The 57,671-nt window shown below is 48.1% G+C and carries 51 protein-coding genes, 1 tRNA gene and 1 other annotated feature (2 of these 53 cut by a window edge); of the genes, 48 read left to right on the top strand and 4 right to left on the bottom strand.

From position 1 onward, the window contains the following. The 36 genes from ABIA61_RS08190 to ABIA61_RS08015 form a co-directional block, all read left to right on the top strand. Positions 1 to 947: the 3' portion of a ketopantoate reductase family protein gene (locus tag ABIA61_RS08190; protein ID WP_404580544.1), read on the top strand. Its footprint begins 13 nt before the window's first position; only the last 947 of its 960 coding nucleotides appear in the window; its start codon lies beyond the left edge, outside the window; its stop codon occupies positions 945 to 947. 4 nt (positions 948 to 951) lie between these two features. Then, positions 952 to 1,341, top strand: coding sequence for a DUF3397 family protein (locus ABIA61_RS08185; protein ID WP_025685747.1), 390 nt, complete (start codon positions 952 to 954; stop codon positions 1,339 to 1,341). Between the two features lie 153 nt (positions 1,342 to 1,494). Further along, positions 1,495 to 3,201 carry a peptide ABC transporter substrate-binding protein gene (locus tag ABIA61_RS08180; RefSeq protein WP_283652501.1) on the top strand — a complete coding sequence of 569 codons (1,707 nt, stop codon included), beginning with the start codon at positions 1,495 to 1,497 and terminating at the stop codon, positions 3,199 to 3,201. A gap of 196 nt (positions 3,202 to 3,397) precedes the next feature. After that, complete coding sequence (locus ABIA61_RS08175; RefSeq protein WP_283652500.1) at positions 3,398 to 4,330, top strand: ABC transporter permease; 933 nt, start codon at positions 3,398 to 3,400, stop codon at positions 4,328 to 4,330. Positions 4,331 to 4,334: 4 nt separating this feature from the next. After that, positions 4,335 to 5,285, top strand: a complete 951-nt coding sequence (locus ABIA61_RS08170) for an ABC transporter permease (RefSeq protein WP_283652499.1) — start codon at positions 4,335 to 4,337, stop codon at positions 5,283 to 5,285. Between the two features lie 11 nt (positions 5,286 to 5,296). Continuing rightward, a complete protein-coding gene (locus tag ABIA61_RS08165) occupies positions 5,297 to 6,241 on the top strand; it encodes an ABC transporter ATP-binding protein (protein ID WP_044648186.1) in 945 nt (314 codons plus the stop codon). A 123-nt stretch (positions 6,242 to 6,364) separates the two neighbouring features. Further along, entirely contained in the window at positions 6,365 to 7,996 is a 1,632-nt protein-coding gene (bshC, locus tag ABIA61_RS08160; protein ID WP_404580543.1) for a bacillithiol biosynthesis cysteine-adding enzyme BshC, read from the top strand. A gap of 44 nt (positions 7,997 to 8,040) precedes the next feature. After that, entirely contained in the window at positions 8,041 to 9,306 is a 1,266-nt protein-coding gene (locus ABIA61_RS08155; RefSeq protein ID WP_283652497.1) for an adenosylhomocysteinase, read from the top strand. 335 nt (positions 9,307 to 9,641) lie between these two features. Next, positions 9,642 to 10,079: a division/cell wall cluster transcriptional repressor MraZ gene (mraZ, locus tag ABIA61_RS08150; RefSeq protein ID WP_007431201.1), complete on the top strand. Its 438-nt coding sequence runs from the start codon at positions 9,642 to 9,644 to the stop codon at positions 10,077 to 10,079. A gap of 17 nt (positions 10,080 to 10,096) precedes the next feature. Continuing rightward, positions 10,097 to 11,047 (top strand): 16S rRNA (cytosine(1402)-N(4))-methyltransferase RsmH, encoded by a 951-nt coding sequence (rsmH, locus tag ABIA61_RS08145; protein ID WP_404580542.1) that lies wholly within the window; start codon positions 10,097 to 10,099, stop codon positions 11,045 to 11,047. A 24-nt stretch (positions 11,048 to 11,071) separates the two neighbouring features. Beyond that, entirely contained in the window at positions 11,072 to 11,452 is a 381-nt protein-coding gene (locus tag ABIA61_RS08140; RefSeq protein ID WP_014282447.1) for a hypothetical protein, read from the top strand. A gap of 64 nt (positions 11,453 to 11,516) precedes the next feature. Further along, the gene (locus ABIA61_RS08135; protein WP_404580541.1) at positions 11,517 to 13,868 is read left to right on the top strand and encodes a penicillin-binding transpeptidase domain-containing protein; all 2,352 of its coding nucleotides are present in this window, start codon (positions 11,517 to 11,519) and stop codon (positions 13,866 to 13,868) included. Positions 13,869 to 13,951: 83 nt separating this feature from the next. Further along, complete coding sequence (locus tag ABIA61_RS08130; RefSeq protein ID WP_283652495.1) at positions 13,952 to 15,868, top strand: stage V sporulation protein D; 1,917 nt, start codon at positions 13,952 to 13,954, stop codon at positions 15,866 to 15,868. A gap of 56 nt (positions 15,869 to 15,924) precedes the next feature. Then, on the top strand, positions 15,925 to 17,412 hold the full coding sequence (locus ABIA61_RS08125; RefSeq protein ID WP_283652494.1) for a UDP-N-acetylmuramoyl-L-alanyl-D-glutamate--2,6-diaminopimelate ligase: 1,488 nt from the start codon (positions 15,925 to 15,927) through the stop codon (positions 17,410 to 17,412). Further along, positions 17,412 to 18,815, top strand: a complete 1,404-nt coding sequence (locus tag ABIA61_RS08120; protein WP_404580035.1) for a UDP-N-acetylmuramoyl-tripeptide--D-alanyl-D-alanine ligase — start codon at positions 17,412 to 17,414, stop codon at positions 18,813 to 18,815. Before ABIA61_RS08125 ends, ABIA61_RS08120 begins: the two co-directional genes overlap by 1 nt. A 22-nt stretch (positions 18,816 to 18,837) precedes the next feature. Further along, positions 18,838 to 19,806, top strand: a complete 969-nt coding sequence (gene mraY, locus ABIA61_RS08115; RefSeq protein WP_014282442.1) for a phospho-N-acetylmuramoyl-pentapeptide-transferase — start codon at positions 18,838 to 18,840, stop codon at positions 19,804 to 19,806. 4 nt (positions 19,807 to 19,810) lie between these two features. Beyond that, positions 19,811 to 21,232: a UDP-N-acetylmuramoyl-L-alanine--D-glutamate ligase gene (gene murD / locus ABIA61_RS08110; protein ID WP_283652493.1), complete on the top strand. Its 1,422-nt coding sequence runs from the start codon at positions 19,811 to 19,813 to the stop codon at positions 21,230 to 21,232. Positions 21,233 to 21,281: 49 nt separating this feature from the next. Further along, positions 21,282 to 22,379, top strand: a complete 1,098-nt coding sequence (gene spoVE, locus ABIA61_RS08105) for a stage V sporulation protein E (protein WP_283652492.1) — start codon at positions 21,282 to 21,284, stop codon at positions 22,377 to 22,379. Positions 22,380 to 22,385: 6 nt separating this feature from the next. Beyond that, a complete protein-coding gene (murG, locus tag ABIA61_RS08100; RefSeq protein ID WP_283652491.1) occupies positions 22,386 to 23,495 on the top strand; it encodes an undecaprenyldiphospho-muramoylpentapeptide beta-N-acetylglucosaminyltransferase in 1,110 nt (369 codons plus the stop codon). A 145-nt stretch (positions 23,496 to 23,640) separates the two neighbouring features. After that, the gene (murB, locus tag ABIA61_RS08095) at positions 23,641 to 24,546 is read left to right on the top strand and encodes a UDP-N-acetylmuramate dehydrogenase (protein WP_044649280.1); all 906 of its coding nucleotides are present in this window, start codon (positions 23,641 to 23,643) and stop codon (positions 24,544 to 24,546) included. Then, the gene (murA, locus tag ABIA61_RS08090) at positions 24,536 to 25,846 is read left to right on the top strand and encodes a UDP-N-acetylglucosamine 1-carboxyvinyltransferase (RefSeq protein ID WP_283652490.1); all 1,311 of its coding nucleotides are present in this window, start codon (positions 24,536 to 24,538) and stop codon (positions 25,844 to 25,846) included. Before murB ends, murA begins: the two co-directional genes overlap by 11 nt. Before the next feature lie 56 nt (positions 25,847 to 25,902). Further along, entirely contained in the window at positions 25,903 to 26,667 is a 765-nt protein-coding gene (locus ABIA61_RS08085) for a cell division protein FtsQ/DivIB (protein WP_283652489.1), read from the top strand. Positions 26,668 to 26,866: 199 nt separating this feature from the next. After that, entirely contained in the window at positions 26,867 to 28,138 is a 1,272-nt protein-coding gene (gene ftsA, locus ABIA61_RS08080) for a cell division protein FtsA (RefSeq protein ID WP_044649278.1), read from the top strand. A 67-nt stretch (positions 28,139 to 28,205) separates the two neighbouring features. Continuing rightward, positions 28,206 to 29,330 (top strand): cell division protein FtsZ, encoded by a 1,125-nt coding sequence (ftsZ, locus tag ABIA61_RS08075; RefSeq protein WP_283652488.1) that lies wholly within the window; start codon positions 28,206 to 28,208, stop codon positions 29,328 to 29,330. A gap of 233 nt (positions 29,331 to 29,563) precedes the next feature. Next, positions 29,564 to 30,643, top strand: a complete 1,080-nt coding sequence (spoIIGA, locus tag ABIA61_RS08070; protein WP_283652487.1) for a sigma-E processing peptidase SpoIIGA — start codon at positions 29,564 to 29,566, stop codon at positions 30,641 to 30,643. Position 30,644: 1 nt separating this feature from the next. Next, a complete protein-coding gene (gene sigE, locus ABIA61_RS08065; protein WP_404580030.1) occupies positions 30,645 to 31,385 on the top strand; it encodes an RNA polymerase sporulation sigma factor SigE in 741 nt (246 codons plus the stop codon). Positions 31,386 to 31,481: 96 nt separating this feature from the next. Continuing rightward, entirely contained in the window at positions 31,482 to 32,264 is a 783-nt protein-coding gene (sigG, locus tag ABIA61_RS08060; RefSeq protein ID WP_007431182.1) for an RNA polymerase sporulation sigma factor SigG, read from the top strand. Between the two features lie 124 nt (positions 32,265 to 32,388). After that, positions 32,389 to 32,727, top strand: a complete 339-nt coding sequence (locus ABIA61_RS08055) for a YlmC/YmxH family sporulation protein (protein ID WP_044648401.1) — start codon at positions 32,389 to 32,391, stop codon at positions 32,725 to 32,727. Positions 32,728 to 32,823: 96 nt separating this feature from the next. Further along, entirely contained in the window at positions 32,824 to 33,708 is an 885-nt protein-coding gene (gene pgeF / locus ABIA61_RS08050) for a peptidoglycan editing factor PgeF (RefSeq protein ID WP_283652486.1), read from the top strand. Between the two features lie 8 nt (positions 33,709 to 33,716). Continuing rightward, positions 33,717 to 34,418, top strand: a complete 702-nt coding sequence (locus ABIA61_RS08045) for a YggS family pyridoxal phosphate-dependent enzyme (protein ID WP_283652485.1) — start codon at positions 33,717 to 33,719, stop codon at positions 34,416 to 34,418. Continuing rightward, positions 34,409 to 34,861, top strand: coding sequence for a cell division protein SepF (locus tag ABIA61_RS08040; RefSeq protein WP_025684635.1), 453 nt, complete (start codon positions 34,409 to 34,411; stop codon positions 34,859 to 34,861). The genes ABIA61_RS08045 and ABIA61_RS08040 overlap by 10 nt, the downstream gene beginning before the upstream one ends. 7 nt (positions 34,862 to 34,868) lie before the next feature. Beyond that, positions 34,869 to 35,126, top strand: a complete 258-nt coding sequence (locus ABIA61_RS08035; RefSeq protein ID WP_014282426.1) for a YggT family protein — start codon at positions 34,869 to 34,871, stop codon at positions 35,124 to 35,126. Positions 35,127 to 35,134: 8 nt separating this feature from the next. Further along, entirely contained in the window at positions 35,135 to 35,917 is a 783-nt protein-coding gene (locus ABIA61_RS08030; protein WP_283652484.1) for a YlmH family RNA-binding protein, read from the top strand. A 171-nt stretch (positions 35,918 to 36,088) separates the two neighbouring features. Further along, positions 36,089 to 36,598 carry a DivIVA domain-containing protein gene (locus ABIA61_RS08025; protein WP_014282424.1) on the top strand — a complete coding sequence of 170 codons (510 nt, stop codon included), beginning with the start codon at positions 36,089 to 36,091 and terminating at the stop codon, positions 36,596 to 36,598. A gap of 165 nt (positions 36,599 to 36,763) precedes the next feature. Continuing rightward, positions 36,764 to 37,051: a binding site (T-box leader), on the top strand. 76 nt (positions 37,052 to 37,127) lie between these two features. Further along, complete coding sequence (gene ileS / locus ABIA61_RS08020; protein WP_283652483.1) at positions 37,128 to 40,217, top strand: isoleucine--tRNA ligase; 3,090 nt, start codon at positions 37,128 to 37,130, stop codon at positions 40,215 to 40,217. 142 nt (positions 40,218 to 40,359) lie between these two features. After that, positions 40,360 to 40,755, top strand: a complete 396-nt coding sequence (locus ABIA61_RS08015) for a DUF5665 domain-containing protein (protein ID WP_404580539.1) — start codon at positions 40,360 to 40,362, stop codon at positions 40,753 to 40,755. A 31-nt stretch (positions 40,756 to 40,786) separates the two neighbouring features. Here the strand turns inward: ABIA61_RS08015 and ABIA61_RS08010 are convergent, their stop codons facing one another. Next, positions 40,787 to 41,515 carry a TraR/DksA C4-type zinc finger protein gene (locus ABIA61_RS08010; protein ID WP_283652482.1) on the bottom strand — a complete coding sequence of 243 codons (729 nt, stop codon included), beginning with the start codon at positions 41,513 to 41,515 and terminating at the stop codon, positions 40,787 to 40,789. A gap of 236 nt (positions 41,516 to 41,751) precedes the next feature. Between ABIA61_RS08010 and lspA the strand changes: the two genes are divergently transcribed. The 11 genes from lspA to ABIA61_RS07955 all read left to right on the top strand — a co-directional run bounded on the left by lspA (position 41,752) and on the right by ABIA61_RS07955 (position 53,050). Beyond that, positions 41,752 to 42,243 (top strand): signal peptidase II, encoded by a 492-nt coding sequence (gene lspA / locus ABIA61_RS08005; protein ID WP_134913499.1) that lies wholly within the window; start codon positions 41,752 to 41,754, stop codon positions 42,241 to 42,243. Between the two features lies 1 nt (position 42,244). Further along, positions 42,245 to 43,216: an RluA family pseudouridine synthase gene (locus tag ABIA61_RS08000; protein WP_283652481.1), complete on the top strand. Its 972-nt coding sequence runs from the start codon at positions 42,245 to 42,247 to the stop codon at positions 43,214 to 43,216. Positions 43,217 to 43,720: 504 nt separating this feature from the next. Then, on the top strand, positions 43,721 to 44,287 hold the full coding sequence (gene pyrR, locus ABIA61_RS07995) for a bifunctional pyr operon transcriptional regulator/uracil phosphoribosyltransferase PyrR (RefSeq protein ID WP_283652480.1): 567 nt from the start codon (positions 43,721 to 43,723) through the stop codon (positions 44,285 to 44,287). Beyond that, positions 44,284 to 45,198 (top strand): aspartate carbamoyltransferase catalytic subunit, encoded by a 915-nt coding sequence (locus ABIA61_RS07990; protein WP_025684627.1) that lies wholly within the window; start codon positions 44,284 to 44,286, stop codon positions 45,196 to 45,198. Before pyrR ends, ABIA61_RS07990 begins: the two co-directional genes overlap by 4 nt. A 103-nt stretch (positions 45,199 to 45,301) precedes the next feature. Further along, positions 45,302 to 46,624 (top strand): dihydroorotase, encoded by a 1,323-nt coding sequence (locus tag ABIA61_RS07985; protein ID WP_404580537.1) that lies wholly within the window; start codon positions 45,302 to 45,304, stop codon positions 46,622 to 46,624. Positions 46,625 to 46,685: 61 nt separating this feature from the next. After that, complete coding sequence (locus ABIA61_RS07980) at positions 46,686 to 47,822, top strand: carbamoyl phosphate synthase small subunit (RefSeq protein WP_283652478.1); 1,137 nt, start codon at positions 46,686 to 46,688, stop codon at positions 47,820 to 47,822. A 1-nt stretch (position 47,823) separates the two neighbouring features. Continuing rightward, positions 47,824 to 51,042: a carbamoyl-phosphate synthase large subunit gene (gene carB, locus ABIA61_RS07975; protein WP_283652477.1), complete on the top strand. Its 3,219-nt coding sequence runs from the start codon at positions 47,824 to 47,826 to the stop codon at positions 51,040 to 51,042. Between the two features lie 124 nt (positions 51,043 to 51,166). Next, positions 51,167 to 51,904: an orotidine-5'-phosphate decarboxylase gene (gene pyrF, locus ABIA61_RS07970; RefSeq protein WP_283652476.1), complete on the top strand. Its 738-nt coding sequence runs from the start codon at positions 51,167 to 51,169 to the stop codon at positions 51,902 to 51,904. Further along, entirely contained in the window at positions 51,901 to 52,542 is a 642-nt protein-coding gene (gene pyrE / locus ABIA61_RS07965; protein ID WP_044648414.1) for an orotate phosphoribosyltransferase, read from the top strand. The genes pyrF and pyrE overlap by 4 nt, the downstream gene beginning before the upstream one ends. A 139-nt stretch (positions 52,543 to 52,681) precedes the next feature. After that, positions 52,682 to 52,846, top strand: coding sequence for a hypothetical protein (locus ABIA61_RS07960; protein WP_014282411.1), 165 nt, complete (start codon positions 52,682 to 52,684; stop codon positions 52,844 to 52,846). 130 nt (positions 52,847 to 52,976) lie between these two features. Continuing rightward, positions 52,977 to 53,050: transfer RNA gene (locus tag ABIA61_RS07955), tRNA-Ile, on the top strand. 203 nt (positions 53,051 to 53,253) lie between these two features. On the opposite strand, the gene ABIA61_RS07950 is transcribed toward ABIA61_RS07955, so the two are convergent. From ABIA61_RS07950 to ABIA61_RS07940, 3 genes are all read right to left on the bottom strand, one after another. After that, a complete protein-coding gene (locus tag ABIA61_RS07950; protein ID WP_283652475.1) occupies positions 53,254 to 53,865 on the bottom strand; it encodes a uridine kinase family protein in 612 nt (203 codons plus the stop codon). 566 nt (positions 53,866 to 54,431) lie between these two features. Continuing rightward, complete coding sequence (locus ABIA61_RS07945; protein ID WP_283652474.1) at positions 54,432 to 54,764, bottom strand: hypothetical protein; 333 nt, start codon at positions 54,762 to 54,764, stop codon at positions 54,432 to 54,434. A gap of 292 nt (positions 54,765 to 55,056) precedes the next feature. Beyond that, on the bottom strand, positions 55,057 to 56,559 hold the full coding sequence (locus tag ABIA61_RS07940) for a GDSL-type esterase/lipase family protein (RefSeq protein WP_283652473.1): 1,503 nt from the start codon (positions 56,557 to 56,559) through the stop codon (positions 55,057 to 55,059). 220 nt (positions 56,560 to 56,779) lie between these two features. Here ABIA61_RS07940 and ABIA61_RS07935 point away from each other — a divergent pair, with 220 nt between their 5' ends. Next, positions 56,780 to 57,671: the 5' portion of a helix-turn-helix domain-containing protein gene (locus ABIA61_RS07935; protein WP_283652472.1), read on the top strand. 1,370 nt of this gene lie beyond the right edge of the window; the window shows 892 of its 2,262 coding nt (coding positions 1-892); its start codon is at positions 56,780 to 56,782; the stop codon falls past the right edge of the window.

Genomic DNA, 57,671 nt, shown 5'->3' with positions numbered 1-57,671 from the left:
TTGGAGCAGGTTCGCTCGGATTGTTGTTCGCTGGAAGGCTGGCAGCCTCAGGTACAAAAGTAAGGCTATGGACACGAACGCTTGAGCAGGCACGTATCATTGCATGTGAGGGGATTACTGTGCTTGAAAAAGAGGGACAGGTTGCTGTTCATGTGATTGGAGATACATTGAAGGTAGCGCCGTTGGCAGATTGGCAACGCTTGAATTCACAGGTTCCGGCACGGTGGATTTTGATAATGACTAAACAGGGGGCGATTGGGGAAGTGCTGGAGCAGATTAAATCTGCGGCTAATACAGAAAGCGATATCGGAATTGTTTGCTTACAGAACGGAATCGGACATATAGAACGAATTAGACAAGCCTATCCTGAAGCGGTGGTATACCCTGCGGTAACGACCGAAGGAGCCAAGAGAATGGGAGTAGCATCCGTCGTGCATGCCGGGCTGGGGGCTACGGAGATTGGCTGTCCGGATGAGCTGGAGGAGAAACAGGTCGGGAGTTTCGAACAATATGTGCTAAATCGGCTGCTTACAGCAGGATTTGACGTTTGCTTGTCGAAAGAAATCGAGAACGGTATATACCGCAAGTTGCTAATCAACGCTGTGATTAATCCGCTGACAGCAATATGGCGAATCCCCAATGGAGAGCTGCTTTCCGATCCGGGCCGTATACATATGATGCGCAAGCTATACGAAGAAGGCATTCAAGTGTACGAAGCCAATGGTATTCGGTGTGACAGCGCATGGTGGGATCAGATTATGAAGATTTGCCGGGCAACGGCAGAGAATCAGTCGTCTATGCTGGCCGATGTGCTTGCACATTCCATGACAGAGGTTGCTTCCATTAATGGACAACTGGTGCAGATGGCAGAGCAAGCGGGGGTTACTGCACCAACCCATGCGGTATTATGGCAATTAATTGAGGGCATGCGGCTAAAAGAGGGGTGATCAGTTGAGTCTCATACAAGGTACCATCATCACATTTAGTATTCTTCCCTTTTTTCCGTTTCTGATCGTGTTTGCGGTTTGCCGCTACCTACTTAAACTGGAAAAAAAGAAGTCGTTGCTTATATCTATGGACATTACCACGGCTTTTCTGATACTATCCGTCGCGGCGCTCTTTAATGTCATTTTTGCATCAAGATTCGGTTTTTATTTGATATTACTGCTGCTACTTTTGGCGCTGGGTTTAATTGGAGGAGCCCAAAATCGAATAAAGGGTAAGGTCGATGGGAAAAGATTATGTAGAGCAGTGTGGAGATTAACTTTTATAGCCATGACATTAGCCTATATTCTATTAACTATTGTTGGCATTTTTAAAAATATATTCAATAACATGTGATATAACATGACATGAAAACCTAAAAAAATATGAATTAATCATGTTTTTTTGAAAAAAAAGCTCAATTTAAAGAAATGTGATGTAGATTTTTTTGACCGCTGGTTGTATAATCTATAAACATATACCACTTTAGAACTAGGGGGAAAACGCTAGATGAAAAGGAAAAGCTTTTTAGTCCTTTTGACACTCGTTCTTGCAGTTGGCGCACTGCTCGCAGGTTGTGGCTCCAGCAGCAAGAACGAAAACAATGGCAAGGGCGCGCAAGAAAATACCTCAACTACACCGGCTCCGGCCGACAAACAGATTTTGCGCATTAATCTGGCATCCGAGCCGCCAACATTTGACCCGGCACAGGCTCAGGATAGTCAAACGAACACGGTTCTCAAAACTTTGTATGAAGGTCTTGTACGTATGGGTCCTGATGGCAAAGAAATTCCTGGCGTAGCTGAATCCTGGAAAATTTCCGATGACGGCAAAACCTATACGTTCAAGCTTCGTGATACTGCAAAATGGAGTAATGGCGACCCAGTCAAAGCAAGTGACTTCGTATTTGCTTGGCAACGGGTATTGGATCCTTCTACGGCTCCAGCACCTCCATATGCTTACCAATTGTACTATATAAAAAATGCTGAGGGCTACAACCTGAGCACTTCCAAATCTTTTAAAGGCACTAAAATTACAGACTTTAAAGATGTAGGTGTCAAAGCAGTTGATGACCATACATTGCAAGTAGAGCTGGATCACCCAACTCCTTACTTCCTGGGCTTGACTTCTTTCTACACCTTCTACCCTGTACATTCTTCTATTAAAGGAAATGACAAGTGGGCGGTTCAGAAAGACAGCATGATCACCAATGGACCTTACACTTTAACAACGTGGGACAGCGGTCAAAAGATCGAAGTTTCCAAGAGTGAAAACTATTGGGGTAAAGACCAAATCAAGCTGAACAAAATCACGATGTCTCTTGTAAACAGCGGTGCAACAGAGCTGGCTTCTTATAGAAGTGGACAACTTGATTATGCAGGTATGCCAAGCGGTGAAATTCCTACAGACCAAATTCCGGCTGTGAAAAAAGAACTGCCGAATGAGTTTAAGGCTAAAGGGATTGCAAGTACGTATTACTATCTATTTAACGTAACTGAAAAACCATTTAATAATGTTAAAATCCGCAAAGCATTTGCGATGGCTATTCAACGCCAACCGATTGTTGAGAGAGTAACATTGGGTGGTCAAATTCCTGCTTACGGCTTTGTACCTCCAGGTATCAAAGGAGTTTCTCAGGAGTTCCGTACCGAGAACAAAGATGATTTCTTCAAAGAAGATTTTACTGAAGCGAAAAAATTACTTCAAGAAGGTATGAAAGAAGAAGGCGTAACTACACTTCCTCCGGTAACTTTGCTGTATAACTCCAGTGAAAGTCACCAAAAGATTGCTTTGGCAGTCGCTGATATGTGGAAGAAAAACCTTGGTGTGGACATCAAAACCCAAAACCAAGAGTGGGGCGTATTTATTCAAACACGTAACAAGCTGAATTTCCAAATTGCTCGTGGTGGTTGGTCTGCCGACTACAATGATCCAATGACATTCCTAGATATGTGGACAACAGGCAACACTAATAATAATTCTGGCTACGCTAATCCTGCATATGATGCTTTGATTGAAGCAGCTAAGACAGAAACCGATCCAGCAAAACGCATGGAAGATTTCGCAAAAGCAGAGAAAATTCTGGTTCAAGACGATATGGTTATGCTGCCGGTCTATTACTATTCAAATGTTTCTTTAACGAAACCGAATGTAAAAGACATAGCTCTTGACTTTAGTGGAGCGATTGATTTCACAAGAGCGTATATTACACAGTAACTAAAGCTTAATTCTGAAGTTTGATAGTTACTTCGGGATATATATGTGGATACAACCATATATATCCCGTTTTTTTGTGTGTCATGGTCTTTTCCATTATCATGTAACCATGCAAATAAGTAGGTTGGACATTCCAATTCTATTTCGATAAAATCGAATGGTGTCGAAAAAAATTTATGGGGGGTGTAAACGGGCAATGACGCGTTATTTGATCAGTAAATTTTTCTATATGCTGCTTTCTTTGTTCATTCTGATCTCTGCGACGTTTTTTCTCATGAAAGCAATTCCGGGTAACCCCTTCATGAGTGAAAAAGCGACTTCTCCTGAGATTCAAGCCCGGTTAATGGAGCAATATGGGCTGGATAAGCCTGTATATGTCCAATATTTTAAATACTTAGGTGATATTGCTTCAGGTGATTTTGGTATTTCTATGAAAAAGTTGAACCAAAGTGTTACAGACATTATTGGACAAACTTTTTCGGTATCACTTAAATTGGGCTTTGTCGCCATAATTGTGTCGATTATTGTCGGACTCTTGCTAGGTATGCTCGCAGCTTTATACCATCGCAGGCTTATTGACAACGTAGCGATGATTTTAGCGATTATGGGGATTGCGGTTCCCAGCTTTGTCCTGGCATCGTTGATTCAGTTCTTCTTTGCACAGGAGTTAGGTTGGTTTAATGTCATGGGCTTTGATGGTCCAATGGATTACGTCCTACCTGTTGTCGCTTTATCCGCTTCGCCAATTGCGTTTATCGCTCGACTAACGCGTTCCAGCATGCTGGAAGTACTTCATGCGGATTATATCAAGACTGCCAAGGCTAAAGGTTTGAAGCCTGTTACGGTAATGTTCAAACACGTTGTACGTAACGCCATTTTGCCGGTTGTTACCTATGTGGGGCCTATGACAGCAAATATTATTACCGGTTCCGTCGTTATTGAACGTATTTTCGGGATTGGTGGTATCGGTAAAGTGTTCGTAGACAGTATTACGACCCGTGACTATACCATGATTATGGGAGTTACTATTTTTTACGGCATTTTGCTAATGGTGGCACGTTTTATTACTGATATTGCATACGGTTTTATTGATCCACGGATTAAGCTGACCGGCGGGAAGGAGGGATAACTTTATGTCTGTGAAAGACAATGCTGTGAATTTGGAGAAGCTTCAGGTAAAACCGGAAGACTTTCAGAAAATCGGAGCGGATGAGAAGCAGTCTGAAGTTATTCAGCGTGAAAGCTTATCCGCTTGGCGTGATGCTTGGGAACGGCTTCGTAAAAATAAACTGGCAATGACAAGCCTGAGCGTTCTGATTTTTATTGTACTTGCTTCGATAGTTGGTCCGATGCTTTCGCCATACGACGACCGCACGAATGATTTGTTGAGCACCAATCTTCCTCCTTCGGCGGAGCATTGGTTCGGAACAGATGATCTGGGGCGTGATATGTTTGTCCGTACATGGATGGGTGCCCGAATTTCCTTGATTATCGGTTTGGCCGCAGCAATGATTGACTTGTTGATTGGTGTTATTTATGGTGGAATTATGGGTTACTTTGGTGGCCGTGTAGATGAAATCATGAATAAATTTTCTGAAATTCTGTATTCCATTCCATATCTGCTTGTTACGATCCTGCTGCTCGTTGTACTGGAGCCAAGTATCACGACGATTATTATTGCGCTCTGTGTGACCGGGTGGATTAACATGTCGTGGATTGTGCGTGGTGAAATGCTACAGCTGAAAAATCGGGAATTTGTGCTTGCTTCCCGCTCGATGGGAGCTGGTGCAGGCCGCCTGCTGTTCCGTCACCTGTTGCCTAACGCTGTGGGTCCGATTATCGTCACACTGACTTTGACGGTTCCAAGTGCTATTTTTTCCGAGGCTTTTCTGAGCTTCTTGGGATTAGGGGTACAGGCTCCTCAAGCGTCGTTGGGTTCGATGATTGAATCAGCTCTGACAGGATGGATGTACTATCCTTGGCGTATGCTTTTCCCGGCAGGTTTGATCAGTTTGATTATGCTTGCGTTCAACCTTTTTGGTGATGGATTGCGTGATGCGCTTGATCCGAAGCTGAAGAAATAGGAGGTGAGATCATGGTGAGTAGCAACAATTTAATTGAGGTTGAAGGTCTTAAAAAGTATTTTAATGTTGGCAAAAACCGTGTGCTCAAAGCGGTGGACAACCTGAATTTTTATATTCGCGAAGGCGAAACACTAGGTATGGTTGGTGAATCAGGTTGTGGTAAATCTACAGCGGGCCGTACCATTCTTCGCTTATATGAGCCTACAGCAGGTAGCGTGCGCTTTAACGGTACGGATATCTACAAATTATCATCAGGTAAAATGAAAGCTATGCGCCGTGATATGCAGATGATCTTCCAAGATCCGTATGCATCCTTGAACCCGCGTTTTACGGTTTCTGATATTATCGGTGAGGCACTGGATATTCACAACATGGCAGGTAGCCGTGCAGAGCGCAAAAAGCGGATTGAAGAGTTGTTGGATCTGGTAGGTTTGAACCCGGATCATGCAACCCGTTATCCGCATGAATTTTCCGGTGGTCAGCGCCAACGTATCGGTATTGCCCGTGCGCTGGCAGTTAACCCTAAATTCATCATTTGTGATGAGCCGATTTCGGCTCTTGATGTGTCTATTCAGGCTCAGGTTGTCAACCTGTTAAAAGAGCTTCAAGAGCGTCTTGGTCTGACATACCTGTTCATTGCGCATGATCTGTCAATGGTCAAGCATATCAGTGACCGGGTAGCCGTAATGTATATGGGTAAAATGGTTGAGCTTGCAGAAAGCGCGGAGTTGTATGCAAACCCGATCCATCCTTATACGAAAATGCTTCTGTCGGCGATTCCAATTCCCGATCCGGAAGTGGAAGCCAACAAAAAACGGATTATTATGCCTGGTGATCAAGCTGGCCCAATTCATACAAATGATGCATCCGGCAATAAGTCAGGAGCCTATAACCTGGAAAATGCCAAGCTGATCGAAGTGTCCAAAGGACATTTTGTAGCTGAGCCTTACGCCTGATGTTGTTTTATGCACCAACCGCCGAGTTTGCTTGGCGGTTTTTTTTGTGAGAAGCTTTGACGCGGACAAGGGCTTTCGGTACAATCAAGCAGTAAGGTTTTGGTGGAGACAGGAGGCAGACCCATGAGAATAATTCCGGAAGAGCTTCGCGGAGGGTCGGCTTTGGCAGAAGATTACATACAGGGTACAGGACGCGCACGCGATTTGTATGAATATAATGTTCTGCATGCCGATGCTTATGCCCAACGAGCAAAGCGACTGGATGAGACGGAGCATCTGCGATTAAACCGTAAGGATGTCGTAGCATGTCTCCGTATATACAATGAGCAATACAACGCACACGAGGCGGTTCATGCTTCATTGGATCGGCTGGAGCAGCCAGACGCTCTGGTGGTAGTTGGCGGGCAGCAAAGTGGACTGTTCACAGGTCCGATGCTGGTCGTTTACAAAGCTGCTACGATTATTAAGGCGGCCAGGGAAGCGGAGAAACGGCTGGGGCGTCCAGTTATTCCCGTTTTCTGGATTGCGGGTGAGGATCATGACTGGGATGAGGTCAATCATACATATGTAATGGCGAATGACCCGCAAGCAGTCAAAATCAAGCTGAATAAGCAGCCGGAACGTCGTTCTTCGATTAGTGCGATTAAGGTCGATGCCGCAGAGTGGAAGAAAGCTATGGCTGAAATAGAGCAAAGCTTGCCTGACTCAGAGCATAAGGCTGATATTTTACGCATGATTAAGCATGGTTTCAATGATTCTTACGGATTAAGTGAAGGCTTCGCCAAGTTGCTGGGACTTCTTTTCGGTGCCTACGGATTAGTGCTGCTGGATTCAGCTGATCCTTCGCTGCGCAAGCTGGAGACATCCGTTTTTCGTCGGTTGGTTCAACACAATGATGAGCTGGAGCAAGCTTACCACGCGACTGCTGCACGGATTGTAGATTATGGTTATCATTTGCAAGCAGATGTGCATGAAGGCGGCGCCAATCTGTTTTATATCCATGAAGAAGAACGCTTGCTGCTGTTCAAACAAGATGGTCTATTCACGGACCGCCGCGGTCAGGTAGCATTTACAGTCGAAGAACTGCTCGAAGAGACAGACAGGCACCCGGAACGTTTTAGTAACAATGTCCTAACCCGCCCTCTTATGCAGGACTCACTGTTTCCAGTGCTGGCCTCTGTGCTGGGTTTAGGAGAAATTGCCTACTGGGCGATTACACGCGACGCTTTCGGCGTACTGGGGATGCAGATGCCATTACTGCTGCCACGGATGTCCTTTACGTTGGTGGAGCCAGGTGTGGAAAAGCATATGCTTAAGTACGAATTGAGCTTTGGAGAAGTTAGAGACGGGCTTGAGGAACGGAAAAAGCAATGGATTGTCACCCACGACCAGCTTGGAATGCAGGAGCAGTTTGTCGGGGCCAAGGAAGCTTTTGTCCGTATGTACGAACCACTGATACAGCAGTCAGGCTTGATTGAAAAAGGTTTGCTTCGGATTGGGGAAACCAATCGTGAGAAGATTCTGGAGCAGATTGCCTATCTGGAAGCAAAAGTTCAGGAAGCACTGTTCCGGCAAAATGAAACAGCGCTTCGTCAATGGGATCGCATCGAGTGGTCACTTTTTCCGTTCGGACAGCCGCAGGAACGGGTGTATACTATCTATCATTTTCTAAACCGTTACGGCCTCAGCCTGATCGATATGATTATGGATGTGCCGACCGATCTGACGGGTACGCATCGTGTCATTTATGTATGATTTAGCATGTTAACAGCTACAACAAATATGAAGGAGGAACAAATATGACTTCCCATTCTTTGCAAAACAGCATTGTTCACGATCTTAAACTGGCGCCTGAGGGTCATCTGAAAATTGATTGGGTGGAAGCCCATATGCCGGTATTGAACCGTATACGTCAACAGTTCGAGCAGGAGCAGCCTTTTAAGGGTCTGAAGGTAACCATTTGTCTGCATCTGGAGGCCAAAACGGCCTATCTGGCTAAAGTAGTACAGGCGGGCGGGGCTGAGGTTACAATTACGGGTAGTAATCCGTTGTCCACTCAAGATGATGTTTGCGCAGCATTGGTTGAAGATGGAGTTACGGTTTTGGCTAAATACAATCCGGACCCTGCTGAGTTTAAAAGCTTGCAAATTAAGGCGCTGGAAACAAAGCCGGACCTTATTATTGATGACGGGGGTGACCTGGTTACCCTCTTGCAATCCGAACGCCCTGATCTGATTTCTACCATCCGTGGTGGGGCGGAGGAAACGACTACCGGGATTATCCGCTTGAAGGCGCTCGAAAAAGAGGGTCAACTCCACTTCCCGATGGTGGCCGTTAATGATGCTTACTGCAAATATTTGTTCGACAATCGTTATGGTACTGGACAGTCAGCATTCGACGGCATTATTCGCACAACCAATCTGGTTGTGGCAGGTAGCACGGTCGTCGTGGTGGGTTATGGCTGGTGTGGTAAAGGGGTTGCGATGCGTGCGAAAGGGCTGGGAGCCAACGTGGTCGTCACCGAAGTTGATCCAATCAAGGCAGTAGAAGCACATATGGATGGTTTCCATGTGATGCCGATGGTGGAAGCAGCCAAGCTGGGTGACTTCTTCATTACGGTGACTGGCAACAAAGCTGTAATTACCGGAGAGCACTTTGATGTCATGAAGGACGGGGCTGTGCTGTGCAATGCGGGGCATTTTGATGTGGAGGTTAGTAAGCCTGAGCTTGCCAAACGTTCCGAATCCATTAGGACGGTGCGTCGCAACATTGAGGAGTACCGCTTCAAGGATGGACGTAAAATGTATTTGCTGGCAGAAGGACGCCTCGTGAATTTGGCTGCGGCGGATGGTCATCCTGCGGAAATTATGGATACCACGTTTGCACTTCAGGCGCTTGGCTTGAAATATGTGAACGATCGTTATAATGAGCTGGGCAAAGCCGTAATTAATGTACCTTATGAAATTGATGAGCAGGTAGCCCGCTTCAAGCTGGATAGCCTGGGAATCCAAATTGATTCTTTAACAGAGGACCAAAAGGTCTATCTGGATAGCTGGAATGCATAACTTGAGCATTGCCGATCACGATGTCCGGGTTCAAAGGTTTTAACGTGTAACACAGGTGTCTGTATAGGTTGGTATGATGAATGGGACTAAGCCCTTTATTTTCATGTTGTTTCGAAACCTGATGCATATTGTCGGGAGTTCGTCTTCATGGAATAAGGGGCTTTTTAGCGTGTTATGATACGTGGCGACAATAATAGACATCATCGTATGGATTTGTCGTTTATCTCTTTTTGGAAATGTAAAGAAGGTCTTTGATTTTTTAAAGCGAATCTATTATGCTTAGGTGGTGGAAAGTGGGCCAAAGTGGGAGAATGAGGTAAGGGGTGACGAAACCAATGTTTATGGGGGAGTTCCAACATAGCATTGATGAGAAGGGTCGGCTTACTGTTCCGGCCAAGTTTCGTGAACTTCTCGGTGCCTCGTTCGTGGTTACCCGCGGGCTGGACCAATGCCTCTTCGTGTATCCCATGGATGAGTGGGCTGTCATGGAGAAAAAACTTAAAGCACTGCCTTTGATGAAGGCCGATGCGCGGGCGTTTACCCGGTTTTTTTTCTCGGGCGCGACTGAATGCGAATTGGACAAACAGGGCAGGGTAAATTTACCGGGGAATTTGTGCGAATACGCCAAGCTTACCAAAGAGTGCGTCGTATTGGGAGTGTCCACCCGGGTAGAGATTTGGAGCAAGCACACTTGGGAGCAATATTTCAGCCAATCAGAAGAAGCATTTAACGACATTGCTGAGAAATTGGTTGATTTCAACTTTGAATTGTAATTTAGGAGGTCAGCCGTTTGTTTCACCACATTACCGTACTCAAGGAAGAAGCAACACAGGCACTAAACATCAGGCAGGACGGGATCTATGTGGACTGCACGTTGGGAGGGGCAGGACACAGTTCCGTCATTGCGTCACAGCTTGGCCCTGAGGGAAGGCTGATTGCCTTTGATCAGGATGACTGGGCATTGAACAATGCGCGCGAGAAGCTGTCGGCCTACGAAGGAAAGATTTCATTGGTGAAATCCAACTTTCGCCACTTACAGGACAGGCTGGCCGAACTGGGATTGCCCGAAAAAGACGGCGTCCCGCAGGTCCAGGGTATTTTGTTCGATCTGGGTGTGTCCTCGCCCCAGTTCGATGAGGGGGAACGGGGATTCAGCTACAATCATGATGCGCCGCTTGATATGCGGATGGATCAGAGTAGCTCGCTGACGGCTTACGAGATTGTCAATGAATGGTCGGAAGCAGAGATTGCACGTATTTTGTTTCACTACGGAGAAGAGAAGTTTTCACGCCGGATCGCGAAGATTATGGTTGAACGTCGAAAGAACAAGCCTATTCACACAACAGGGGAACTTGTCGATATTATCAAAGAAGGAATTCCGGCTGCGGCACGCAGAACCGGGGGACATCCGGCCAAACGCAGCTTTCAGGCTTTGCGGATCGCTGTAAACGATGAGTTGGGTGCACTGGAAGATACTTTGCATCAGGCAGTAAAATGCCTGGCTCCAGGGGGCAGAATTTCGGTCATTACGTTCCATTCTCTGGAGGATCGGATATGCAAGCATATTTTCAAGGAGTATTTGGCGAGAAGCATCTATCCATCTGATTTGCCTATTTTGGAGGACAAAATGATAGGCGATCTGAAGCTGGTGAATCGTAAGCCGATTGTGGCGTCAGAGCAGGAATTGGAGCTTAATCCACGGTCCCGGTCAGCCAAGCTGAGAGTTGCCGAGAAATTGTAAATTTAATGGAGAAGGAGAGGCGACATGGCTTATACACGCGGTAATTTGGCTGTAAAAGAAAGAGCCCGTCAGGAACAGGTTCAGCAACAACGGTATCGTGAAACCACCAAAGTCGTTACACGCCGCAGAGAGCTGCCGATTCGGGAAAAGCTGCTGTATCTTTTGACACTTGTAACGTGCATTGTCATTGCTGGTATGCTGATTGGCAGGTACGCGCACATTTATCAAATCAATTATTCGATTAATACAGCGAGCAAGGACATTTCCAAATTACAGACCAATATCGCCCAATTGAAAATTCAGAAGGAACGGCTGGAAAATCAGATTGTACCTACGGCAAAGGAACAGGGATATATCGAGCCGACGAGAGAGCCCATTCGTGTGGAAAAGCAGGCTGCCAAATAGTTTGTTAGGAGCATGGCATCAAGCTATGCTCTGACGTACATTTTTTCGCAGAGAGGTTTGAGCTATGGTCAAAAGAATAAAGCTTCGCACACTGCTGATAGGGGGATGTATTACCCTCTTTTTTCTTGTTCTGCTACTTAAGGTATTTTGGATTCAGGTTGTGAGCGGGGAATACTGGCATAATCAGGTAGTTACGCAGGTGGAAAGAGACCAGGTGATCCAGCCCAAGCGCGGAACGATTACGGATCGCAAGGGAAATGTACTGGCTGCAGATGCTCCTGCTTATACGGTAGTGGTCAACCCGAGCATCATTCAGGAATATGATCTGGAAAACGAGGTCGTAGCCAAACTGCATCAGCTGCTAAAAACACCTGAGGACGAACTGAGAAAGCATCTCTCAGCCAAGGACAAAGACGGTAAATATTTAAAAAACCGCGAGATCCGTAACGGAGGCTGGAAGGTAGATCCTGAGCTCAAAGCACAGGTGGATACGTTCAAAGAATATTTAAAGGATAAGTACGAAGTGATTGGAGCTGTGGACACGGTTCAGGAATCCAAACGCTATTATCCGGAAAATAAGCTGGCTTCTCATGTTCTTGGCTATTACCGTAAAGATGGTACAGCAGGCATGGGGTTGGAAGCCTATTATAATAAAGAGCTCTCGGGCACGGCCGGAAAGCTTCTTTATCAGCGGGATCGAAAGGGAGTTCCTCTTCAGGGATCGGAGAGCATCTATGAACCGGCACAAAATGGTAAGAATTTAAAGCTGACGATTGATGACACAATTCAGTATTATATAGAGGGCGCTATGCAGGAAGCTATTGCAACATACAATCCTAAAACGATGACGGTTGTAGCCGCAGATCCCAAAACGATGGACGTTCTCGGTATGGCAAGTTACCCCAATTTCAATCCCAATACATACGGGAGCACATCTTCAATGGAACATTTCCGTAATAATGCGACTCAGTCCATCTATGAGCCAGGCTCCACGTTTAAGATTGTAACCTTGGCTGCCGCAGTTCAGGAAAAGGTGTTCAATCCAAATGAAACCTATCAGTCTGGCATGATCCGAGTCGGGGGATGGGATATTCGTGACGTGAGTCGAAATTGGGGAACGTTAACCTATCTTCAAGGGGTCAAGCGTTCAAGTAACGTCGGTTTCGTCCATCTGGGGCTGGATAAGCTGGGCGGCGAAAGGTTGAGGAAATATATTAACAACTTCGGATTTGGTGTGAAAACAGGTATTGATCTTCCGAGTGAGTCTAGCGGAGCCATTACGTTCCACACCCAATACAAATCCGAAGTCGCAACGGCTGCATATGGACACGGACGTGTTCAGGTAACGCCAATCCAGCAGGTAGCGGCTATCTCGGCAATTGCTAACGGTGGTAAGTTGATGCAACCTCATCTGGTGAAGGAAATTACGAACCCGGATACAGGGGAAGTACAGACGATTCAACCGAAGGAAGTCCGTCAGGTGATTTCGCAGGAATCGGCATTACAGACCAGCAGCTATCTGGAGCAGGTCGTGTCTGACCAAGAAATTGGAACCGGGCGTCTTGCTTATATTGATGGGTACCGTGTTGCTGGTAAAACAGGTACAGCGACGAAAGTTGTGGGCAAAGTGTATGACCATTCGAAGGATGTCGTGTCCTTTATCGGCTTTGCACCCGTGAATGATCCGAAAATAGCTGTTCTGGTTGTTATGGATGAACCTAACAAATCGGTAGGTGGAGGTACGGCAGCAGCCCCTGTGTTCAAAAAAATCGTATCCCAGTCGCTGCAATATATGGGAGTTCCCAAAACAGGAGCCAAAGCGAATAAATCAGACAGTGCTGCTGTGAAAACGGTGAATCTGCCGACAGTGCCACAATTAACCGGTCAGGTGAAGAAGGATGCGCAAAACGCATTGCTCAAACAGGGGATTGCCTATGAAACGGTCGGCAAAGGCTCCAAAATTGTCCGCCAGTATCCGGAGGCAGGCGTCAAAATGAAGCCGGGACAACGCATTTATTTGCTGACTGAAGATAGTGCCAACATGACCATTCCAGACTTTACAGGCGTCTCGTTGCGTGACACGCTGCAAGTGTTGACGCTCATGAAGGTGGGCGTTCAGGTAAGCGGCGAAGGTTATGTTGTCTCGCAAAAGGCACAAATGGTGAGTGGCAAGCGGATCGTCAATGTGACGCTCCAGCCGGCTAAAGAAACCGTGACCGGAGTAAAGCCGGAGGAAACACCGGACTCAACTACCGACGTAGCATCTAACCAAAAAGGCAGTACAGCGAAAACGAGTACCGATTCAAAAACCGATACCACTGCGAGTGCAAGCTCAAGCAGGGAGACTTCCAAGGGTGGGAGCTCCGCTGTAGCCGATGAAAAAAGTGCGGCTGCAATTAAAGGTGAGGATAACTGATAGCTTGTTCTAACGTCCGTTTTTTTGAATATTCATGAGGTAAGACATGTCATGAGTATTTGGAGGAACGGAGGGGAGCGCGTTTGAAGAAATCTAACGTGACCATGCGGCGCAGGCTGGTATGGGGGCTGCTGGGATTGTTTGTACTGTTTGCAGCCTTGTCGGTCCGGCTCGCCTATGTTCAATTGGGTAAAGGGGGCGAACTCTCGGCCAAGGCCGAGGAATCGTGGCGCCGGAATATACCTTTTGCCGCCAAACGCGGCGAAATTTTGGATCGGCAAGGTACGGCGCTGACCTATAATGTCACTTCGCCGACAGTCATGGCGATACCGGTGCAGATCAAGGAGCCGGAAGAAACGGCGCGCAGGCTGGCGCCCTTGCTTGACATGAGCGAGGATAAAGTGCTCAAGCTGATTACCAAACGAACAGCAAGCCAAAAACTTCAGCCCGGCGGACGAAAAATTACGATGGAGAAAGCGCAGCAAATTCGTGATTTGAAGCTGCCGGGTATCGTTGTTGCTGAAGACAACAAACGTTATTATCCTTATGGCGATTTGGCAGCTCATATTCTCGGGTTTACGGGAATTGATAATCAGGGGTTGACGGGGGTAGAGAAAAAGAACAACAGCAAGCTTCGCGGTATTGACGGAAGCATTGCGTATCTATCCGATGCAGGCGGTCGCCTGATGCCCGGTTCTTCTGAGAAGTACGTTGAACCAAAGGATGGTCTGAACTTGCAACTGACCATTGATAAGTCTGTACAGTCTATCATGGAACGGGAGCTTGACCAGGCTATGGTCAAATTCCAGGCTAATTCCGCGTTGGCCATCGCAATGAACCCCAAGAATGGGGAGATATTGGGCATGGCCGGGCGACCAGGCTATGAGCCTGCGCTATACAAACAATATGCACCTGAAATTTACAATCGAAATCTGCCGATTTGGATGACATATGAACCAGGCTCTACTTTTAAAATTATTACTTTGGCCGCTGCATTGGAAGAAAAGAAGGTCAATCTCAAAAACGATCACTTTTTCGATCCGGGTTACATTGAAGTTGGCGGGGCTCGCCTGCGCTGCTGGAAAAAAGGAGGCCACGGCAGCCAGACCTTCCTTCAAGTCGTGGAAAACTCCTGTAATCCAGGCTTTGTGACACTGGGTCAGCGTCTAGGTAAGGAATCGCTGTTCAAGTATATTCGCAATTTTGGGTTCGGCAGCAAAACGGGCATTGACATGATTGGTGAGGGGAATGGTATTTTATTTAAGTTACCCCAGGTAGGACCGGTAGAGCTGGCGACAACTGCCTTTGGTCAAGGGGTATCTGTCACTCCGATTCAGCAGGTGACGGCTGTGTCGGCTGCGATCAATGGCGGCAATCTGTATAAACCTCACATTACAAAAGGCTGGGTTCAACCAGAGACAGGCAAGGTGCTGGAAAAAGTAGAGCCTGAACTGGTGCACAGAGTCATTTCAGAGGATACCTCCCGACAGGTGAGGGAAGCGCTCGAGAGCGTCGTTGCGAAAGGCACAGGCCGTCCCGCTTTTATTGAGGGTTACCGGGTGGGAGGCAAAACAGGCACAGCGCAAAAGGTGATCAACGGACGTTATTCATCCTCGGAGCATATTGTATCCTTTATCGGTTTTGCCCCGGCGGATGATCCACAAATTGTTGTCTATACCGCTGTGGATAACCCAAAGGGCATTCAATTCGGCGGGGTAGTCGCTGCGCCAATCGTGCAAAATATTTTGCGGGATTCGCTGCTTGCTCTGAAAATACCACCTCGTACCAATCAGATTGCCAAGGAATACAAGTACGGGGAAAATCGAATTGATACGGTGCCGGATTTGGTAGGTGCCACTGTGGCTGATTTATACGAAGATATGAATATGAACTTTATGCTCGTAAAATCCGGGTCAGGCAAGACGGTTGTCAGTCAGGCACCAAAGCCAGGCTCCCGGCTGGAGCGGGGATCAACAATCCGTATATATATGGGGGATTGATAGGTTCTTTTTATACCCATACTATGATTAACGAGAGAGCAATGGAGGAATGAAAGATGCAGCTTCAACAATTGGCTTCACTGCTGGCTGCCTCCCGCATTGTGGGGGACGGTACAGTGGACTGCCGAGGAATCGGGGCGGACTCACGCCGGGTACAGCAGGGAGATTTATTTCTGTGTCTGCCCGGTTTTACGGTTGACGGACACGATTATGCGCAGCAGGCAGTTGCGTCCGGGGCGGCGGCTTTGGTTGTGGAACGGGAATTGAATGTACCTGTGCCACAACTTATAGTCAAGGATGCCCGGTACGCAATGGCGATTTTGGCGGATTATATGTTTGATTCACCGAGCCGCCGCATGCGCATGATCGGCGTAACCGGAACGAATGGCAAAACAACCATAACTTATCTAATTGAAAAAATCTTGAACGATGCCGGAGTGAACACTGGACTGATCGGCACTATTCAAATGCGTTACGGTGGTCAGTCCTACCCTATGTCCGGTACCACACCCGAGGCGGTGGAACTGCAACGCTATCTTGGCAATATGGCGGAGCAAGGGGTCCAATGCTGTGCAATGGAGGTATCTTCACATGCACTGGAGCAAGGGCGCGTGAAAGGAACTGATTTTCGCACCGCTATTTTTACGAACCTGACGCAGGATCATCTGGACTACCATAACACGATGGAGGAGTACCGTGCGGCTAAAGGGCTGTTATTTTCCCGATTGGGGAATACCTTCTCGCGGGATGCGTCGGATAGTAAATATGCTGTTCTGAATGAGGATGACCCGGCCTCATCCTATTTTCAGGCCATAACTGCCGCCCAAGTGATTACATACGGCGTGGAAAAGAAGTCGGATGTGCAGGCATCCCATATCGCTGTAGGTGCCAAGGGAACATCCTTCCATGTCTCTACTTTTAAAGGAGATACCGATATTGAGCTGCGAATGGTGGGCAAGTTCAATGTGTATAACGCATTGGCAGCCATCACGGCCGCTTTGCTGGAAGGAGTGGCTCTGGCTGATATCAAGCACAGTCTGGAGTCCATAGCAGGCGTAGATGGGCGGGTAGAGCCTGTAGACGCAGGTCAGCCATTTGCGGTTATCGTAGACTATGCCCATACACCGGATGGACTGGAAAATGTGCTTCGCACCGTTAAGGAGTTTGCAGTTGGCAAAGTATGGTGTGTATTCGGGTGCGGCGGGGACCGGGATCGTACGAAACGTCCTTTGATGGGGAAAATTGCTGCTCAATACAGCGATCATGCTTTTATTACCTCGGATAATCCGCGGACAGAGGACCCGGAAGCCATTTTGAAAGACATCAAGCAAGGGCTGATTGACGAAGGTATACCCGCAGAACGCTACGAGTTGATCGTAGATCGTAGAGCTGCTATTCATAAAGCTGTTGAAATGGCAAGCCCTGACGATGTAGTATTGATTGCGGGAAAAGGTCATGAGACCTACCAGTTGATCGGAAAAACGGTGCATGAATTCGATGACCGCATCGTAGCCAAAGAAGCGATAAGGGGTTTATCCAAGTGATGAAAAGAACAATCGGTCAAATCGCCTCCATGAGCGGGGGAACGCTTCACATAGAGGCGGACGCCGGACGAATGGTTGAGGGCGTTTTTACAGATTCACGCAAGCCGCAGTCCCAGGGGCTGTTCGTTCCACTCACGGGTGAACGGTTTGACGGGCATGATTATGTGCAGCAGATTGTGAGCGGAGAAGGCGCAGCTGCTTTTTTATGGCAAAAGGATCACGGTGCACCTCCGGCAGGGAATGCGATTGAAGTAGAGGATACTTTGGCGGCCCTCCAGCGTCTTGCGACCGCATATTTGCGGGAGACGGGTGCATCTGTCGTAGGGATTACTGGAAGCAACGGCAAAACGACGACAAAAGACATCGTCAACGCTCTGTTGGGCACGACCTTTAAAGTACACAAAACCGAAGGGAATTATAACAACCATATCGGTTTGCCTTTAACCGTGCTGTCCATGCCGCAGGATACGGACATCCTGATTTTGGAGATGGGAATGAGTGGACGCGGGGAAATCCGCCTGCTGACTGATATTGCCCAGCCTGATGTAGCGGTCATTACGAACATTGGCGAAGCGCATTTGCTCCAGCTCGGTTCCCGTGCGGAAATTGCACGTGCAAAGCTGGAAATCGTCAGCGGTCTCAAACCCGGCGGCTTGCTGATTTACAATGGAGATGAACCGCTATTGCCGCAAGTGCTTGCGGAGCCCGAAACGGTTAAGCCTGACGGCTTGAAGCTGTTCACGTTCGGTATGTCTGCGGATAACGATGATTATCCAACTGGAATAACTACGGATGGAGAAGGCAGTTTGTTCACGACGGCCCAATCCGGCAAGGATGCTTTCCGGCTTCCGCTGCTTGGGCAGCACAATGTTGTGAACGGTTTGGCAGCACTGGCGGTAGCGCACCATTTTGGGGTGGATGCAGACCATGTGCGCCAAGGGCTGTCGGCTTTGAAATTGACAGGCATGCGCATTGAGGTCGTGAGCTGCACCAATGGGCTTACCCTGCTGAACGATGCTTATAACGCCAGTCCGGCTTCAATGAAAGCTGCAATTCAGACGTTATCCGGTTACGAAACAAAGGGACGTAAAATCGCCGTGCTTGGCGATATGCTGGAGCTGGGTCCCGAGGAAAAGCAATTCCACGAGGAAATTGGGCTTTTTGCAGCGAAACATGACGTAGATATGCTGTTCACCTACGGTGTGTTGGGGGCGTCCATTGCGCATGGGGCGCAAGCGTCCATGCCGTCTGATGACGTACATGCTTATGAGGATAAGCAAAAACTGATTCAAGATCTGCAAGCTTACCTCCGTGCCGATGATATCGTGCTGGTTAAGGCATCCCGAGGGATGCGACTGGAAGAAATTGTGGATGCGCTGAAAAACGGTCCGCTACAGAAATGATGTTGACGAGAGGGAGACTCCCATGGATATTCAATTATTACTGCTGACGATCGTCGTATCGTTTATACTGGCGGTCATTGCCGCTCCAATACTCATTCCGCTGCTGCGGCGAATGAAATTCGGCCAGCAGGTCCGGGATGACGGGCCGCAAAGCCATCTTAAAAAGACGGGTACGCCTACTATGGGCGGAATCGTTATTCTGGTGGCTTTTACGCTGACCTTTCTTAAATTTTCGGCGATAAAAAATACGGACTTTTACGTCCTGCTGGTCGCTACGCTTGGTTTTGGGCTGATCGGCTTCCTGGACGACTATATCAAAATTGTTTTCAAGCGTTCGCTCGGACTGACTGCCCGTCAAAAGCTATTCGGGCAATTGCTGTTCAGTGGAATCATGTGCTGGCTTCTGATTAGTAACGATCATAGCACTGCCATTGGCATTCCGGGAACTTCCTGGTCGTTTGATTGGAGCGGCTGGTTCTATTATCCGTTCATCGTCATTATGATGCTGGCGATTAGCAACGCCGTCAATTTCACAGATGGACTGGACGGGCTGCTGTCCGGTACCAGTGCGATTGCCTTCGGTGCTTATGCCATCGTAGCGATTCAAGCAACCTCGCTTCCGGCTGCGGTTTGCTCAGCGGCCATGATTGGTGCTGTACTTGGCTTTCTTGTATATAACGCGCATCCGGCCAAGGTATTTATGGGCGATACAGGCTCGCTGGGAATCGGAGGCGCTATAGGTGCCATCGCTATCGTCACCAAAAGCGAAATTTTGTTCATTATTATTGGTGGTGTATTTGTAATTGAAATGCTGTCCGTAGTTTTGCAAGTAGCTTCCTTTAAAACACGTGGCAAACGCATTTTCAAAATGAGCCCGATTCATCATCACTTCGAGCTGTCCGGCTGGTCCGAATGGCGAGTTGTTATTACATTCTGGGCTGTAGGACTGCTGCTGGCAGGACTCGGACTTTATCTCAACAAGGGGTTGTAGACAAATGAACCATCCAGACACATACCGAGATCAAGAGGTCATCATTATAGGCCTGGCCAAAAGTGGCGTGCAAGTCGCCAAGGTACTGCATCAGGCCGGGGCCAAGCTGACAGTCAATGATAAAAAAGACAGGGAACAATGTCCCGAAGCTTCTGAATTAGAGGCTTTGGGAATTTCCGTTTTATGTGGCAGTCACCCGGAAGGGCTAATCCATCCGGGAGTGAAGCTGGTTGTCAAAAATCCGGGTATTCCTTATACGGCCCCGCCAGTGCAAAAAGCTGTCGAACTGGGCATTGAGGTCGTGACCGAGGTCGAGGTCGCCTATCATCTATGCAAAGCGCCGATGATCGGGATTACTGGCTCGAATGGGAAAACGACCACAACCACTTGGGTAGGTAAGCTGTTAGAGGCATCCGGTATGAAGCCGATCGTGGCTGGTAATATCGGCACGCCATTATGTGAGGCCGCTGTGGATGCCAGGTCGGACGAGTGGATGGTGGTGGAACTGAGCAGTTTTCAGTTAAAAGGAACAAAGGATTTCAAACCTGCTGTAGCCTGCTTGCTGAACGTGGCTGAAACCCATCTGGACTATCATGGGGACATGAAGGACTATGTTGCGTCCAAGGCGCGTCTGTTCGCCAATCAAACGGCGGCTGATACTGCGGTATTGAACTGGGATGATCCTGTTTGCCGGGAGCTTGTGCCCTATACCAAAGCGAAACTGCTTCCGTTCTCGATGACAGAACGTTTGCAGGAAGGGTTGTTCGCTGACCCGCCATACATACCGGATGTGACGGATGACATTGAACGCAGCATCGTATATCGCGATGCCAGTGGTGTGGTGCATCCAATTATAGGCGTGGCCGAAATTGGCCTTCCGGGCCGCTTTAATGTGGAAAATGCCCTCGCCGCTTGCGCAATTGCAATTGCCGCAGGAGCGGAACCGTCTGGATTGGCTGAACCGCTAAGCGCTTTTCGTGGAGTGGAACATCGGCTCGAATATGTTGGAGAACATGCCGGAGCAGCTTATTACAACAATTCCAAAGCCACCAATTCCAAAGCGACGATGATGGCGTTGTCTTCCTTCAAGCAACCCATTGTACTAATAGCTGGAGGACTGGATCGTGGTTCGGATTATGCCGAGCTTGTACCCTCCTTGCAAGAGGGTGTAAAGGCTGTTGTGCTGCTGGGCGAGACTCGGCATAAGCTTGCAGATCGGGCACGTCAGGCCGGAATAGAGCGTGTCGAGGTCGTCGATAATGGGGAGGACGCCGCCGCTACGCTCGTGGAGGCTGTGAACAAGGCAGCTAAACTTGCTGAGCTGGGAGATGTTGTATTGCTCTCACCCGCGTGTGCAAGCTGGGATATGTTCCGGTCCTATGAAGAGCGTGGACGTATTTTTAAAGAGGCGGCGCATAAATTGTAAGTAGGGGGGTTGGATAAGCCCCTACTTTTATGCAAGGGGTGGCCTCCTGATGAAGCAATCTCGTCCGGCGCCGGATATATGGCTTTTCGTCTGTATTTTGAGCTTGTTAGCCATCGGCATGGTTATGGTATACAGTGCGGGCGCCGTCCTCGCTTTTCACGAGTACGGGGACTCCTACTATTTTGTAAAGCGGCAGTTGCTGTTCGCCGGGTTAGGTCTTGTGGCGATGTACTTCACTGCCCGAACAGACTATCGGATCTGGCAGAAGTATGCCAAGGTCGTGCTGCTGATTTGTCTCGCGTTGCTGGTTGGCGTACTCATTCCAGGCATTGGTGTAGTAAGAGGCGGGGCACGAAGCTGGCTCGGTATCAGCTCTTTTGGCATTCAGCCATCCGAGTTTATGAAGCTGGGTATGATTCTTTTTCTCGCCCGCTGGCTCAGCCGCCCGGATTATGATATTAATTCCTTTACTCGCGGCCTGTTGCCCCCGCTTGGACTCATGGGACTGGCCTTTGGCCTGATTATGCTCCAGCCCGATTTGGGTACAGGCACGGTGATGATGGGGGCGTCCATGCTAATCGTATTTACGGCAGGCGCACGCATGAAGCATCTGGGCTTGCTGGCATTAACGGGAGCGGCGGGATTTGCGGCCCTGATTGCGGCAGCCCCTTATCGGCTCCAGCGGATCACTGCGTTTTTGGACCCATGGTCCGATCCGCTTGGCGCAGGTTATCAAATTATTCAATCGCTGTATGCCATTGGACCTGGTGGGCTGGCAGGCTTGGGGCTTGGCATGAGCCGCCAGAAATACAGCTATGTTCCCGAGCCGCAGACGGACTTTATTTTTTCGATTTTGGCGGAGGAGCTTGGCTTTATCGGTGGAATGACAGTGCTGGCGCTCTTTCTGGTTCTCGTGTGGAGAGGAATGCGCATCGCTATTACCATCCCGGATACTTACGGCAGTTTGCTTGCTGTAGGCATTGTGGGAATGGTTGCCGTACAGGTGGTCATTAACATAGGTGTCGTAATCGGCTTAATGCCGGTGACAGGAATAACACTGCCCTTAATCAGCTACGGAGGCTCTTCTCTGACGTTGATGCTAACAGCGCTGGGCATTTTACTAAATTTATCACGTTATGCGAGGTGAACGTTTATGCGCGTCGTGTTGAGCGGCGGCGGTACCGGGGGGCACATTTATCCGGCGCTCGCCGTAGCCAGACAGTGCGAAGAGATTGATCCGGACGCTGAATTTTTATACATTGGCGGTCAGCGGGGACTGGAAAGCAAGCTGGTTCCCCAGGAAAAAATTCCATTCGAGGCTATTGATATTACAGGATTCCGTCGCAGCCTGTCTGTGGAAAATATAAAAACGATTATGCGCTTCTTCAAAGGGGTCCGCAGATCCAAAGCATTATTGAAAAAATTCAAGCCGGATATCGTTATCGGCACGGGGGGTTATGTATGCGGCCCTGTCGTCTATGCAGCTTCCAAGTTGGGGATACCCAGCATTATTCATGAGCAAAACGCAATTCCGGGCCTGACCAATGCGTTTCTGAGCCGTTACGTGGATACGGTGGCTGTCAGCTTTGAGGGCTCGGAAGGAGCTTTCCCCAAAGCCAAAAATGTACTGTACACCGGGAATCCGCGCGCTACAACGGTTCGTCAGGCTAACAGGGACCGGGGCTTTGCTACCATCGGGGTTCCAATGAACAGCTCGGTCGTGCTTGTGGTCGGTGGCAGCAGGGGAGCAAAGGCCATCAATGATGCCATGATTGCAATGGCTCCGCAACTTTCGCAACTGAAAGACGTCCAATTTGTATATGTGACTGGTGAATCTTACTATGAGCAGACGTTGGACAGCATACGGAATCAGATCGGATCATTGCCCAATCATCTGCATGTGCTTCCCTATATTCACAATATGCCAGAGGTGCTGGCTTGTACCTCTTTAATCGTTAATCGCGCTGGCGCGTCCTTCTTGGCTGAAATCACATCGTTGGGTATTCCATCCATTCTAATTCCATCCCCCAATGTGACGAACAACCATCAGGAGGCCAATGCCCGTACACTCGAAAAGGCAGGGGCTTCTGTCATGATTGTGGAGAAGGACTTGACTGGTGCGTCCTTGTTTCAATCTATTGCGGAGATTATGGAGGATGAGGCATTGCGCAGCCGGATGGCTGAATCAGCGTCAGCGCTTGGCAAACCTGATTCAGCCGATATTTTAGTAAAAGAAATGGAGCGTCTTGCCCGTAAAAGTTAGACCGTAGCGCAGACTGGGCGGTTGTCACACACCGGATGGTATTGACATAAGATACCCTATACATTGTGACCATCACTCAGGCTGCCGGTTGTCAGGTGAGAGCCTTATAACCCTGCGGGGCAAGCAACAAGGAGGTTTCAGTACAATGCAGCAATGGATGCCATTATTAGCGGAGCATGATATCGGAAAAGTACTGGAGCATGAGCCGCTTTCCAAATATACGACGTGGAAGATTGGAGGTCCGGCGGATGCTCTTGTCATCCCGGATACCAAGGAGCAGCTAGCAACTTTACTGCGGCTGGCTGGCGAGCACGGAATCCCGTGGATGCAGTTGGGACGGGGCTCGAACATGCTCGTTTCTGATAAAGGAATCCGGGGCCTCGTGATCAAGCTGGGACCGGGATTTGATTATGTCCGTTTTGAAGATGAACGGATCGTCGCCGGTGGAGGCGTGTCACTAGTCAAACTGTGTGTTATGGCCAGCAAGCAGGGGCTATCCGGCCTCGAATTTGCGGGAGGTATCCCAGGATCGGTTGGCGGGGCTGTCTACATGAACGCTGGTGCCCATGGGTCTGATGTGTCACAAATATTCCAGTCCGCTGAGATTGTGCTGGATACAGGGGAATTGGCTGTGTATGATGCCGAACAAATGCATTTCAGCTATCGTCACTCCGTGCTGCATGAGCAGCGTGGAATGGTGACAGAGGCGGTGTTTCGGATGAAGCAGGGTAACCGTGAGGAAATTTCGGCGGCTCTTGCGGCTTTCAAAGATCGTCGTAGGCTGACTCAGCCGTTACAACTGGCTTGTGCGGGAAGTGTGTTTCGCAATCCGCCAGGAGACTATGCGGCCCGTCTCATTGAAAATGCAGGTCTCAAGGGCTTAAAAGCGGGAGGCGCTGAGGTTTCCGTACAGCATGCCAATTTCATTGTTAATACCGGTCAAGCGACAGCAGAGGACGTGCTTACCCTAATGAAGCATATTCAAAGTACAATATCATCTCAAACCGGCATCAAGCTAGTTCCGGAGGTTTTCGTAGTGGGTGAGCGGTAAACTCGGAGGTGATACATTGGACAAATTGGTGATTGAGGGAGGCCGTCCCTTGTCAGGCACCATACGTATCCATGGGGCAAAAAACGCGGCACTACCCATTCTTGCGGCAAGCTTGCTTGCACAAGGAAAAGTAGAAATTCGGAATGTGCCCCATCTATTAGACATTAAGGTCATGCTGCACATCCTTGAGAGACTTGGCTGTACATGCCGACATGAAGAGGAAACGGTATACGTGGATACGTCGTCCGTCCGAACGTTCCAGATTCCGGAAGATTTGATGAAGCAGATGCGCTCGTCTATTTTTCTGATGGGACCGCTGCTCGCCAGATATGGAGAAGTTTCCATTTACCAGCCGGGAGGCTGTGCCATAGGCGAGCGCAAAATTGATCTTCACTTGGAGGGCCTGAAGGCTCTTGGAGCGGAGATCGTGGAAAAAGAAGAACAAATTACGTTTCGGGCTCGCAAGCTGACTGGAACGGATATCCATTTGGATTTCCCGAGCGTAGGGGCCACCGAAAATATTATGATGGCCGCTGCGTTGGCTGAAGGACGAACGACGATTACCAACGCAGCGAGGGAACCTGAGATTCAGGATCTTCAAAACTTCCTGAATGCGATGGGAGCTCGTATTATCGGAGCGGGGACGGATACGATTACAATTACGGGAGTCAACTGTTTGAATCCGTGTACGTATGAGGTTATTCCCGATCGCATCGTAGCTGGGACCGTTATGATCGCGGCTGCGGCCACACGCGGCAGTGTGTCGTTGACACACTGTAATCCCTCCCATTTGTCCGCTCTGATTCATGTCCTCAGGCGGGCTGGTGTTCAAATCGGTATCTTGAATGATATAATGACCGTAAGTTGCATGAGCCGCCCCAAAGCAGTGGAGAGGATTGTTACCTCCCCTTACCCGTCTTTTCCGACGGACTTGCAGTCTCAAGTCATGGTTCTGCTTTCTCTGGCAGATGGCTTTAGTGTGATGAAAGAGACGGTCTTCGAAAGCCGATTCAAACATGTGGATGAATTGAATGTGATGGGTGCCGATATTACAGTTGATGCGAATGCAGCTTTTATACGGGGAGTTCCCCGTCTGTACGGGGCCACGGTAGAGGCTACCGATCTACGCGCAGGGGCTGCGCTGGTTATAGCGGGTCTGGCCGCTCAAGGACTTACCATTGTCGAGCAGGTACACCATATTGACAGAGGGTATGACCGGATCGAGCGTCTTTTCCAGGGACTGGGTGCCCGAATGAGCCGTCAGTCTCCGGTGCCGGAGCAGTTGGATTTCGTAAATTAATGCCTGTAATGTCCCTCCGTTAGCGGAGGGACCAAAGGCTTTTGTGGAGAGAAGCTATGCCAAACGCTCAAATACCTGTTCTTAAACAGAACAGAATGAAGAAAAGAACAAGTCGGAAGATTGCCATACTGCTCATTTTGTTGTTTATCGTACTGCTTGCTGTTCTCTTTTTCCGTTCCTCATTAAGCCGGGTTTCTGAAATCCGTTTTGACGGCAATGTATTTTCGACCCAGGAACAGTTGCTTAATCGAAGTGGTCTGGCTATCGGTGATCAGTATTTCGGAGTCAGTTCTTCGGGCATTTCCGAGAAGCTGCGAGAGATTCAGTCGATTCAACAAGTAACAGTGGACAAGCAGTTTCCGGGAGTCATTGCTGTTCATATTAAAGAGTTTGCTACGGTTGCTTACGAGTTGCAGAGTGATGGGAGCCTGCGCGCCATTCTTGCGAATGGGACCAGCGTAGGCGTGGGCAGTAGCGGAATTGCGGTTGAGAAGCCTATTTTAACCAAATGGAAATCGGATGATCCCTACAAAGCAAAGCTATGTGATGCGTTATCTCGGATTCCGGGGGAATGGACAGCCGACATATCGGAAATCATTCCCGCGCCGATACCCTCTTTTCCAGACCGCATCAAAATGTATACACGCTCTCAATTTGAGGTTATTACGACGGTTTCTCTGCTGAGCTCTAAAATCAGTTATTTGAATCAGGTGCTGGAAACAGAAGAGCCTGGTTTGATCACAATGCTGGAGGCAGATTCCTACGTTCCGTTCAAACAGGATACGAGCGAAGAGCCCCAAGAAAAAGATACTACTCAGTGATGTGAAAAAATGCTAGAATTGATTTTATGGGTAATAGACTTGCCTCCTTCTTTTTTCTTCAAATTTTTATGTGACTGCAACCATAAATTGGCTTCTAAAAAATTTGTAGAAAAAAGAGGGAAAGCATGGAGTATGTTGAATATGTACAGAGTGTGTTCAAAGAACGAAATTCATTTTGGAGTCAGGAGGTGCCACAGACTTGAGCAACAATGACATCATTGTTAGTTTGGACATCGGTACATCCAAAGTTCGGGCTATTATTGGGGAAATGAACAATGGAACCTTTAATATTATTGGAGTTGGATCTGCCGACTCGGAAGGGATTCGCAAAGGTGCAATTGTAGACATCGATCAAACCGTGCAATCAATCCGTAACGCCGTGGATCACGCAGAGCGCATGGTTGGTATTCAAATAACAGAAGTGTATGTGGGGATTTCAGGCAACCATATTGGCCTGCAAAATAGTCATGGCGTAGTAGCCGTGTCCAACGAGGACCGTGAAATCGGTGAGGAGGACATTGAGCGTGTGCTCAAGGCAGCTGAAGTTATTGCAGTACCACCAGAGAGAGAAATTATTGACGTGGTAGCCAAGCAGTATGTCGTGGATGGCCTTGAAGGTATTCAAGACCCTCGCGGTATGATCGGAGTTCGTCTGGAAGTAGAGGCTACGATTGTTACGGGAGGCAAGACGCCGATACATAATCTGTTGCGCTGCGTTGAGAAGGGCGGCTTGAGAATCAAAGATTTGGTGCTGCTACCTCTGGGCGCCGGACAATTGTCACTTTCGAAGGATGAAAAGGTGATGGGTTCGGTGCTGGTGGATATTGGTGCAGGCTCTACAAATGTTGCTATTTTCCAGGAAGGAACGATTGTTGCCACATCTACACTTCCCATCGGCGGAGAATTTGTAACCAATGATATTGCCTACGGACTGAGAACCCTTACCGATCAAGCCGAAAAAGTAAAGCTTAAATACGGCTGCGCATGGTATGATGATGCGGCAGCCGATGTCGTCTTTAAAGTGACCCGCATCGGCAGTAATGTCGATAAGGAATTCAATCAGCAGGACTTGGCTGCCATTATTGAGCCGAGGGTGCAGGAAATTTTTCAACTCATTCAGGCGGAAGTTAAGCGCTTGGGTTACACAGAGCTTCCGGGGGGTTATATACTTACCGGAGGCACCGTCTCCATGCCTGGTGTACTTCAGGTGGCACAAAGCGAACTGGCCGCTTCTGTAAGGATCGCCGTACCAGACTTTATCGGTGTAAGGGATCCGGGTTACACAAGCGGAGTCGGCATCTTGCATAATGCCATTCGCTACTATCGCGGAAGATCGACCAGCGTTAGCAGCAACAGCGGTGGAAGTTCCAAGAAGCCGACCAACCGAACCAAGAGCAGTCCCGTTGCGGAAGGCGAGCAAAAGCAGGGGTTGATTGAACGCTTAAAAAACATGTTCAGTGAGTTTATATAACGTTCATTGCTAATTATGCCAATCATGGACGGGCCATCCATGCACATTGAGGGGGAGATGGAATAGTATGTTGGAATTTGATTTTGAAATGGAGAGCTTGGCTCAAATTAAAGTGATCGGCGTCGGAGGCGGCGGCAGCAATGCGGTTAACCGAATGATCGAAAATGGTGTTCAGGGTGTGGAGTTTATCACCGTCAACACAGATGCTCAGGCGCTTCATTTAGCGAAGTCTGAGCATAAGCTTCAAATTGGTGATAAGCTGACTCGTGGTTTGGGTGCCGGAGCTAATCCGGATGTGGGTAAAAAAGCGGCTGAGGAGTCGCGTGAACTCATTATGAACACACTCAAAGGTGCGGATATGGTATTCGTGACGGCGGGAATGGGTGGCGGTACAGGTACTGGAGCAGCTCCTGTCATTGCTGAAATTGCCAAGGAATGCGGCGCGCTGACTGTAGGCGTTGTAACACGACCATTCACATTTGAAGGGCGTAAGCGCTCCAATCAAGCCGAGCTGGGCATTGAGGGATTAAAAGAAAAGGTAGACACTTTAATTGTTATCCCAAATGATCGCCTGCTTGAAATTGTGGATAAAAAGACCCCTATGCTGGAAGCATTCCGCGAAGCGGACAATGTTCTTCGTCAGGCGGTACAAGGTATTTCTGATTTGATCGCTGTACCGGGTTTGATCAACCTCGACTTTGCTGACGTGAAAACGATTATGACGGAGCGTGGCTCCGCTTTGATGGGGATTGGCGAAGCAACTGGTGAGAATCGGGCGGCTGAAGCAGCACGCAAGGCTATTATGAGCCCGTTGTTGGAAACATCCATTGAAGGCGCACGGGGTGTGATTATGAACATCACTGGCGGCAACAATCTGTCTTTATACGAAGTGAATGAAGCAGCTGAAATTGTAACCTCGGCTTCCGATCCGGAGGTCAATATGATCTTCGGTGCCATCATTGACGAAGAGTTGAAAGAAGAGATTAAGGTTACCGTCATTGCAACTGGCTTTGAAGGTAAACCAAGCCAACCGGCACCTGGGCGTAAACCGACTGCTAACCCGGCGGCACCTGAATCGGCGGAGAAGGGTTCTCCTAACTTGCGTCCGTTCGGCAACACTCAGAGCAGTGATCAACTCGATATTCCGACATTTTTACGTAACCGTTCACGCAATAATAATAACGATAACTAGATTGAAATCGGATAGCCCGTATTCTCCTTGGAGATGCGGGCTTCTTTCTATTTTCTGTATCTCGTATTCGATTCGTTGGCTGATTCCATTGTAAGAACTCCATTTTTACCATTTCCCGTGCTTCTCCCCTTTCCGACAAAATTAGTCGGTCACCGTCCCCATCGTTAGACAGACTTTGAACAGCATGACTACTATACTTAAGCCTATCCTGCAAACGCTGGGCGGGTGAACCTTTGGTTGTTTACATCGACTTAATTTTTTTGGCCAATTTGTTCATTGATGCTGTACTGCTGATGGCTACCGCCTGGATGAGAAAAATTCGTCTGGTGTGGTGGCGGCTGCTTGCTTCGGCTGTTATCGGTGCGATGTATGTGGTCATGATGTTTGTGCCGGAGCTGTCCTTTTTATTTACATTCCTGATTAAGCTGGCATTATCGGTCATTATGCTGTTGGTGGCTTTTGGATTTGGCAGCATGCAAAAGTATCTTCGTACGATGGGTGCTTTTTATATGATCAATTTTGTAGCAGCGGGAGGAATTCTGGGGATGCATTATTTACTCCAGAGTACGGGGGAATTGTTTAATGGCATCTGGTACACGGCTTCAGGTGGAATGTCCTTTGAGCTGAAAATTGCATTCTGGTTTATCTTATGCACATTTGGCGGAGTGATGCTTTTCTTTCGTATTGTGCAATCTTCAAAGCATCGCGCGGAAAGGATGAGTGGATTTCTGGGTGAGGTGCAGGTATGGATCGGACAGGATCATATTGAGTGTACAGGCTTGTTGGATACGGGGAACCAACTTCATGATCCTTTGACCAGGTCACCAGTGATGGTCATGGAGGCTGCCTTGTGGGAGGCATATTTACCCTCTTCCTGGCTCCAAAAGCTATCTGAGGGAAATGCGGATCAACTGGTGATGGAGTTGGGAGACGAATCGTTCAACTGGCAGGATCGAGTTCGTCTTGTTCCCTATCGTGGCATTAACCGTAACCACTCCTTTATGCTCGCACTCAAACCGGATCGCGTAGAGGTGGTGATGAATGGGGCTCGTTATGTGCATCATCGGGTGCTGATCGGCTTGGATGGGGGGAAGCTGTCAGCAGAGGGAAAATACCGCGCGATCATTCATCCAGATGTGACGGCACACGCGGAGGGGGCTGCTGAGCCGGAGGATCATAAGCAGGAAGCAAGCTTTGAAGCGCAGGACGATGGTCGTGGACACACGATCAGGTCTGAAGGCAATCAGGCTATTGCTGTAACGGACGAAGGGATGCAGCGAGATTTAGCACCATTTTCAGAAGGGGGAGAATGACATGTGGGAACAGATGAAATTCAAGATGAAAATCAGGTTGACTTTACAGTTGCAATATTATCGTATTTTATTTTTATTCGGGTTAAAAAGTGAAGAGATTTATTATATCGGCGGCAGCGAGGCGCTCCCCCCGCCGCTGACGAGGGATGAGGAAGAGTATTTGCTTGGAAAACTCTCTTCCGGTGATGCAGCAGTACGCTCCATGTTGATTGAACGGAATTTGCGGCTGGTGGTGTACATTGCACGTAAGTTTGAGAACACAGGAATCAACATTGAGGATCTCGTATCCATAGGGGCGATTGGACTTATCAAGGCAGTTAACACCTTTGATCCCGAGAAAAAAATCAAGCTCGCTACCTATGCTTCCCGATGCATCGAAAATGAAATTTTAATGTATTTGCGCCGAAATAGTAAAACGAGAACGGAAGTTTCTTTTGACGAGCCTTTGAATATTGATTGGGATGGGAATGAGTTGCTACTTTCCGATGTGATGGGGACGGAAAATGATACCATTTACCGCAATATTGAGGAGCAGGTGGACCGCAAATTATTGCATAAGGCGCTGGATAAGCTGACGGATCGGGAACGTCTGATTATGGAGCTGCGTTTTGGCTTGCAGGACGGGGAAGAGAAGACACAGAAGGATGTTGCTGACCTGTTAGGCATCTCGCAATCCTATATTTCGCGTCTGGAAAAACGTATTATAAAGCGCTTACGGAAAGAGTTCAACAAAATGGTGTGACGTTTGGGTATATTCGGAAGCGATGGAAACGGCGAATAAAAAAACACCCTCAGGAGATAATGTACATTAATGTTGCTCCTTGGGAGGTAAGACACGATGACCCGAAACAAAGTGGAAATTTGCGGTGTGGATACCGCCAAACTGCCGGTGCTAACCAATGCGGAAATGCGCGAGCTGTTCACATCACTTCAGCAAAATAATGAACGATCAGCCAGAGAAAAATTGGTTAACGGCAATTTACGGCTCGTCCTGAGTGTGATTCAGCGCTTTAACAATCGGGGAGAGTTTGTTGACGATTTGTTTCAGGTAGGATGCATCGGCCTGATGAAGGCGATTGATAATTTTGACCTTTCGCAAAACGTGAAGTTTTCCACTTATGCGGTGCCGATGATTATCGGTGAGATACGCCGGTATTTGCGGGACAACAATCCGATCCGTGTATCCCGTTCGCTGCGAGATATTGCATATAAGGCGCTTCAAGTGCGGGATAGTCTGACAAATCTGAATTCGCGGGAACCGACGATTTTTGAAATTTCTGAGGCGCTGAACGTGCCTAAGGAAGATGTTGTGTTCGCATTAGATGCGATTCAGGACCCGGTTTCGCTGTTCGAGCCGATATATCACGACGGGGGCGACCCAATCTATGTGATGGATCAGATCAGTGATGACAGAAATAAGGACGTCTCATGGATTGAGGAAATCGCTCTGCGGGAAGCGATGCATCGCCTGGGCCAGCGTGAAAAGATGATATTGTCCATGCGTTTTTATGAAGGAAAGACGCAGATGGAGGTTGCCGACGAAATCGGTATCTCTCAAGCCCAGGTTTCGAGATTAGAGAAGTCGGCTATACAGCAAATGCAAAAGCATGTGAAGTCTTAGTTTTAAGGGAAGAGAAGCTTGGAAGGCACACTGATAAAAACGATCCTGTGTGGATCGTTTTTGCGTTTAAAGGACATTTTTTGGGTTCTCTCGCTCATATAGTGAAATAAAGGATGTGATGCGTGTGAGTACGCCGGAAACGTCGGTAAGGGCCATGAAAATTTCCGAGTTTCAAACAAAGGATGTCATTAACATTGTAGATGGGCGACGATTGGGACAAATCAGTGATTTGGAGATTGATGTACGGCAGGGCAAAATCGAGGCCATTGTTGTCCCTGGCAGCAGCCGTTTTATGGGCTGGTTTGGAGGGGGAAGTGAACTGGTCATTCCTTGGCGCAACATTGTGAAAATTGGCTCGGATGTGGTACTTGTACGATTGGAGGGACTGCATGAGCCGCAGGGTGATGGTGAGGAAAAAGTATATATTGAGCGCCAGGAACGAAATGATCGACGGGGATTTTGAACAGTGATTTTGAGCTTTAGGAATATGTGCATTTGACAGCTATGTGAAGACACGGCGGCGGCTTTTTGGTACACTGGGCAGTAGAGGTGAGAACGAATGGAACCGTTTGTAGTAAATACCGGGGCAACGGGTGTCGCGTCAACGGCAGATGGCACGCATCCTTTGCCGGAGTTGTTATATATTCAATCCTGGGAGAAACAGGTTCGCGGATTGACAGCAGGCTTTACCGGACGCCATGGCGGTGTCAGTGAAGTGCCTTATGAAAGTCTGAATTGTGCGTTTCATGTAGGGGATGACCCGGAGAAAGTTATTCGCAATCGGCAGCTTATTGCGGAGCAGCTCGGATTTATGCCTGAAGCCTGGACCTGTGGAGAGCAGGTACACGGTAATCACGTTGCTGTTGTAAAGGCTGCTGACCGCGGGCGTGGCTTTGTGGATCGTGTATCCGCTTTTCAGGATACAGACGGACTGTTGACCGATGCACCAGGCATTTTACTGACATCCTTTTATGCGGATTGCGTGCCGTTATATTTTTGTGATCCGGTGCGGCGTGTGGTTGGGCTGGCGCATGCGGGCTGGAAAGGAACAGTTGCGGAGATTGCGCTGAAAATGGTGCAAACGATGCAGACCGAATATGGATCTCAGCCGTCCGATTTGCTTGCAGCCATTGGCCCTTCCATTGGTTCTGAGTCATACGAGGTGGATGAGCATGTTATGAGCCAAATTCGGGTTTTGGAGCATGATTGCCCGGGTAATGATAAATGGGAAGGTACTGTCTATTTCCCGTTAGGCGGCGGAAAAACGCTCCTTGACTTGAAACAATGCAATCGACACATTATGATGAAAGCAGGAATATTGCCGAGCCGTATCGAATGTACTACCTTATGCACGAGTAGCCGCAGCGATTTGTTTTTTTCGTATCGCAAGGAAGGCGGCGTCACAGGGAGAATGGCGAGCTGGATTGGTCTGGAAGAGAGGTGAGTCCTCCCGTGTCTTTGGAGGAACGAATTAAAGAAGTGAACGCCCGTGTGGAAGCGGCATGTGCCCGCAGCGGACGTTTGCGTGAAGAAGTAAATGTGATTGCTGTCACGAAATATGTTTCAGCAGTGGCGATGGCATCCGTATTAGACAATGGCTTGGAGCATGTTGGCGAAAATCGCTGGCAGGATGCTGCGGATAAATGGAGCAAGCTGGGTGACCGGGGAACATGGCATTTTATCGGTCATCTGCAAACCAATAAGGTTAAAGATGTTATTGGAAAATTTGAATTTATACACTCGCTTGATCGGTTGTCGCTGGCTCAGGAATTGGACAAGAAGGCGGCTGCTCTTGGACTAAGGATCAAAGCCTTTGTGCAAGTTAATATTTCAGGGGAAACTTCGAAATATGGCCTTTCTTCTGAGGCGGTGGTACCTTTTCTGAAACAAATTCGCGATCTGGAGCATGTGGACGTGATCGGCTTGATGACAATGGCTCCCCATGAGGAAGACCCGGAGAATACCCGGCCTGTATTTCGGGGGCTACGTGAACTGCGTGATGCGTTAAATGGACAAGCTTTAACGAGAGAACCTATTGTTCACCTGTCGATGGGCATGTCTAATGATTTTGAGGTGGCGGTTGAAGAAGGAGCGACCTGGTTACGGCTTGGTTCTGTACTGGTCGGACGAGAGGAGGATTTCCATTGGGCGTAATGAATAAGTTCATGAACTTCCTGGGACTTCAGGAAGAAGAGGAAGTTGTAGAGCGAGAGGTTATGAATACGCCGGAAGATCAAGAAATTGAAACCCCAAGCTTTGATAAACGTAAGAACCAGAAGGGCAATAATGTTGTCAGCATCCATTCACAGAAAAATGTGAAAGTTGTCCTGTATGAGCCGCGTTCTTATGATGAAGCACAGGAAATTGCCGACCACATTCGTTCCCATCGTACAGTCGTGGTCAATTTGCAACGCATCCGTAAGGATCAGGCGTTGCGCATCATTGATTTTTTAAGTGGTACTGTATATGCGTTGGGCGGGGGGATTTCCAAGGTGGGCAATAATATTTTCCTGTGTACACCGGATACGGTTGAAATTCAAGGCTCCATTACGGAAATACTAGCTGACACTGAACAAGAACTTAACAGAATGAGGTGAGCTTTTCTTGATCGAGGTAATCGGTTGGCTATTTCAGATTTATTCTTACATGATCATTGCATATGTCCTGATGTCATGGCTTCCTAATGCAAGAGAAAGTGTAATCGGTGATTTACTTGCCAAGTTTGTGGAGCCGTATTTGTCTCCTTTTCGCAGATTTATACCGCCAATCTTCGGGATGATTGATATTTCACCCATCGTTGCGCTGATTGCTCTGCGTTTTGCGTCGTACGGTTTGATGTCTTTAATTAGCAATTTCGTCTAGGAGGACTTATGCGAACCGAGATTTATGAGCATTTTCACCCGGATGAACGGGATTATGTAGATCGCGCTTCCGAATGGATCAGTCATGCGGGGGCTTATCATGAGCAGAAGCTGACTGATTTTTTGGACCCGCGTCAACTGTACATATTGGAGACGCTTGCTTCGAAGGAAGACAAGGTCACGATTAGGATAGATGGCGGCTATGAGGCATCGGAACGAAAGCGGGCGCTGATTGCGCCCGATTATTCGTATTTGGACGAGGAGAATATGGGGATTCAGGTTCTTTCCGTTTTGTCCGATGATCATAAAATTAATACGTTGGAGCACGGTGATTACTTGGGTGCGATATTGGGACTTGGAATCAAGCGTGGAAAAATCGGGGATATTCATGTGCTGGACGATGGGTGCCATGTATTGGTGGCTTCAGAGATCAGCGATTTTATTACAATGCATTTACAGCAGGTTCATCGTGTTCATGTGTGGACCGAACTGTTGCCTCCAGAAAATCTGCGGACGAAGGATGTTGCATTGGAGCCGCTGGACCTGACGGTGGCTTCTTTGCGTCTGGATGGCATTGCCAGTGATGTGTACAAGCTCAGCCGGAGCAAGATTTTAACTCCGATCCGGGCCGGACGTTGCCGGGTGAATTGGAAGGTGGAGGAGAATCCATCCACTTCACTTAAAGCGGGGGACGTTATTTCCATGCAGGGGTTTGGGCGTTTCAAAGTGCTGGAAACAGATGGAATGACAAAAAAAGGAAGATTCCGTGTCAAAATTGGCAAGTTTATATAGCTGGAGGCAGGAATCACGAGCTTTCTGTCGAAAGAATTAAGCTATAGCGGAGAACTGGAACGATTTTGCTCTGTACAGCATTCACAAAACGGGGTATGATGACCGATAGATGATAGTGAGCGTCGTGACGCGGAAAATGTTTTTTTGTCAATCTTATAGGAGGTGGACGGCATGCCATTAACGCCATTGGATATACATAACAAGGAATTTGCCCGCCGGCTTCGCGGTTATGACGAAGATCAGGTCAATGAATTTTTGGATCAGGTGATCAAGGATTACGAGGGCGTTATCCGTGAAAATAAAGAACTGAGTACACAGCTGTTGAATGTTCAGGAAAAGCTCGATCATTTTTCGACCATTGAGGATACGTTGAGCAAGACGATTATCGTGGCGCAAGAAGCGGCTGATGAAGTCCGTAACAATGCCAAGAAAGAATCGCAGCTCATCGTGAAGGAAGCGGAAAAAAATGCGGACCGCATTGTGAATGAAGCGTTGTCCAAATCCCGCAAAATTGCGTTGGAGGTCGAGGAACTGAAGAAGCAGGCTTCGATTTACCGGGCACGTTTTCGTACATTGGTGGAGGCGCAGCTTGACTTGTTAAGTCAGGACGGATGGGAAGCTCTTGAAAATCGTGAACGCGAAGTGCTGGAGCGTGAGCGTGAAATGAAAGAGATTTATTAATCGTCATTTCTGACAGCGATGATTGGGTCTCGTCAGGGTTGACTTTTATCTTCAAACAGGCTATAACTGTAAATACTATACTGAATATCACGTTATCCGTTGGGTAATGGGTTGTTATTCAGGGCAGCGAAGCTGCTGATTTAATATCCCGATGAATTTAACATTTGTAATTCGTTGATGGGAATGAGTACGTCATGTTTTTGTCCCTCAGAGAGTTGGCCTTTTTCCGGTGCAAGCCAACGTTCAGAACATGACCGAAGATCCTCCCTGAGAAGTGAGCTGAAGCGCTTGAGTTTTATCCGGCGTGTGTAAGCTATCACCGTGTGCCATACGTTACAATGGCGCCCTGCTGTAGTTGAGTAGGGCTCGGAGAGCCGTGACGGGACCAGTCTTTTTGAAAATGGTCTGTTTACGGAATCAGGGTGGTAACGCGAGCACAGTCTCGTCCCTTTACAGGGACGGGGCTTTTTTGTTGCTTTTTTTCAGAGAATGCTACAGAAACTGATGAACAGAGAGGAAGAATGACATTATGAACAGAGTAGATGTCAAAGAAAAGGCACGGTCCCGCGACCTGCGCATCCTGAGCAAATGGAAGCAGGAGGACACGTTCCGCAAAACGATCACGCATCGTGAGGGTAAGCCAAACTTTGTATTTTATGAAGGTCCGCCAACAGCCAACGGTAAACCGCATATCGGTCACATGCTGGGCCGTGTGATTAAGGATTTTGTTGGCCGTTACCAAACGATGAAGGGGTACCGTGTCGTACGTAAGGCGGGTTGGGATACCCATGGGCTACCAGTAGAATTGGGTGTACAGAAGCAACTGGGCATTTCCCATAAGCCTGAAATTGAGGAATACGGCGTTGAAAAGTTTATCAAAAAATGTAAAGCCAGCGTGTTTGAGTATGAGCAGCAATGGCGTGATCTGACCGAAGCTATCGGTTACTGGACAGACCTAGATAATCCATACATTACGCTGGATAATAACTATATCGAGAGTGTGTGGAACATTCTGGCGACGATTCACGAAAAGGGTCTGCTGTATCGCGGTCATCGCGTAAGTCCGTATTGTCCAGATTGTCAAACAACGTTGAGTTCCCATGAAGTGGCACAGGGCTACAAAGACGTAAAAGACCTGAGTGCCACGGCCAAATTTAAGCTGCATAGCAGTGGTGAATATGTGCTGGCCTGGACGACAACACCTTGGACCTTGCCGAGTCACGTGGCACTTGCCGTCAATCCTGATCTGGAATACGCTCGTGTAAAACAGGAAGACGGTGTATACATCGTTGCCAAAAACCTCGTCGGAGACGTGATTAAAGGCGATCATGAAGTGATTGGCACGTTGTCTGGCTCGGAACTGGTAGGTCAAACGTATACTCCGCCATTTACGTATTTCCAAGTCGAGAAGGGCAATCAGATTCTGGGTGCGAAGTTCGTAACCGACTCCAGCGGTACAGGTATTGTTCATATGGCTCCGGCGTATGGCGAGGATGATTACCGGGTATGCCGTGAAAATGGCGTTGGATTCATCAATGTGGTGGATCTCCAGGGTAACTATGTAGAGGAAATCACTGATTTTGCAGGCCGTTTTGTAAAGGACTGTGATGTGGATATTGTTAAAATGCTGTCGGAAAAAGGCTTGCTGTACAGCAAGGAAAAATACGAGCATAGTTATCCGTTCTGCTGGCGCTGTGATACTCCGCTATTGTACTATGCCATGGATAGCTGGTTTATCAAAACAACCGCCATCAAGGATCAACTGATTGCCAACAATAACGAAGTTGAATGGTATCCGGGTCATATACGCGAAGGACGCTTCGGCAAGTTTTTGGAGGAATTGGTGGACTGGAACATCAGCCGTGATCGCTATTGGGGCACACCGCTGAATATCTGGGTTTGTGAGGAAACCGGAGAGCAGTTCGCTCCGCATAGTATTGCTGAACTACGGGAACGTGCGATTGGTGACGTACCAGCTGACATTGAGCTGCACAAGCCATATGTAGATGAAGTCAAGGTTCGCAGTACATGCGGTAAATACGAAATGACCCGTACACCGGAAGTGATCGACGTATGGTTCGACAGCGGCTCCATGCCTTTTGCCCAACATCATTATCCGTTTGAAAATAATGAAACATTCGAGCAGCAATTCCCGGCAGACATGATCTGTGAAGGTATTGACCAGACTCGTGGCTGGTTCTACAGCTTGCTTGCTGTTTCGACCATGCTTACAGGGAAAGCTCCTTACAAAGCAGTTATGGCGACAGGCCACGTACTGGATGAGCAGGGGCAGAAAATGTCCAAATCCAAGGGAAATGTGATTGATCCATGGGAAGTGATTGACGAGTATGGTACAGATGCTTTCCGTTGGGCTTTGTTGTCCGATAGTGCACCGTGGAATAGCAAACGTTTTTCCAAGGGCATTGTAGGCGAAGCCAAATCGAAGCTGGTAGATACGCTCGTAAATACACACGCTTTCCTGACCTTGTATGCGGATATCGACGGTTTTGAACCGGCGCAGCATCCGTTCAAGCCATCGGCACACAAGCTGGATCGCTGGATTTTGTCCCGTCTCAACAGCTTGATTCTGGTGGTGGACAAAGCACTGGCTGTGAACGATTTCCTGAACTCGTCCAAAGCGATTGAGTCGTTCGTGGATGAACTGAGCAATTGGTATATCCGCCGTTCGCGTGATCGGTTCTGGGGCAATGGCCTTACAGAAGATAAATTGGATGCGTACCGTACACTGACTGAGGTGTTGTTGACCACAGCGAAGCTGCTTGCGCCGTTCACGCCGATGCTGGCTGAGGATATTTACCTGAACCTGAGCAACGGAGAAAGCGTTCATCTGGATGATTATCCAACTGCAAATGAAGCCCTGATTGATCTGGAACTGGAACGTGACATGGAGACGGCTCGCCGCGTAGTAGAACTGGCGCGCAATGTCCGTAACGAAACGGGGCTGAAAACGCGTCAGCCGTTATCCGAATTGATTTTGTCCATGGATCAGGATTTTGATCTGAGTGGTTATGAGGAAATCATCAAGGATGAGATCAATGTGAAAAATATTCATGTTGAAACGGACGATAGCGGCTTTGTAGACTTCACGCTGAAGCTGAATTTGAAGGTAGCGGGCAAGAAATACGGCAAAAATGTCGGCTTCCTGCAAAACTTTTTCAAAGGAATGTCTGCTGAAGATACCCGGTCGGTTGTGGAAAAAGGAGTGCTGAACGTGGCTTCTCCAGAAGGGGAAGAGTTGCAGGTTACAGCCGAGGAATTGCTGGTGGAGAAAAAAGCTAAGAAAGGCTTTGCTTCCGCTTCCGGCTATGGTTTAACCGTAGCATTGAACACGGACATTACGCCTGAGCTGGAGCAAGAGGGCTGGGTACGTGAGGTTGTTCGTGCGGTGCAGGATTACCGTAAGAAGCTGGATCTGCCGATTGAAAAGTATGTGGCACTTACGCTGGATGTAGATAGTGAGCTACGTCAGGCGATTCAAAACTTCGATTCGGTGTTGCGTGAGAACGTATTGGTAACGACAGTGACATTTGGTCAAGCCGAGCCTGTGGAACGCGTAGAAGTGAACGGTAAAACTATCGGCGTGCATATTGGGGAATAATTACAAGACCCCTGTCCCATAATACAATAACAGGCAGCATATAAAAAACGAGCCTAAGCATTGGAAACGGATGGATGATCTCCGTTACATGCTTCGGCTCGTTTGCTGCGTTCAGGGCAGTATGGGAAAAGGGGGATTGTGCATGACCGCACGATCAAGGCGCAGACAGGGCAGAAGCCGCCAAGGCATGAACGGAGGAAGTACAGGGGCTGTAGTCACAAATCTAGGTACAGCAGGTGATCAGGTTGACCAGCTAAGCCGTGTAGAAAAGCTGGTGCGTTCCGTGTCGCAGCAGCTGGAACGCAGCCGCATTGCTGATTATGCCCTGTTGCTCAACAAGCCTTGGCGATTGCTATGGCTAAACTTAATATCAGGTCTGTCTCGGGGGCTCGGTATCGCGCTTGGATTTACTTTTTTCGCGGCGACCATTATCTATGTGTTGCAAGTGTTGGGAGCGCTGAATTTGCCGATCATCGGTGATTATATTGCTGATATTGTACGGATTGTGCAACGACAACTGCAGCTAAACACCTACTAGGTACTTGTTTACCTGTTAGGATTTGGTTTAACTATTCTTCGTGCGTATCCGGATCCAGCAGACCTTCGCCCTCGCCATCATCCAGATAACGCTGATAAATGGAACTGCGGACAACAGATATATTTTTTCCATATATGTCTGTGGCTACAAAGCTTTCGTAAGGCTCTACGAAGCCCATATTATCATCGTTGGCTTCAATTTCCATATCATCGTAGCTATGAATTTCTCCACTTTCGGCCATAGCAGGTGTATTCGATGTACCCCAGCTTTCAACGATTTGCCAGGCGTCCTCGCCGTCAAAGCCGTTTTGATCTTCACGCTCATCCAGACTTGTTCTGCCGAATGCGGGAGCGAGGAATTCCTCCTCCACCGGGCGTCGGTTGGAAACTTCCGTTTCAGGGCTGTATTCTTTGCAGTAAATGGTATAGGGAACAGCTAGCAGACGCTCATAAGGAATTGGTTTGCCGCTGGCTACACAAATGCCATAGGTTCCCTTATCCATTGCCATTAAGGCTGATTCGATACGTTCTAATTGAAATTCGTCGTGCTCCAATAGGGAAATGTCCTTGGCTCGCTCATACGTTTCGGTAGCCAAATCACCTGGATGATTATCAATAGGGGAAAGCTCGCCGGTCTGATCGCGTTGGGAATCGCCGAGTCCATAATGATCGTTGTCCTGCAAACGATGTTCAATCTCCTTTTTACGTTCCAGCAGTTCGTTACGCAATCCCTGCAATTGTTGCTCCGTCAATGGGGACATGGAATCCACTCCTTATTCTAGGTTTAACCTGCGCGTACGTTTTGTCGGTTATGCTCCTTGTAGTTTGCACCGGAAAGACCTCTTTTACATAGGAAATTCTGATCAAATGCGCTGGAGTTGATTTCATTCGTAATCCAGGCCCAATAGCTTGGGGATTCGTGGACGATCTGAGAAGGCTTATGCTACAATAAATGGGTTCGACAACGGATATAAGCAGATCGGAGTGACGAAGGACTGTGATTTATTTTGGTATTGCGCTAATTATTTTTTTGATTGATCAGGGAGTCAAATATTTGGTGGCTACGCGCATGGAATTGTACGAGCAGATACCAGTCATCGGCAATTTCTTTCTAATCACGTCCCATCGTAACCGGGGAGCCGCTTTTGGGATTTTGGAAGGCCAGCGTTGGCTGTTTATCGTGATTACGATTGTGGTGGTGATCGGTATCATATGGTACTTGCGGAAAACGGTAAAGGCCGGGCAGAAATTGCTTCCAGTTGCATTAAGTTTGGTACTTGGAGGCGCGGTCGGTAACTTTTTGGATCGGGCTATTTCAGGGGAAGTGGTTGATTTTGCTCAATTCAATTTTGGAAGCTATACGTTTCCGATTTTTAATGTGGCAGATTCGGCGATTGTCATTGGTGTAGCACTGATTATTTTGGATACATTATTGGAATCGCGTCGGAACAAAGGTAATGGCAGTGATAGCATTGAAGGGAAGTCATAGCATGAAAGAAGTAAACGAAAACGGCGAAGCCACAGGTTTGTCTTATGAGGACGAACTGGAGGGTGAATTTCTGGAATGGACAGCGGAATCCGGGGATGCCAAAACACGTATAGACAAATATATCGCCGAAGAAATGAGGGATGTGTCCCGTTCCCAGATTCAATTGTGGATCGGGAACAGTCGGGTGCTGGTGAACGGGACAGCGATCAAGGCGAATTACAAGCTGGCTGAAGGTGATCGAATTTCATTATCCGTACCTGAGCCGGAGAGTGTAGATATTGTACCGGAAAATATTCCGCTGGATGTTGTTTACGAGGATTCGGACGTCATTGTCATTAACAAGCAACGTGGTCTGGTTGTACATCCTGCACCGGGACACTCTTCGGGAACACTGGTCAACGCACTCATGTACCACTGTCATGATCTTTCCGGCATTAACGGAGAATTGCGTCCAGGTATCGTCCATCGTATTGATAAGGATACATCAGGACTGCTGATGGCGGCCAAAAATGATCAGGCTCACGCCTCGCTCGCAGCGCAGCTCAAGGACCACAGCGTCACTCGTAAATATATAGCGCTGGTTCACGGCCATCTAAGTCATGATCAGGGAACGGTAGATGCTCCCATCGGGCGTGATTCGGGGGATCGCAAATTGTTCACGGTGACAGAGCGTAACAGCAAGCATGCAGTTACCCATTTTCTCGTGATTGAGCGTTTGGGGGATTATACCTTGCTGGAACTTCAACTGGAAACAGGGCGCACGCATCAAATCCGTGTGCATATGAAATTTATTGGGCACCCGTTGGTCGGTGATCCGATGTATGGACGTAGCAAAGGAGTCCGTATGGACGGTCAGGCACTGCATGCCGCGGTATTGGGCTTTAAGCATCCCACCACTGGAGAGTACATGGAGTTCAGCAGACCGATTCCTCCCGATATGGAAGATGTACTGGCATCCTTACGCAGTCGGTAAACAATGATAAATTGCATTTGATATTCACAAACCTGAATAATGATTAAGCATAACCGCCTGATTGGCGGTTATTTTTGTTATTGAGCATGGTATATGTAAAAACAACTATGGATAATTATACATTAAAGTTGTATAATTATTTAAGTGCTTCCGGTGGCTCCGGTTGAACAGGTGTTGACACGTGATTTTCAATCTGTCATACTTCTTGTAGTTGCGATGAACTTTGTCCAAAAGATGGATTGCCATCTTGTACTATGAGAAGCCGGATAAAGGAAATCCTGAATAGCACCTTTAAATCAGTCCCGTGAGGCTGGCAAGGTAACGTGAATGGATCACTGATCAGTGCATCCGCTGCGGCGGCATGTCTTCAGTGTATCCGAGAGATCGGAGAACGGTGGAAGACTGTTCATACGAGACTCCTTGCCAAACTTGGGCAAGGAGTCTTTTTTGTATCCGAACACGGGACCAGGTCTGAAGGGAACATAACCTGAGGAGGCTGGAAGCATGAGTCATGAAACACATGTACTGATGGATGAAATTGCGATTCGCCGGGCTTTGACACGGATTGCACATGAAATTTTGGAAAAAAACAAAGGCATTGACAATTGTGTGCTGGTAGGGATTCGAACGCGAGGGGTTCATCTGGCGCAGCGTCTCGCTGCAAAAATCGCTGAAATTGAGGGCGCTCCGATTCCATGGGGGGAGCTGGATGTCACAGCTTACCGTGATGACCGGGGGAACAATGCCGAAGCCAAGGGAAATGGAAAAGAGCTTTTGATGAATCCCGCTGACGTATCGGTTCATGATAAGAAAGTCATTCTCTTCGACGATGTGCTGTACACAGGCCGTACCATTCGCGCGGCGATGGACGCATTGATGCACTGCGGACGACCGCAAATGATCCAGCTGGCGGTGCTGGCAGATCGCGGACACCGTGAGCTTCCGATTCGTCCAGATTACATCGGCAAGAACATCCCGACCTCCAAATCCGAGGAAATCGTAGTTGCGCTTCAGGAGACGGACGGTAAGGACGAAGTGACGATCAATCAGAACCGGGGGGAACAGGCATGATTACAACAACCAGTCAACTTAGAGAACGTAGCCTGCTCGGATTAAAAGAACTTAGCCGAAATGAAATCGAGTCCATTCTGGATCGTGCTCATTATTGGGAATCACAGCCGGAAAAGCTGGTTCCAGTGCTACAATCACGCTTTGCGGCTAACATGTTTTTTGAAAACAGCACCCGCACCCGCTTTTCTTTTGAAATGGCGGAAAAACGCTTAGGCGCTCAGGTTTTGAACTTTTCCGCTGCGGCCTCCAGTGTAGAAAAAGGGGAATCCATCTACGACACGGTACGCACGCTTGAATCCATGGGAATCGACGCAGGAGTCATTCGGCTTAAGCCGGCCGGAGTGCTGCAAGAGCTTGCTGAGAAGGTCAGTGTTCCACTGGTGAACGCCGGTGATGGCAACAACGAGCATCCTACGCAGGCGTTGCTGGACCTATACACGATGCGCAAAACTTTCGGCGAGCTAAAAGGCTTGCGGGTATCCATCATTGGAGACATTCTGCACAGCCGTGTGGCTCGCTCGAATCTGTGGGCCTTGCAAAAATTTGGAGCTCAGGTTAGCTTCTGCGCGCCGGACAATATGCAGGCATCTGATCTTGCGGCGCACGCTCCATATGTACCTATGCAAGAGGCATTGCAGGCAGACGTGGTTATGATGCTTCGGGTACAGCTGGAACGGCACGCCGAAGGAATGCTGCGCTCAGCGGATGAGTATCGCGAGCAGTACGGCTTGACAGAGCAAAGAGCAGCTAATCTTAAACCCGGAACGATCATTATGCATCCGGCTCCAGTGAACCGGAATGTGGAAATCGACAGTGCAGTCGTGGAAAGCGAGCAATCACGGATTTTCCCGCAGATGGCAAACGGGGTTCCAATCCGCATGGCGGTTATGGAACGGGCAATGAAGCTGTAGAAACTGTCAGCAGGATCACGGAATTAGCATTGGTAACGGTTAAAGCAAAGCATAACAAGCAGCGGCTAAAGTTGCAGAAAACCTGAGCGGAGGAACTTTTTACATGAACCAATTAATTATGAACGCAAGCGTATTGAACGAGCAGGGCGAAGCTGAACTGAAATCTATTCTGATCGCGGACGGAAAAATCCTAGCAATCGTAAATGCGGACGCTGGAGTTAGTCTACTCGTGGAAGAAGGGACATCCGAGCAGGAGAGCCAAGTCGAAAAAATCGATGCCCAAGGCAAGCTGGTAATTCCCGGTTTGATCGACATGCATGTGCATCTGAGAGAACCTGGCTTTGAATATAAAGAAACGATTGAAACGGGCAGCCGTGCGGCGGTGAAAGGTGGATTTACGACGATTGCCTGCATGCCGAACACACGCCCGGTGACAGACAATGCGGATACGGTTCAGCTGGTACTGAAAAAGGGGCAGGACACCGGGCTTGCCAAGGTACTTCCTTACGCAGCCATTACGAAAAACGAGCTGGGACGGGAGCTGACGGACTTTGAAGCGCTCAAAGCAGCAGGCGCAATTGGTTTTACTGACGACGGTGTCGGAGTGCAAAGCGCGCAAATGATGAAGGACGCCATGGCGCGGGCCAAAGCGCTGGATATGCCGGTTATTGCTCACTGCGAAGATAACACGCTTGTTGAAGGAGCAGCGGTGACAGACGGCGAATTTGCCAAGCGTCACGGACTTAAAGGCATTCCGAACGAATCCGAAGCGATTCACGTCGGACGGGACATTTTACTATCCGAGGCAACCGGGGCACACTATCATGTATGCCATGTTAGCACGGAGCAGTCAGTGCGGTTGATCCGCCACGCGAAATCTTTTGGCATCAAGGTAACGGCTGAGGTATGTCCCCACCATTTGGTATTGTCGGATGAAGACATTCCGGGGCTGGACGCGAATTGGAAAATGAATCCTCCGCTGCGCTCCCCGCGTGATGTGCAGGCCTGCATCGAGGGACTGGAGGACGGGACGATCGACATCATCGTAACCGACCATGCGGCACACAGCGAAGAAGAGAAGACAAAAGGATTGGAACTGGCGCCTTTTGGTATTGTTGGCTTCGAAACGGCTTTTCCGCTGCTGTACACGAAATTTGTAGCTACTGGACAATGGACGCTCGACTTTCTGGTACGGCGCATGACTGCTGACCCGGCACGTGTCTTCCGCCTCGACACAGGGCGTCTAGAAGAAGGAGCACCCGCTGACCTGACCATGATTGATCTGGAGCAGGAGCAGGCGGTTGATCCGCAAACATTTGCCAGCAAAGGACGCAACACTCCTTTTACAGGCTGGAAACTTAAAGGCTGGCCTGTGAAAACTTGGGTAGACGGCAGACTGGTATGGTCTGCTGACGAAGTGAAATAAATATAAACCACTAAAAAAATAGAACCTTATAGCAGGAAATCATACAGAGGAGTGAGACGGGATGCAGGCAAGATTGTTGCTTCAGGACGGCACGCTGTTTACAGGCACAGCATTTGGTGCGGACGGTGAAAAAACAGGCGAGGTCGTTTTCAACACAGGGATTACAGGCTACCAAGAGGTGCTGACCGATCCCTCTTATTGCGGACAAATCGTAACGATGACTTACCCGCTGATTGGCAATTACGGAATTACTCGGGATGACTTTGAATCGGTACGGCCTTATGTGCATGGCTTTGCTGTTCGACGTTACGAGCCGGTGCCAAGTAACTGGCGTGCCCAATACAGCGTGGACGATTTGCTGAAGGAATATGGCATCATTGGCATTAGCGACATCGATACCCGCATGCTTACCCGGATTATTCGCCATCACGGCACGATGAAGGGCATTTTGACGACGGGCACTCAGCCTGTGGAAGAACTGAAAGAAATGATGGCTGACCTGACGATTGAAGAACTGCGTAATCAGGTTCCATTGACCTCAACGCCTCATCCGTATAGCAGCCCTGGCAACGGGGAGCGAATCGTACTGATTGACTATGGCGCTAAGAGCGGTATCTTGCGTGAACTGAATAAAAGGGATTGCGACGTAGTAGTGGTTCCGCATGATACAACGGCAGAGGAAATTCGCCGCTTGGACCCGGACGGAATTCAGTTGTCCAATGGCCCTGGAGATCCCAAAGACGTACCGCATGCCGTACGCACGGTGGCTGAACTGCTAGGGGAATATCCGATCTTCGGAATTTGCTTGGGACACCAGCTGTTTGCCTTAGCTTCGGGAGCGGATACGGAGAAACTGAAATTCGGTCATCGTGGCGGTAACCATCCTGTGAAGGAACTGGAGAGCGGACGCTGCTTCATCACTTCACAAAATCACGGCTACACCGTGAATGAGGGTTCGATCAAAGGAACCGAGCTTGAAGTGACGCATATTAATAACAACGATAAAACGATTGAAGGTCTTAAGCATACCAAGTATCCCGCGTTTTCGGTGCAATATCATCCGGAGGCTGCGCCTGGACCTTACGATAACGGCTACTTGTTTGACCGCTTTCTGGACATGATCCGTGAGCACAAAAGAAATCATCCAAAGCAACCGCGTCAGGCTGCTATCGCCGCCGCAGTGAGAGGAGAGCGCTAATATGCCGAAAAATACAGAACTTAAAAAAATACTCGTAATTGGTTCCGGTCCTATCGTGATTGGTCAGGCTGCGGAATTCGACTACGCTGGTACACAAGCCTGTCAAGCGCTCAAAGAAGAAGGCGTCGAGGTAGTGCTGATCAACAGTAACCCGGCAACCATCATGACAGACACGAACATGGCGGACAAAGTATACATCGAGCCGATTACACTTGATTTTGTAACACAAATTATCCGTCAAGAGCGTCCGGATGGCCTGCTTCCTACACTGGGAGGACAAACAGGACTGAATATGGCGGTGGAGCTGGCTCGTGCCGGAGTGCTGGAGCGTGAAAACGTCAAGCTGCTGGGAACACAGCTGACTTCGATTGAAAAAGCCGAAGACCGTGACTTGTTCCGCGATTTGATGCGTGAGCTGGAACAGCCTGTACCTCAGAGCGTCATTGTTACAACGTTAGAGGAATCGCTGGATTTTGCTAACGAAATCGGTTATCCGATTATTGTTCGCCCGGCTTATACGCTGGGTGGAACAGGCGGCGGGATCTGTGTGAACGAAGAAGAACTGCGTGAGACGGTAAGCTCTGGCTTGCGTTACAGTCCAATTGGACAATGTTTGGTGGAAAAGAGCATCGCAGGCATGAAGGAAGTCGAGTATGAAGTCATGCGTGACGGCAATGATAACTGTATCGTTGTCTGCAACATGGAAAACTTTGATCCGGTCGGCGTACATACTGGCGACAGTATCGTTGTAGCGCCGAGTCAGACGCTGTCAGATCGAGAGTACCAGATGCTGCGCTCCGCTTCCCTGAAAATTATCCGCGCTCTCAATATTGAAGGCGGATGTAATGTGCAGTTTGCGCTTGATCCACACAGCTATCAATACTATGTCATTGAAGTAAATCCGCGGGTGAGTCGTTCCTCAGCGCTGGCATCCAAGGCGACTGGATATCCAATTGCCAAAATGGCTGCCAAAATCGCGCTGGGCTACACGCTGGATGAAATCGTGAACCCGGTAACGGGACAAACGTATGCTTGCTTTGAGCCGACACTGGATTACATCGTGAGCAAAATACCGCGCTGGCCGTTCGATAAATTCATTTCTGCCAATCGCAAGCTGGGCACGCAAATGAAAGCAACTGGCGAAGTGATGGCTATCGGTCGCACGTTCGAAGAGTCCATCCACAAAGCGGTACGGTCGCTGGAAATCGGTGTACACCGTCTGCATCTTAAGGGAGCCGATCAACTGTCGGATGAGGTGCTCACGGAGCGCCTGATTAAAGCAGATGATGAGCGCTTGTTCCTGGTAGCTGAGGCATTCCGTCGTGGCTGGGAGCAGCAGGAAATTCAGGATTTAACGAAAATTGACTGGTGGTTCCTTGACAAGGTAGAGGGCATCGTCAAGTTCGAAGCTAAAATGGCTGAAGAGTCTGAACTGACCTACGAAACACTCTATCAGGCCAAACGTAATGGCTTTACGGACCGCTCCATCGCCGAGGTTCGCAGTCTGGGCCAACCGGGTGGCAGCATGACAACCGAGCGCGAGGTACGTGAGTTCCGTCTGAGTCACAACCTGCGCCCGGTCTATAAAATGGTAGATACATGCGCAGCCGAGTTTGAAGCTACAACGCCGTACTACTACTCCTCTTATGAGGTGGAAAACGAAGTGATTCCATCCAATAAAGAGAAAGTCATCGTGCTCGGCTCCGGGCCGATTCGGATCGGGCAAGGGATTGAATTTGATTACTCCACTGTACATGCGGTATGGGCCATTCAAAAAGCGGGCTACGAAGCAGTAATTATCAATAACAACCCAGAAACGGTATCTACGGATTTTAACACATCCGACCGTCTCTACTTTGAGCCGCTTTTCTTCGAGGATGTTATGAATGTCATCGAGCAGGAAAAACCGATTGGCGTTATCGTCCAGTTCGGCGGTCAAACGGCCATTAATCTCGCTGCTCCGCTTAGTGCGGCAGGCGTGAACATTTTGGGTACGAGTCTGGAAAGTATCGACGAAGCGGAAGATCGGAAAAAGTTTGAGCGGTTGCTATCACGTCTGGCTATTGCACAGCCTAAAGGCAACACGGTCATCTCGGTAGATGAAGCGGTAGGAACTGCGCAGGCGCTGGGCTACCCGGTGCTGGTGCGTCCATCCTACGTCCTCGGCGGACGTGCGATGGAGATTGTATACTCCGATGCGGAATTGCTGCGCTACATGGAAGAAGCCGTTAAAATCAACCCTGAACACCCGGTGCTGATCGATCGTTACATGCTGGGCAAAGAAGTTGAGGTTGACGCCATCTGTGACGGCGATACGGTACTGGTGCCGGGCATTATGGAGCATGTGGAACGGGCTGGGGTTCACTCAGGTGACTCTATCGCGGTGTATCCGCCGCAGCACTTGTCCGACGAGTTGAAGCAAAAAATCGTGGAAATCACGATCAGCATCGCCAAGGAATTGAAAACGATTGGTCTGGTAAACATCCAGTTCGTCATTCATCAAGATGAGGTGTATGTGATCGAGGTCAACCCGCGTTCCTCGCGGACGGTTCCTTTCCTGAGCAAAGTCACGAATATCCCGATGGCGAATCTGGCAACACAGGCCATTTTGGGCGGCAAGCTCAAGGATGCGGGCTATACAGAAGGGCTATGGCCTGAAAGTAATTATGTCTCGGTCAAGGTTCCGGTATTCTCTTTTGCCAAGCTGCGCCGTGTAGAGCCGACACTGGGGCCGGAAATGAAATCGACGGGTGAAGTGATGGGACGCGACATTCAGTACGCCAAAGCGCTGTACAAAGGACTCGTGGGTGCTGGTATGAAAATCCCATCTACCGGAGCGATCATCATCACGGTGGCGGATAAGGACAAAGAAGAAGCAGTCGAGCTGATGCAGGGCTTTTACAGACTGGGCTACAAAATTATTGCAACAGGTGGAACGGCAGCTGCGCTGGAGCAGGCTAACATTCCAGTGAAGACGATCAACAAGCTGAGCGAGGGTACCCCGAACATCCTGGATATGATCCGCACGGGTGAAGCCAACTTCGTCTTTAATACGCTGACCAAGGGGAAAACGCCAGAGCGTGATGGATTCCGTATCCGCCGTGAAGCGGTTGAGAACGGCATCGTCTGCATGACCTCACTGGATACCGTACGCGCTTTGCTGAGAATGCTGGAGACGATTAACTTTACATCCGAATCCATGCCGGTTTTGAGCCACTAACGCGATACGAATAGAAGATGAGAAATAAGTAGTACAGGAAAGGACATTCATCAGCTTCGGCTGACGGATGTCCTTTATCACGGGCAAATATACCCGAATTGACGTGAAAAGGGGATGCAGGACGATGAACGAAGCATTTCAGCAGATGGCAGGACGGCTGATGGTCGCGTTAGATTATCCGGATGCGCAGCAGGCGGAGCGGCTCATTCAACAGCTGGAGGGTATTCCCTGTTATATAAAAGTAGGCATGCAGCTGTTTTATAGCGCAGGGCCAGCTTTTGTAGAGCAGCTAAAGTCGAGAGGATACTCCGTATTTCTGGATTTGAAAATGCATGATATCCCCAACACCGTACGGGGAGGTGCGGAGAGCATCACCCGCCTGGGTGTGGATATGTTCAACGTACATGCTGCCGGAGGGCGAAATATGATGGCAGCCGCCAAGGCTGGGGCCGAAGCCGCTGTTTTGGCAGACAGTTCACTTGCTATGCCGCTCATTATAGCAGTTACACAGTTGACCAGTATGGACCAGACAACCATGAATAAGGAGATAGGCATTCCCGGTACAGTACAGGATGTGGTCGTTCGATACGCACAACTGACCCGTGAGGCAGGATTGGACGGAGTAGTGGCATCCCCGTTGGAAGTGCCTGCGATCCGCGCTGTATGCGGGGCGGACTTCAAGACGATTACCCCTGGCATACGTCCGGCAGGCAGCGCTACAGGCGACCAGTCACGTGTAGTGACACCTGGGCAAGCCATCGCCCAAGGTAGCAGCTACATCGTCGTTGGACGCCCCATTACGGCTGCATTAGACCCGCGTGCCGCAGCGGAACACATTATTGAGGAGATGAACCAAGTATGACTACATTAAATAATATCCCCGAGCAAATTGCATCCCATCTGTTACGAATTCAGGCGGTAGCGCTGCGTCCGCAGCAGCCTTTTACATGGACATCCGGCATTAAATCACCTATCTACTGTGACAATCGCCTGACTATGTCCTATCCGGAGGTGCGCGAGCTGATCGCTGATTCGTTCGCTGCTGTGATCCGTGAGCAATACCCTGAAACCGAAGTCATAGCAGGCACGGCTACAGCGGGGATTCCTCATGCTGCCTGGGTGGCGCAAAAGCTTAATCTGCCGATGGCGTATGTAAGGGACAAAGCCAAAGGACACGGCAAAGAGAACCAGATCGAAGGTCGGATTAGTGAGGGACAAAAGGTTATTGTTATCGAGGATCTCATCTCTACTGGTGGCAGCTCCATCAAAGCAGCGCAGGCCGTAGAGCAAGCAGGCGCCCAGCCGTTAGCTGTACTCGCTATTTTCAGCTACCAGCTTGATAAAGCGACTCAAGCCTTTGCAGAAGCAGGTGTGAAGCTGCAAAGCTTGTCCAATTACACGGCCCTGATGGACGTTGCCTTGCGTGAGGGAACGATTCAGGAGGAAGAACTGGAGCTGCTGCGTTCGTGGCGTCAGGACCCGGCCTCCTTTGGCAAATAAGGCTTAGCATATAAAGTGTAACGGGGCCATTTATTAAAGCGACTCATACTCGTTGCAGATTGTTATGATGCAGGCCGTGTAATTCGAATTCGATCCGGTTACACTAACTTCTACCATCATGTGAAAAGAGGGAGTTCGGATGTATTGGATTTACTACGGCAGACTGTACACGACCAAATTTCAGGCAGGTTGTCTGGCAAAAAGGCTGGAGCACGACGGCTGGATGTACGGCTACAACGATCCTCGCGCAGTGGAGGTGTACCGCTCGCGTAAAGGACGTTACGGAGTTCGATTTATTCCTTAGTTTTTTATGAAAAATGAATCCGAAAAAAATATTTTTTTGAGAAACTATTGACGAAACACAAGAAAATGTTGTATATTAATTAACGCCGCTGTTTTATGTAAATGTAGCGTGAATATACATATTTTTTTGAGGGCCCTTAGCTCAGTTGGTTAGAGCGGTCGGCTCATAACCGATTGGTCGGGGGTTCGAGTCCCTCAGGGCCCATTTCCTCAAAAACCCTTGCGTAGCAAGGGTTTTTTTGTTGTTTTATATCTTCTTTCGCTGAGCAGATAGGACACTATCTATAAGCTCATTTATAATGACGTAAATTCTTCGCCTTAAAACTTAGCCTGTGATGATCGTTAAACTAAGAAACAAGAGAACCTTTATGTATGGAGGTGCCCTGTTTCATTCTTTGAATAAGAAATTTATAAAGCTCCACTAATAACGAGGTCTGCTCTTTTAAAGGGTTTATGAGCTTCTACATAAATGTCTTCTGAAATCATCCAATTATCTTCCCACATCCCACGAGCACACTCTCCGTCTCTTTCAAGACCTCTTGAAAGCCTAATTTCTCGTGGACAATCAACCCAAATTTTGAAGTCATATTTATCCTCCAGTTCCTTTCGAATGGAATATACTCCTTCGATTATGACAATGCCACCAGCAGGAACAGTATGCCATTCCGCTAGCTTATCCGTCTCCCAATCATACCGTTGATAATGCCCATCCTTTTCATTTCTTATTGGCTCCAGTACCTGATTTAAAAGACGTCTCCAATCATAATCAGCACCGATAGGTTTTTTTGAGGGATGTGTATTTAAAATGTTAGAGGAGGAGAGATAAAAATTATCCTTGTGAACAATAGTTGAGTTAGTTAGTTCTTCTTTTAACTTGTATGCGAATGTACTTTTACCAGAACCACCACAACCATCTATCCCAATCAGCAAAGTAGATTGCTTTTTAGATTTTTCGTTTATAGCATTTACGAAGTTTTGAAAAGAGTTGAAATGCCCCTCTATTATTTTAAAATCGCTCATAAATGATCATCCTTTCCATTCAACAATCCTGCCCTTTAATGAAATATTCAATATCTATTATTTAGTAAATTATGATAAGCTAAGCTTATCATAGGTCGCTTCCGTTGAGAACGGACAGCTTAACGGTATGTATCTCATCAACCACCGCAGCAAATGTTGGAAATTGGAGGAATGAGGATGATTTCAGTTGGGTAAAGCTAGAAGAAATTATATCTGTCCGTACATAATAAATATTGTTGGAGCCAGTGGACATTCGGAGTATTTTTATTGATCTCACGAAAGTTTAGAAAAGAGGACGTTTGAGCATGTGGCACTCAATTCGAGGAGTATTTAAATAAAACTTCTCATGAGTCTGTGAGTTCAATGAAAACTAATAAAGGGTTCCACTGATAAAATAGAATATGAGTTCTTATTGCCCCATTAAAGAAGCACTGCCCTAATAAACGGACAGTGCTTCTTTTGATATTTTCAAAATCGCTTAAAAAGGGCCTTAAATACTCCCCACTGATTCACCATTTTTGATAATGATCGTTGATTCTACATTCCCAGGAACACTTACTCCAATCTTAGAGCACCTTAACAGTGTACACCATTCTCAATTTACCGTTACCGCCATAAATTTCGACTCTTGCGGTTGTTGCAGTAGTGGTTGTTACCACGCCAGAAGCGGAGACTGTCACATTTCCACTTGCCACTTTATAAGTATCCCCCGGATAATTTGACAGCGCATAGGAATAATTTCGCGGTAACGTAGCAGTTCTGTAGTATACTCCGTTAGCTTCTACAATAGGCGTAATTATCGGTGAAGGACCTACTGCTGCGGACGCACTAGGGACGATGATACTACCAATGAGCCCCAAAGACATGACCGTTGATAATAATATTTTCTTAGTATTCATAAAAATTCCTCCTGATGTATGATATGAGCTCCTAAAATATACCATGTAAAATTGTTGATTTCACTTCATTCGACAAATGTTGTCAAAATAATACAATAAAACGATTCTAAAGCCCTATAAAATACAAAAGAATTAAAATATAACAATTCAAGTATTTGCTTTTTAACTTACCGTACTTTTGAACTATTCTCCATAGCTGTATAGTCTTTGACCCACACGGAATAAAAAACGGACGTCAGAGTGATTAGCCCTAAGTCCGTTTTTCGTGTTTGTATCTTTTTAGTACTTGATATCAGTTGACAAGTTGGTGTGCAAGTCTCTCACCGCTGTCTTGATTCGTTCCTTTCATGCGCATGAGCTGCTTTAAGGCGTGCAATTCCGCACATTGGCTAATTGCTTCAGCGACCAATTTAGCGATCTGACGCGCTCCTTCATCAGAAAAATGAGTATTATCCGTTACGCCAGCGGGGTAATTCGGATGCACTTTTTCAGGTAAATGCATAAATAGCTGCTTGGATTCTTCTTCTCCCAGGGTACGATAAAGCTGCTGAGAGGCTTTAAAAATATCGAGCAGGGGTGTCCGTGTTTCCTCGGCTACTCGTCTCATCGCTGCGGGATAAGCACCCACAGCAAGCGGATCGGGTTCTCCGTTTGCGGTAAAGCGGCGGCGGCTTACAGAGGTTAACAGTACTGGGATTCCACCACGCTCCCGAGCAGACTCGATACATTGAATTAGGTTTTGACGGTAGTCCCCGTCAGGATCGGTATAGCGGGTGGGATCTTCTTTCTTCTCATCGTTGTGTCCAAATTGAATAAACAGATAATCGCCGGCTCGAAAATCCTTTTCAATATGAGACAATCGACCTTCCGCTATAAAAGATTTAGTGCTTCGTCCATTAACCGCACGATTGTTCACTTGAACAGACGGGTCAAAATAACTCTGCAAGTGTTCGCCCCAGCCTGTCATCGGTTTTTCGGTAGCTCCTTTTTGGGCTGCGGTGGAGTCACCAGCGATAAACAGCCTGGATGTGATCCGCTGTCCTTCCGTAACATAGCTATGTTTTTGGAGCCACTTTTCCGCAAGAGCGAGCCATTGCTGGCATTCGCGGTTATCTTCAGCCAGTCCCAAGCCGTGGCGCCCTTCCTCAAACACATGCAGCTCAAATGAAATGCCTTCTCTGGATAATGCGGAAGCTAGCAACAAGCTGTTTTCGACCGGAACAGTGGCGTCATTAGCTGTTGTCCAAATAAAAGTTGGAGGGGTCTGTGAAGTCACTTGTTGATCGGATGAAAAGGCGTCAAGTTGCTCCTGTGTCGGCTGTTCACCTAAAAAATGAGTGCGGCTTCCGATATGCGTATAAGCATCATGAAACGAAATCACGGGGTAGCCCAACAGCAGAAGATCGGGTTTTTCCGCCCCTCTGGTGGCGACGATGGAGGCCAAGTGCCCGCCTGCTGAAAATCCAACCAGACCGACTTGCTCCGGGATCACTTGCCAGTCTTTGGGCGTTTGTCGAATCCACCTCAGGGCATGTTCCACATCCTCCAACAAGGAATCGACCTCAAAGTCTCCGACTTGATAATGCAGCACACCTGCATGAATACCTAAATCATTCAACCACCGAGCTATGGGTTCTCCCTCATGTGAAGCCAAGTGCTCGTAGCCACCGCCGGGCAGTACCAATATAAAAGGCCGAGCTTCATGGGCCACTGCTGGATAGAGGGAGAGAAAGGAAGTGTCTGCCGGAAATTCTTTTTTTACAATCTGTTCTTTATGACTAACAACGTGTAACATAAGGTACCTCCAAATTCCTTTTTTAAATTCTGCAAGCTAATCCAGATGAACATAAAACGGGATGGGACGGATGTAATGGTATTTAACATTTCTGTTTGAAGAGTGGGCTTAAGCTCAGGTTTGTTTTTTAAATAAATGCACACGTGAAAAAAATGATTTAAACCTTGTTATGAAAGCGCTATAATTTTGGTATGATGCAAAGAACCAAAGGGGGAGCGCAATGAAAAAAGGCAGGATGTTCTATACCATTTTTATTACGATTCTGGTTTTGGGAATAGGGTTGGTGGCCAGCTTCGGCAGCTACATCTATTTTACAACAATTAGCTCAGTTGTGGAAAGAGTTTCCAACAGTAAACAAAGCTACATGACGCAGATCAAAAACAGTCTGGAGCAGAAAATCCAAACGATTGAATATGCTTTTAATACGTATAGTACGACCAGTTCATTTGATGAAGTCGTAAAACATCCCATTACAGAAAAAGATTTTGTAGCGTATCGGAATGTGAATTCGCAACTCAATTATATTGCTACGATGGGATTAGAAGGAACGGAATACTCACTGATTAGCCTGGATCAGAATTGGAAAATATCCAATGGAAGCCTGTCCTATTTGACGAAAACAGAACGGGAGAAGCTATTTAAAACCTATATCGACCATCAGGATAAGGGGCTATTCTGGATTAAAACAGACAAGGGAATCCGCTTTGTAAATACTTTGCCTGTATTCTCCAAAAAGAAGCAAGCCATTGCGCTGTCGGATATTTCGTTGCAAACGTTAAATCGTACAATTCAAGCAGAGGATCACATGGCCGTTTTTATTCTGAATAAACAAGGCGATTTAATGTACGAAACCGAGCCCGTTGAACAATTATTGACCACCCAGCAGCTCCAGCACATTTCAGAGGCTACGGCTACACCCGACAATTCAGGCATGTTGACACTGGAAAAAACGAAGCATCAGCCTGCTCAGCAAGTCATTTATGCCAAGTCTGCTTATAACAACTGGACGTATTTAACGATATTAGATAAAAAGGAGATTTCGAATGCATTCCAAACGACCAAATTCGGGATCATCACGATGGTACTTGTACTCACACTCTTGATTGTGGTGG

The organism is Paenibacillus sp. RC21 (assembly GCF_044907935.1).
In the GTDB taxonomy this organism is placed as follows: Bacteria; Bacillota; Bacilli; order Paenibacillales; family Paenibacillaceae; genus Paenibacillus; species Paenibacillus terrae_A.
Note: the sequence above shows the minus strand (reverse complement) of the source record. Positions and strands in the feature narration are given on the sequence as shown.

What these genes read in the sequence shown, in the direction of transcription:
- ABIA61_RS08180 (WP_283652501.1), top strand. Translation starts at nt 1,495, where the DNA reads ATGAAAAGGAAAAGCTTTTTAGTCCTTTTGACACTCGTTCTTGCAGTT.
- ABIA61_RS08175 (WP_283652500.1), top strand. Translation starts at nt 3,398, where the DNA reads ATGACGCGTTATTTGATCAGTAAATTTTTCTATATGCTGCTTTCTTTG.
- ABIA61_RS08170 (WP_283652499.1), top strand. Translation starts at nt 4,335, where the DNA reads ATGTCTGTGAAAGACAATGCTGTGAATTTGGAGAAGCTTCAGGTAAAA.
- ABIA61_RS08165 (WP_044648186.1), top strand. Translation starts at nt 5,297, where the DNA reads ATGGTGAGTAGCAACAATTTAATTGAGGTTGAAGGTCTTAAAAAGTAT.
- bshC (WP_404580543.1), top strand. Translation starts at nt 6,365, where the DNA reads ATGAGAATAATTCCGGAAGAGCTTCGCGGAGGGTCGGCTTTGGCAGAA.
- ABIA61_RS08155 (WP_283652497.1), top strand. Translation starts at nt 8,041, where the DNA reads ATGACTTCCCATTCTTTGCAAAACAGCATTGTTCACGATCTTAAACTG.
- mraZ (WP_007431201.1), top strand. Translation starts at nt 9,642, where the DNA reads ATGTTTATGGGGGAGTTCCAACATAGCATTGATGAGAAGGGTCGGCTT.
- ABIA61_RS08140 (WP_014282447.1), top strand. Translation starts at nt 11,072, where the DNA reads ATGGCTTATACACGCGGTAATTTGGCTGTAAAAGAAAGAGCCCGTCAG.
- ABIA61_RS08135 (WP_404580541.1), top strand. Translation starts at nt 11,517, where the DNA reads ATGGTCAAAAGAATAAAGCTTCGCACACTGCTGATAGGGGGATGTATT.
- ABIA61_RS08125 (WP_283652494.1), top strand. Translation starts at nt 15,925, where the DNA reads ATGCAGCTTCAACAATTGGCTTCACTGCTGGCTGCCTCCCGCATTGTG.
- ABIA61_RS08120 (WP_404580035.1), top strand. Translation starts at nt 17,412, where the DNA reads ATGAAAAGAACAATCGGTCAAATCGCCTCCATGAGCGGGGGAACGCTT.
- mraY (WP_014282442.1), top strand. Translation starts at nt 18,838, where the DNA reads ATGGATATTCAATTATTACTGCTGACGATCGTCGTATCGTTTATACTG.
- murD (WP_283652493.1), top strand. Translation starts at nt 19,811, where the DNA reads ATGAACCATCCAGACACATACCGAGATCAAGAGGTCATCATTATAGGC.
- spoVE (WP_283652492.1), top strand. Translation starts at nt 21,282, where the DNA reads ATGAAGCAATCTCGTCCGGCGCCGGATATATGGCTTTTCGTCTGTATT.
- murG (WP_283652491.1), top strand. Translation starts at nt 22,386, where the DNA reads ATGCGCGTCGTGTTGAGCGGCGGCGGTACCGGGGGGCACATTTATCCG.
- murB (WP_044649280.1), top strand. Translation starts at nt 23,641, where the DNA reads ATGCAGCAATGGATGCCATTATTAGCGGAGCATGATATCGGAAAAGTA.
- ABIA61_RS08085 (WP_283652489.1), top strand. Translation starts at nt 25,903, where the DNA reads ATGCCAAACGCTCAAATACCTGTTCTTAAACAGAACAGAATGAAGAAA.
- ftsZ (WP_283652488.1), top strand. Translation starts at nt 28,206, where the DNA reads ATGTTGGAATTTGATTTTGAAATGGAGAGCTTGGCTCAAATTAAAGTG.
- sigE (WP_404580030.1), top strand. Translation starts at nt 30,645, where the DNA reads ATGTGGGAACAGATGAAATTCAAGATGAAAATCAGGTTGACTTTACAG.
- sigG (WP_007431182.1), top strand. Translation starts at nt 31,482, where the DNA reads ATGACCCGAAACAAAGTGGAAATTTGCGGTGTGGATACCGCCAAACTG.
- pgeF (WP_283652486.1), top strand. Translation starts at nt 32,824, where the DNA reads ATGGAACCGTTTGTAGTAAATACCGGGGCAACGGGTGTCGCGTCAACG.
- ABIA61_RS08030 (WP_283652484.1), top strand. Translation starts at nt 35,135, where the DNA reads ATGCGAACCGAGATTTATGAGCATTTTCACCCGGATGAACGGGATTAT.
- ABIA61_RS08025 (WP_014282424.1), top strand. Translation starts at nt 36,089, where the DNA reads ATGCCATTAACGCCATTGGATATACATAACAAGGAATTTGCCCGCCGG.
- ileS (WP_283652483.1), top strand. Translation starts at nt 37,128, where the DNA reads ATGAACAGAGTAGATGTCAAAGAAAAGGCACGGTCCCGCGACCTGCGC.
- ABIA61_RS08015 (WP_404580539.1), top strand. Translation starts at nt 40,360, where the DNA reads ATGACCGCACGATCAAGGCGCAGACAGGGCAGAAGCCGCCAAGGCATG.
- ABIA61_RS08010 (WP_283652482.1), bottom strand. Translation starts at nt 41,515, where the DNA reads ATGTCCCCATTGACGGAGCAACAATTGCAGGGATTGCGTAACGAACTG.
- ABIA61_RS08000 (WP_283652481.1), top strand. Translation starts at nt 42,245, where the DNA reads ATGAAAGAAGTAAACGAAAACGGCGAAGCCACAGGTTTGTCTTATGAG.
- pyrR (WP_283652480.1), top strand. Translation starts at nt 43,721, where the DNA reads ATGAGTCATGAAACACATGTACTGATGGATGAAATTGCGATTCGCCGG.
- ABIA61_RS07990 (WP_025684627.1), top strand. Translation starts at nt 44,284, where the DNA reads ATGATTACAACAACCAGTCAACTTAGAGAACGTAGCCTGCTCGGATTA.
- ABIA61_RS07985 (WP_404580537.1), top strand. Translation starts at nt 45,302, where the DNA reads ATGAACCAATTAATTATGAACGCAAGCGTATTGAACGAGCAGGGCGAA.
- ABIA61_RS07980 (WP_283652478.1), top strand. Translation starts at nt 46,686, where the DNA reads ATGCAGGCAAGATTGTTGCTTCAGGACGGCACGCTGTTTACAGGCACA.
- carB (WP_283652477.1), top strand. Translation starts at nt 47,824, where the DNA reads ATGCCGAAAAATACAGAACTTAAAAAAATACTCGTAATTGGTTCCGGT.
- pyrF (WP_283652476.1), top strand. Translation starts at nt 51,167, where the DNA reads ATGAACGAAGCATTTCAGCAGATGGCAGGACGGCTGATGGTCGCGTTA.
- pyrE (WP_044648414.1), top strand. Translation starts at nt 51,901, where the DNA reads ATGACTACATTAAATAATATCCCCGAGCAAATTGCATCCCATCTGTTA.
- ABIA61_RS07960 (WP_014282411.1), top strand. Translation starts at nt 52,682, where the DNA reads ATGTATTGGATTTACTACGGCAGACTGTACACGACCAAATTTCAGGCA.
- ABIA61_RS07950 (WP_283652475.1), bottom strand. Translation starts at nt 53,865, where the DNA reads ATGAGCGATTTTAAAATAATAGAGGGGCATTTCAACTCTTTTCAAAAC.
- ABIA61_RS07945 (WP_283652474.1), bottom strand. Translation starts at nt 54,764, where the DNA reads ATGAATACTAAGAAAATATTATTATCAACGGTCATGTCTTTGGGGCTC.
- ABIA61_RS07940 (WP_283652473.1), bottom strand. Translation starts at nt 56,559, where the DNA reads ATGTTACACGTTGTTAGTCATAAAGAACAGATTGTAAAAAAAGAATTT.